Source organism: Tamlana crocina (assembly GCF_012037625.1).
This window is the reverse complement of sequence record NZ_JAAVJS010000012.1, coordinates 1-57,671: the sequence shown is the minus strand read 5'-3', so window position 1 is coordinate 57,671 and position 57,671 is coordinate 1. Positions and strand designations below refer to the sequence as shown.

General features: G+C 37.7%; 48 protein-coding genes and 2 tRNA genes (1 of these 50 running past the window's edge). 24 read left to right on the top strand and 26 right to left on the bottom strand.

Annotated features, from left to right (window positions below; all coding sequences use genetic code 11):
* A protein-coding gene (locus HC176_RS09990) for an RNA methyltransferase (RefSeq protein ID WP_167918060.1) crosses the window boundary here: on the bottom strand, nt 1-428 show its 5' portion. It extends 109 nt beyond the left edge of the window; only the first 428 of its 537 coding nucleotides appear in the window; its start codon is at nt 426-428; the stop codon falls past the left edge of the window.
* Between the two features lie 265 nt (nt 429-693).
* On the opposite strand from HC176_RS09990, the gene mutS reads away from it, so the two are divergent.
* From mutS to HC176_RS09975, 3 genes are all read left to right on the top strand, one after another.
* A complete protein-coding gene (gene mutS, locus HC176_RS09985) occupies nt 694-3,303 on the top strand; it encodes a DNA mismatch repair protein MutS (protein ID WP_167918117.1) in 2,610 nt (869 codons plus the stop codon).
* A 97-nt stretch (nt 3,304-3,400) separates the two neighbouring features.
* Nucleotides 3,401-3,472, top strand: a tRNA-Gly gene (locus HC176_RS09980).
* A gap of 20 nt (nt 3,473-3,492) precedes the next feature.
* A tRNA-Leu gene (locus tag HC176_RS09975) sits at nt 3,493-3,577 on the top strand.
* Between the two features lie 66 nt (nt 3,578-3,643).
* On the opposite strand, the gene HC176_RS09970 is transcribed toward HC176_RS09975, so the two are convergent.
* Genes HC176_RS09970 through HC176_RS09960 form a run of 3 tightly spaced genes read right to left on the bottom strand, consistent with a single transcriptional unit; the run spans nt 3,644 to nt 7,226 of the window.
* Nucleotides 3,644-5,473 carry a GNAT family N-acyltransferase gene (locus HC176_RS09970; protein ID WP_167918059.1) on the bottom strand — a complete coding sequence of 610 codons (1,830 nt, stop codon included), beginning with the start codon at nt 5,471-5,473 and terminating at the stop codon, nt 3,644-3,646.
* A 21-nt stretch (nt 5,474-5,494) separates the two neighbouring features.
* Nucleotides 5,495-6,745, bottom strand: a complete 1,251-nt coding sequence (locus HC176_RS09965) for an aspartate kinase (RefSeq protein WP_167918058.1) — start codon at nt 6,743-6,745, stop codon at nt 5,495-5,497.
* 1 nt (nt 6,746) lies between these two features.
* On the bottom strand, nt 6,747-7,226 hold the full coding sequence (locus HC176_RS09960; protein WP_167918057.1) for a GNAT family N-acetyltransferase: 480 nt from the start codon (nt 7,224-7,226) through the stop codon (nt 6,747-6,749).
* A 115-nt stretch (nt 7,227-7,341) separates the two neighbouring features.
* On the opposite strand from HC176_RS09960, the gene fbp reads away from it, so the two are divergent.
* Nucleotides 7,342-8,352 carry a class 1 fructose-bisphosphatase gene (gene fbp, locus HC176_RS09955; protein ID WP_167918056.1) on the top strand — a complete coding sequence of 337 codons (1,011 nt, stop codon included), beginning with the start codon at nt 7,342-7,344 and terminating at the stop codon, nt 8,350-8,352.
* Nucleotides 8,353-8,619: 267 nt separating this feature from the next.
* Here fbp and HC176_RS09950 read toward each other — a convergent pair whose 3' ends face one another.
* From HC176_RS09950 to HC176_RS09890, 13 genes are all read right to left on the bottom strand, one after another.
* Nucleotides 8,620-9,588 (bottom strand): T9SS type A sorting domain-containing protein, encoded by a 969-nt coding sequence (locus tag HC176_RS09950; protein WP_167918055.1) that lies wholly within the window; start codon nt 9,586-9,588, stop codon nt 8,620-8,622.
* Nucleotides 9,589-9,610: 22 nt separating this feature from the next.
* Entirely contained in the window at nt 9,611-10,696 is a 1,086-nt protein-coding gene (locus HC176_RS09945; protein ID WP_167918054.1) for an energy transducer TonB, read from the bottom strand.
* 93 nt (nt 10,697-10,789) lie between these two features.
* Nucleotides 10,790-11,314 (bottom strand): hypothetical protein, encoded by a 525-nt coding sequence (locus HC176_RS09940; protein WP_167918053.1) that lies wholly within the window; start codon nt 11,312-11,314, stop codon nt 10,790-10,792.
* A 13-nt stretch (nt 11,315-11,327) separates the two neighbouring features.
* The gene (locus HC176_RS09935; RefSeq protein ID WP_167918052.1) at nt 11,328-11,870 is read right to left on the bottom strand and encodes a Riean_0653 family protein; all 543 of its coding nucleotides are present in this window, start codon (nt 11,868-11,870) and stop codon (nt 11,328-11,330) included.
* A 4-nt stretch (nt 11,871-11,874) separates the two neighbouring features.
* Nucleotides 11,875-14,478, bottom strand: a complete 2,604-nt coding sequence (locus HC176_RS09930) for a T9SS type A sorting domain-containing protein (RefSeq protein WP_167918051.1) — start codon at nt 14,476-14,478, stop codon at nt 11,875-11,877.
* 52 nt (nt 14,479-14,530) lie between these two features.
* Nucleotides 14,531-15,466, bottom strand: coding sequence for a hypothetical protein (locus tag HC176_RS09925; RefSeq protein WP_167918050.1), 936 nt, complete (start codon nt 15,464-15,466; stop codon nt 14,531-14,533).
* A 19-nt stretch (nt 15,467-15,485) separates the two neighbouring features.
* On the bottom strand, nt 15,486-16,442 hold the full coding sequence (locus HC176_RS09920) for a DUF6175 family protein (protein ID WP_167918049.1): 957 nt from the start codon (nt 16,440-16,442) through the stop codon (nt 15,486-15,488).
* 17 nt (nt 16,443-16,459) lie between these two features.
* Nucleotides 16,460-16,987 carry a hypothetical protein gene (locus HC176_RS09915; RefSeq protein ID WP_167918048.1) on the bottom strand — a complete coding sequence of 176 codons (528 nt, stop codon included), beginning with the start codon at nt 16,985-16,987 and terminating at the stop codon, nt 16,460-16,462.
* A gap of 19 nt (nt 16,988-17,006) precedes the next feature.
* Nucleotides 17,007-18,221 carry a hypothetical protein gene (locus HC176_RS09910; RefSeq protein ID WP_167918047.1) on the bottom strand — a complete coding sequence of 405 codons (1,215 nt, stop codon included), beginning with the start codon at nt 18,219-18,221 and terminating at the stop codon, nt 17,007-17,009.
* Nucleotides 18,222-18,465: 244 nt separating this feature from the next.
* Complete coding sequence (locus HC176_RS09905; RefSeq protein WP_167918046.1) at nt 18,466-19,014, bottom strand: hypothetical protein; 549 nt, start codon at nt 19,012-19,014, stop codon at nt 18,466-18,468.
* A 39-nt stretch (nt 19,015-19,053) separates the two neighbouring features.
* Nucleotides 19,054-20,742, bottom strand: coding sequence for a hypothetical protein (locus tag HC176_RS09900; RefSeq protein WP_167918045.1), 1,689 nt, complete (start codon nt 20,740-20,742; stop codon nt 19,054-19,056).
* A 104-nt stretch (nt 20,743-20,846) separates the two neighbouring features.
* A complete protein-coding gene (locus tag HC176_RS09895; RefSeq protein ID WP_167918044.1) occupies nt 20,847-21,386 on the bottom strand; it encodes a hypothetical protein in 540 nt (179 codons plus the stop codon).
* Between the two features lie 51 nt (nt 21,387-21,437).
* Entirely contained in the window at nt 21,438-22,412 is a 975-nt protein-coding gene (locus HC176_RS09890; RefSeq protein WP_167918043.1) for a vWA domain-containing protein, read from the bottom strand.
* A 181-nt stretch (nt 22,413-22,593) separates the two neighbouring features.
* On the opposite strand from HC176_RS09890, the gene HC176_RS09885 reads away from it, so the two are divergent.
* Complete coding sequence (locus HC176_RS09885; RefSeq protein ID WP_167918042.1) at nt 22,594-24,648, top strand: tetratricopeptide repeat-containing sensor histidine kinase; 2,055 nt, start codon at nt 22,594-22,596, stop codon at nt 24,646-24,648.
* Nucleotides 24,638-25,387: a LytR/AlgR family response regulator transcription factor gene (locus tag HC176_RS09880; protein ID WP_209309698.1), complete on the top strand. Its 750-nt coding sequence runs from the start codon at nt 24,638-24,640 to the stop codon at nt 25,385-25,387. The genes HC176_RS09885 and HC176_RS09880 overlap by 11 nt, the downstream gene beginning before the upstream one ends.
* A 57-nt stretch (nt 25,388-25,444) precedes the next feature.
* On the opposite strand, the gene HC176_RS09875 is transcribed toward HC176_RS09880, so the two are convergent.
* Both HC176_RS09875 and gltB read right to left on the bottom strand, forming a co-directional pair.
* The gene (locus tag HC176_RS09875) at nt 25,445-26,908 is read right to left on the bottom strand and encodes a glutamate synthase subunit beta (protein WP_167918040.1); all 1,464 of its coding nucleotides are present in this window, start codon (nt 26,906-26,908) and stop codon (nt 25,445-25,447) included.
* A 4-nt stretch (nt 26,909-26,912) separates the two neighbouring features.
* On the bottom strand, nt 26,913-31,427 hold the full coding sequence (gltB, locus tag HC176_RS09870) for a glutamate synthase large subunit (protein WP_245234872.1): 4,515 nt from the start codon (nt 31,425-31,427) through the stop codon (nt 26,913-26,915).
* Nucleotides 31,428-31,895: 468 nt separating this feature from the next.
* Between gltB and HC176_RS09865 the strand changes: the two genes are divergently transcribed.
* From HC176_RS09865 to HC176_RS09845, 5 genes are all read left to right on the top strand, one after another.
* A complete protein-coding gene (locus tag HC176_RS09865; RefSeq protein WP_167918039.1) occupies nt 31,896-32,909 on the top strand; it encodes an outer membrane beta-barrel protein in 1,014 nt (337 codons plus the stop codon).
* A gap of 98 nt (nt 32,910-33,007) precedes the next feature.
* Complete coding sequence (locus HC176_RS09860; protein WP_167918038.1) at nt 33,008-34,294, top strand: ammonium transporter; 1,287 nt, start codon at nt 33,008-33,010, stop codon at nt 34,292-34,294.
* Nucleotides 34,295-34,443: 149 nt separating this feature from the next.
* Nucleotides 34,444-34,782, top strand: a complete 339-nt coding sequence (locus HC176_RS09855) for a P-II family nitrogen regulator (protein ID WP_167918037.1) — start codon at nt 34,444-34,446, stop codon at nt 34,780-34,782.
* Between the two features lie 33 nt (nt 34,783-34,815).
* On the top strand, nt 34,816-36,045 hold the full coding sequence (locus HC176_RS09850) for an ammonium transporter (RefSeq protein ID WP_167918036.1): 1,230 nt from the start codon (nt 34,816-34,818) through the stop codon (nt 36,043-36,045).
* A gap of 131 nt (nt 36,046-36,176) precedes the next feature.
* Nucleotides 36,177-36,515 carry a P-II family nitrogen regulator gene (locus HC176_RS09845; RefSeq protein WP_167918035.1) on the top strand — a complete coding sequence of 113 codons (339 nt, stop codon included), beginning with the start codon at nt 36,177-36,179 and terminating at the stop codon, nt 36,513-36,515.
* Nucleotides 36,516-36,595: 80 nt separating this feature from the next.
* On the opposite strand, the gene HC176_RS09840 is transcribed toward HC176_RS09845, so the two are convergent.
* Nucleotides 36,596-39,178 carry a phosphoenolpyruvate carboxylase gene (locus HC176_RS09840; protein ID WP_167918034.1) on the bottom strand — a complete coding sequence of 861 codons (2,583 nt, stop codon included), beginning with the start codon at nt 39,176-39,178 and terminating at the stop codon, nt 36,596-36,598.
* A gap of 277 nt (nt 39,179-39,455) precedes the next feature.
* On the opposite strand from HC176_RS09840, the gene HC176_RS09835 reads away from it, so the two are divergent.
* From HC176_RS09835 to nadB, 3 genes are all read left to right on the top strand, one after another.
* The gene (locus HC176_RS09835; protein ID WP_167918033.1) at nt 39,456-41,273 is read left to right on the top strand and encodes a hypothetical protein; all 1,818 of its coding nucleotides are present in this window, start codon (nt 39,456-39,458) and stop codon (nt 41,271-41,273) included.
* 210 nt (nt 41,274-41,483) lie between these two features.
* Nucleotides 41,484-42,410, top strand: a complete 927-nt coding sequence (gene nadA / locus HC176_RS09830; protein WP_167918032.1) for a quinolinate synthase NadA — start codon at nt 41,484-41,486, stop codon at nt 42,408-42,410.
* A 5-nt stretch (nt 42,411-42,415) separates the two neighbouring features.
* Nucleotides 42,416-43,984, top strand: coding sequence for an L-aspartate oxidase (nadB, locus tag HC176_RS09825; protein ID WP_167918031.1), 1,569 nt, complete (start codon nt 42,416-42,418; stop codon nt 43,982-43,984).
* Between the two features lie 36 nt (nt 43,985-44,020).
* On the opposite strand, the gene HC176_RS09820 is transcribed toward nadB, so the two are convergent.
* Nucleotides 44,021-44,353: a single-stranded DNA-binding protein gene (locus HC176_RS09820; RefSeq protein WP_167918030.1), complete on the bottom strand. Its 333-nt coding sequence runs from the start codon at nt 44,351-44,353 to the stop codon at nt 44,021-44,023.
* Nucleotides 44,354-44,586: 233 nt separating this feature from the next.
* On the opposite strand from HC176_RS09820, the gene HC176_RS09815 reads away from it, so the two are divergent.
* Nucleotides 44,587-44,937, top strand: a complete 351-nt coding sequence (locus HC176_RS09815; protein WP_167918029.1) for a hypothetical protein — start codon at nt 44,587-44,589, stop codon at nt 44,935-44,937.
* A gap of 67 nt (nt 44,938-45,004) precedes the next feature.
* On the opposite strand, the gene HC176_RS09810 is transcribed toward HC176_RS09815, so the two are convergent.
* The gene (locus HC176_RS09810; RefSeq protein ID WP_167918028.1) at nt 45,005-45,472 is read right to left on the bottom strand and encodes a CBS domain-containing protein; all 468 of its coding nucleotides are present in this window, start codon (nt 45,470-45,472) and stop codon (nt 45,005-45,007) included.
* A 183-nt stretch (nt 45,473-45,655) separates the two neighbouring features.
* Here HC176_RS09810 and HC176_RS09805 point away from each other — a divergent pair, with 183 nt between their 5' ends.
* Nucleotides 45,656-46,372: a tetratricopeptide repeat protein gene (locus tag HC176_RS09805; protein ID WP_342448679.1), complete on the top strand. Its 717-nt coding sequence runs from the start codon at nt 45,656-45,658 to the stop codon at nt 46,370-46,372.
* A gap of 155 nt (nt 46,373-46,527) precedes the next feature.
* Here the strand turns inward: HC176_RS09805 and HC176_RS09800 are convergent, their stop codons facing one another.
* Nucleotides 46,528-47,046: a hypothetical protein gene (locus HC176_RS09800; RefSeq protein ID WP_167918027.1), complete on the bottom strand. Its 519-nt coding sequence runs from the start codon at nt 47,044-47,046 to the stop codon at nt 46,528-46,530.
* A 152-nt stretch (nt 47,047-47,198) separates the two neighbouring features.
* Between HC176_RS09800 and HC176_RS09795 the strand changes: the two genes are divergently transcribed.
* The 5 genes from HC176_RS09795 to HC176_RS09775 all read left to right on the top strand — a co-directional run bounded on the left by HC176_RS09795 (nt 47,199) and on the right by HC176_RS09775 (nt 51,770).
* Complete coding sequence (locus HC176_RS09795) at nt 47,199-48,170, top strand: NAD-dependent epimerase/dehydratase family protein (protein WP_167918026.1); 972 nt, start codon at nt 47,199-47,201, stop codon at nt 48,168-48,170.
* Between the two features lie 55 nt (nt 48,171-48,225).
* On the top strand, nt 48,226-48,816 hold the full coding sequence (locus HC176_RS09790; protein ID WP_167918025.1) for a HupE/UreJ family protein: 591 nt from the start codon (nt 48,226-48,228) through the stop codon (nt 48,814-48,816).
* Nucleotides 48,817-49,110: 294 nt separating this feature from the next.
* Entirely contained in the window at nt 49,111-49,542 is a 432-nt protein-coding gene (locus HC176_RS09785) for a deoxycytidylate deaminase (RefSeq protein ID WP_167918024.1), read from the top strand.
* Nucleotides 49,542-51,134 carry a S41 family peptidase gene (locus HC176_RS09780; protein ID WP_167918023.1) on the top strand — a complete coding sequence of 531 codons (1,593 nt, stop codon included), beginning with the start codon at nt 49,542-49,544 and terminating at the stop codon, nt 51,132-51,134. Before HC176_RS09785 ends, HC176_RS09780 begins: the two co-directional genes overlap by 1 nt.
* Before the next feature lie 27 nt (nt 51,135-51,161).
* Nucleotides 51,162-51,770, top strand: a complete 609-nt coding sequence (locus tag HC176_RS09775) for a hypothetical protein (protein ID WP_167918022.1) — start codon at nt 51,162-51,164, stop codon at nt 51,768-51,770.
* A 93-nt stretch (nt 51,771-51,863) separates the two neighbouring features.
* Here the strand turns inward: HC176_RS09775 and HC176_RS09770 are convergent, their stop codons facing one another.
* The 3 genes from HC176_RS09770 to HC176_RS09760 are packed head-to-tail and all read right to left on the bottom strand — an operon-like array spanning nt 51,864 to nt 53,280.
* Nucleotides 51,864-52,475, bottom strand: coding sequence for an FAD-dependent oxidoreductase (locus tag HC176_RS09770; RefSeq protein WP_167918021.1), 612 nt, complete (start codon nt 52,473-52,475; stop codon nt 51,864-51,866).
* 1 nt (nt 52,476) lies between these two features.
* The gene (locus tag HC176_RS09765; protein WP_167918020.1) at nt 52,477-52,680 is read right to left on the bottom strand and encodes a hypothetical protein; all 204 of its coding nucleotides are present in this window, start codon (nt 52,678-52,680) and stop codon (nt 52,477-52,479) included.
* 12 nt (nt 52,681-52,692) lie between these two features.
* Nucleotides 52,693-53,280, bottom strand: coding sequence for a MarC family protein (locus HC176_RS09760; protein WP_167918019.1), 588 nt, complete (start codon nt 53,278-53,280; stop codon nt 52,693-52,695).
* Nucleotides 53,281-53,385: 105 nt separating this feature from the next.
* On the opposite strand from HC176_RS09760, the gene HC176_RS09755 reads away from it, so the two are divergent.
* The 3 genes from HC176_RS09755 (at nt 53,386) to HC176_RS09745 (ending at nt 57,515) form a co-directional block, all read left to right on the top strand.
* Nucleotides 53,386-53,949, top strand: a complete 564-nt coding sequence (locus HC176_RS09755; RefSeq protein ID WP_167918018.1) for a DUF3109 family protein — start codon at nt 53,386-53,388, stop codon at nt 53,947-53,949.
* Nucleotides 53,950-54,398: 449 nt separating this feature from the next.
* Nucleotides 54,399-55,673 carry a ribonucleotide-diphosphate reductase subunit beta gene (locus tag HC176_RS09750; protein WP_167918017.1) on the top strand — a complete coding sequence of 425 codons (1,275 nt, stop codon included), beginning with the start codon at nt 54,399-54,401 and terminating at the stop codon, nt 55,671-55,673.
* A 51-nt stretch (nt 55,674-55,724) separates the two neighbouring features.
* Nucleotides 55,725-57,515: a ribonucleoside-diphosphate reductase subunit alpha gene (locus HC176_RS09745; protein WP_167918016.1), complete on the top strand. Its 1,791-nt coding sequence runs from the start codon at nt 55,725-55,727 to the stop codon at nt 57,513-57,515.
* The last annotated feature ends 156 nt before the right edge of the window (nt 57,516-57,671 follow it).

Genomic DNA, 57,671 nt, shown 5'->3' with positions numbered 1-57,671 from the left:
TCGCTGGCCGAAACTACGTTTTGAGCCACACCTTTTACTTCGTTTCCGAAAATTAAGGCGTACTTGGTGCTCGGTTCAACCGAGAAATCGTTGAGCATGGTGGCGTTTTCGGCCTGTTCAATAGAGCATATTTTAACACCTTCAGCTTTTAAATTGTCAACAACCTGCATGGTGTCTTTGGCATATTTCCAATCCACGGTTTCGGTGCTGCCCAAAGCCGTTTTATGAATGTCTTTGTGAGGCGGCTGGGCGGTAATGCCACAGAGATAAATTTTTTCAATTAAAAAGGCATCGCTAGTCCTGAAAACGGAACCAATATTATTTAAACTTCTAATGTTGTCGAGCACGATAATAAGGGGCGTTTTTTTCGCTTCCTTAAAATCATCAATACTCAGTCGGTCTAGTTCACTATTTTTAAGTTTTCGCATATTAGTTTTGTTTTGTCATTGCGTGGAGGCATAGCCTGCACTGAGCGCAGTCGAAGTGTGGCAATCTGTTGGCAGATGCTTCGACTGCGCTCAGCATGACAGTTGTATTGTTGACATCTTAATTTAATTGTAGATAACTTGATGGTGCCCGGTTTCAAAAAACATGAAATTAGTAGTACATTGCATGCTACAATTTTTTTCAAAAGTAACATTAAAAAACCATTTTACCATTGAGATTCCCGTCTTCATGGGATTGAGAAAGGATATGACGAAAAAAGCAAAAAAGGAAACACCGTTAATGAAGCAGTACAACGCTATAAAGGCCAAGTATCCCGATGCCTTGTTGCTGTTTCGCGTGGGCGATTTTTACGAAACTTTTGGGGAAGATGCCGTACGAGCGGCCGGTATTTTGGGTATTGTGTTAACCAACAGAAACAATGGGGGCGAGAAGACCGAATTGGCAGGGTTTCCGCACCACTCTCTAAATACGTATTTACCTAAATTGGTGAAGGCCGGCGAGCGAGTGGCCATTTGCGACCAATTGGAAGACCCCAAACAAACTAAAACCATTGTGAAGCGTGGCGTTACCGAATTGGTAACCCCAGGGGTAGCTTTGAACGATGAGGTTTTGGTGTCCAAATCGAACAACTTTCTATGTTCGGTGTATTTCGATAAAAAAAACATAGGCATTTCCTTTTTGGATATTTCAACCGGCGAGTTTTTAACCTCTCAGGGTAATGCCGAGTATATCGATAAATTGCTGCAAAACTTTAGCCCCAGCGAAGTGTTGGTGCCTAAACAAAAGCGTAGCTTATTTAAGGAAACTTTTGGCGAAGATTTTCACACGTTTTTTTTGGAAGATTGGGTGTATCAAACCGATTATGCCTACGAAACACTTACAAAACATTTCAATACCAAAACACTTAAGGGATTCGGCATTGAAGATTTGTACGAAGGTATTATTGCATCGGGTTCCATTTTACATTATTTGGGTGAAACACAGCACCACAAATTGGAGCACATTACTTCGGTGGCTCGAATTGCAGAAGACGATTACGTATGGATGGACAAGTTTACCATCCGTAATTTAGAGCTTTACAATTCCACCAACAATAATGCGGTAACCTTGCTAAATGTTATTGATAAAACCATTTCGCCTATGGGCGGAAGACTGCTGAAACGTTGGCTCGCGCTGCCTTTAAAAAGTTTAGATAAAATAAAGCAGCGGCATCAGGTGGTTGGGTTTTTGTCTTCAGAAAATTCGGTGCTTCAAAAAATACAAAGCCACATTAAGCACATCGGCGATTTGGAACGTTTGATTTCCAAAACAGCCACCGGAAAGGTGAATCCACGCGAGGTCATTCAACTTAAAAATTCCTTGGAAGCTATTGTTCCGATAAAATCATTGGCATCGAATTGCGATAACGAATCGCTGAAAATTATTGGCGACACCCTGCAAAGTTGCGATGTGCTTCGCGAAAAAATCAAGCAAACGCTAAACGAGGAAGCACCCGTAAATGTAATGAAGGGCAATACGATAGCAGAAGGTTTTTCATCAGAACTGGATGAACTCAGAAACCTTTCAAAATCCGGAAAGGATTATTTGGACAATATGTTGGAGCGCGAAAGTGAACGCACTGGGATCACTTCGCTTAAAATTGCTTCCAACAATGTTTTTGGTTACTATATTGAAGTGCGGAACACACACAAAGATAAAGTACCTGCCGAGTGGATTAGAAAACAGACTTTGGTAAGTGCCGAGCGCTACATTACCGAAGAACTGAAAGAATACGAAGCCAAAATTTTAGGTGCCGAAGAACGTATTTTGGCTATCGAACAGCAATTGTTTGCCGAGTTGGTGGCTTGGATGAACCAATACATTAAAGCAGTGCAGCAAAATGCCTACCTTATTGGGCAACTGGATTGTTTATGCGGGTTTGCGCAATTGGCAAAAGACAATCAATACGTGTGTCCGAATATTGACGATTCACACGATTTGGAAATAAAAGAAGGGCGACACCCTGTAATTGAAAAACAATTGCCTTTGGGGGAAGCTTACATTGCCAACGATGTATTTTTAGATCGTGAAACACAACAAATTATTATGATTACCGGACCTAATATGTCGGGTAAATCAGCCATTTTACGTCAAACGGCATTGATTGTTCTGTTGGCGCAAATAGGAAGTTTTGTGCCAGCAAAAGAGGCCAAAATCGGTTTAATTGATAAAATTTTCACAAGAGTAGGAGCGAGCGATAATATTTCTATGGGCGAATCGACCTTTATGGTAGAAATGAATGAAACGGCTTCTATTTTGAATAATATTTCAGAACGCAGTTTAGTGCTGCTTGATGAAATAGGGCGAGGTACGAGTACCTATGATGGTATTTCCATTGCTTGGGCTATTAGTGAATATTTACACGAACATCCTGCCAAACCTAAAACACTGTTCGCAACGCATTACCACGAGCTTAATGAAATGACCGAAACATTCCAACGCATTAAAAATTTCAATGTTTCAGTAAAGGAATTAAAAGACAATGTACTGTTTTTAAGAAAGCTGGTAGAGGGTGGTAGCCACCATAGTTTTGGAATCCACGTCGCAAAAATGGCTGGAATGCCTCAACAGGTTTTGCACCGAGCCAACAAAATTTTGAAGAAATTGGAGCAGTCGCATTCCAGTGAAGAGCTTACCGATAAGGTGAAATCTTTAGAAAATGATATGCAATTGAGTTTTTTCAATTTAGATGATCCATTACTTGAAAATATTAAAGACGAAATTTTACATACTGATATTGATACCCTTACGCCAGTTGAAGCCCTGATGAAATTGAATGAAATCAAGCGTATGTTGGTGAAGAAAAAACAAGCTTAAAAATAATTTCATTTATTTTAAGAAAAGGCTTTGGATTTAAAGGAAATATTTTAAATTTGCATCCGCAATACGGCATTGCAACGTTCAACAACATAATGCGAAAGTAGCTCAGGGGTAGAGCATCACCTTGCCAAGGTGAGGGTCGCGGGTTCAAATCCCGTCTTTCGCTCTGATTTTATAAAATACCAAGCTGAAGTGGTGGAATTGGTAGACACGTTGGACTTAAAATCCAATGGCCATTATGGCCGTGCGGGTTCAAGTCCCGCCTTCAGTACAAAGCCTTTACAATGTTTATTGTAGAGGCTTTTTTTATGGTCTAAATTTTAAGAATTAAAATGATTTACTCGCCATTATTTCCATTAAACTTACGTTCCAATTCGGCTTGAAATTCTTCCATAACGGGGCGTACGGTACTTTCAGGAAGATCGGCTATTTTAATGTACATCAATCCGTCTACAGAGTTGTTAAATAGCGGATCCACATTAAAGGCTACCAGTTTGGCGTTTTGTTTTATGTATTTTTTGAGGAGTACGGGCAGACGTAATGCTCCAGGCTCTATTTCGTCAATAATGCGGTCGAATTTATTTAAATCGGCTTCGGTTTCATCGAAGACAAAATCTTTATCGGCATCCTTCAGTTTTACCTTAAATTCTTTTTTTGGCCGTACATACTGCGCAATATAAGGGTCGTAGTAATGCGATTTCATAAATTCGATCATCAACGATTTGGAGAAGTTCGAAAACTGGTTGCTAATACTTACCCCGCCTATTAAGTAATTGTGTTCCGGATAACGTAGGGTAGTGTGTACAATGCCTTTCCAGAGCAAAAATAGGGGCATGGGTTTTTGTTGGTATTCTTTAATAATGAAGGCACGGCCCATTTCAATGGATTCGCTCATCATTTTGTACAATTCTGGCTCGAACCTAAAGAGGTCTTGCAGATAAAACCCGTTGATGCCAAAGCGTTCAAAAATTTGAGAGCCTAATCCCATGCGATAGGCGCCTACCATAACATTTTTATCGTTGTCCCATAAAAACATGTGGTGGTAATACTCGTCAAAATGGTCTAGGTCTATGGCTTCGTTGGTGCCTTCGCCCACTTCCCTAAAGGTGATTTCGCGTAGCCTGCCAATTTCACGTAATATGTTGGGCACTTTGTTAGCCTCTGCTAAGAACACTTCGTAGTTTTTGCTTTCTAATAACCTAGAGCCGTCCTGTCTTAGCATTTCAACCTCTTGAGCCATCAACGACGAATCGACCGGAGTAACAATGTTTTTTGGCGATTTTGAAGCTTTTAGGGTAGATGATAGACCGTTTAAAATTTTAGATTTATGCTCGAAGGCATTGGCCAACATATAGGTCTTGCGACGTAAGAATTCTGAAAAATCTTTAAGGTTGGTGTGTTCTTTTTGGTCTTCTACAGAAATGGGCCTGCCTATACGAACTTTAATGGTGCGTCGTTTCTGTGTAAGCAGTTCCGAAGGGAGTTTGGCTGTTCTAAACGTATCGTTAATTTTTGAAAGCTTGTAGAACAACTTGCTGTTTTTTGCGTGGAAATAAATGGGCACTACGGGTACTTCAGCTTTTTTTACCAATTTCATGGCGGCTTCTTCCCATGGGCGATCTACCACCAATTTACCGTCACGATACGTGGAAACTTCCCCGGCAGGGAAAATACCCAACGGATGTCCTTCCCTTAAATGTAAAATAGAATTTTTAAAACCGGCAACACTCGATTTTACATCCTTTCGGTCTTCAAAAGGATTTACCGGCATAATGAAAGGTTTTAAAGGTTCAATGCGATGCAGCAAAAAGTTGGCTATAATTTTAAAATCCTGGCGCTGTTCCAACATTAATTTTAACAGCAAAATGCCATCTATTCCACCCAGTGGGTGATTAGAAATGGTAATGTAGGCGCCATCTTTTGGCAAGCGTTTTAAATCCTCTTCGGGAATTTCAAACTTGATTTGAAAGTCGTCCAAAATGGCATTTAAAAAATCCAAGTCTTTGTGGTGCTTATTGCGGTTGTATATTTTGTTTAGGGTAGATATTTTAAGGAGTTTCATTAGTAGCCATCCTATAAAGGTGCCTATAAATCCATATTTATCCAATTGGATGGCTTTAGCGACTTCTTTGGCAGATACTAAACCGGTATGGTGTGGTTTGCTCATGCTGTAAATGTACTAAATAGTTTATTTAGTTACTATTTGAATTGTTTCTGGTGTTAACTGTTTCAATAGTACGGTTTTGCCTGTTTCAATTTGGGCTATGGCCTGTGGGTTGTAATGCCTAATGGTATATAATGATACGTTTTCATGACAAGTTACTTTAAATTTTGATTTTAACTGCCGTAATAATGGTTCTAATTTATTGTAAATATTGTCGATGCATACCGAAAAGCTGATGGCCGAATTTTGAATAACTTCAACCTTCATTTTAAACTGGTGGAGCAGGGCAAAAATATCGCTGATGTTATCTTCCACAATGAACGAAAAATCTAATGAGGACAGCGAAATGAGAATTTGGTTCTTTTTAAGAATGAAACAAGGCACTAAAGGCTGAATAGAGGTGTTTTTTGCAATGGCTGTGCCTTTTTGCATAGGGTTTAAAAATGATTTTACATAAAGTGGAATTTCTTTGCGCTGTAAGGGCTGCAAGGTTTTTGGGTGGATTACTGAGGCGCCATAAAATGTGAGTTCGATAGCCTCACGATACGATAAGTTACTTAACAATTGTGCGTGATTGAAATAGCGTGGGTCGGCATTGAGTACCCCAGGAACATCTTTCCAAATGGTAACGCTTTCGGCATTTAAACAGTATGCAATAATGGCGGCGGTATAATCGCTGCCTTCGCGCCCAAGGGTTGTATTGAAATTATTATCGTCACTGCCCAAAAAACCTTGGGTAACGTTTAATACGGCTTTGTTGAGGTTTGTGGAAATAAGGGCTTGAGTGCTATCCCAATTTACTCGTGCTTGCCTGTAATAGTTGTTGGTTTTAATTAGGTTTCGAGCGTCTGTCCATTGGTTTTTTAATCCAGATTCATTTAAAAACTCACTAACAATGGTAGTAGAAATCAGTTCGCCGTAGCTCACAATTTGGTCGTAAACAAAATTATAATCGGGCGATTTGTTCACTTTTAATAAAGCGTCGAGTTCCTCGAAAAGTGATGCCGTTTTTTTGAATGCCGGATGATTTTCGTCATCAAATAAATCCAATAAAATTTGGTTATGGTATTTTTTTACTTCCTGTAGTGTACTTTGAAGTTCGGCTTTGTTTTCAAAATAATTTTGAACCACAAGTTCGAGGGCATTGGTAGTTTTTCCCATGGCCGAAACCACCACCAAAGTATTTTTATAGCCCACTAATTTTAAAACCTTTACCAGGTTTTTTACGCCGTTGGCATCTTTTACCGAGGCTCCCCCAAATTTAAATACTTGCATCTTATAGTTTTGAAACGTAATTTTTTATGCCTTCTTCAGTTAAATGGACTACATTCCAGTCGCGCAATACGTTGGCGCCTATTTTTTCATATAGTTCTATGGCAGGTGTGTTCCAGTCCAATACTTCCCAGTTAATACGCTTTACGCCCAAGCTGTGGCCGTATTTTATCACTTCGTCTAAAAGCGCCGTGCCTATTCCTGATCCGCGAGCGGTTTTGCTCACCACTAAATCTTCTAAGTGCAGGATTCGGCCTTTCCATGTGGAGTAGCGGTTATAAACCAATGCGATGCCTATTATTTTTTTATCGGCTTCGGCAACAAAGCAAGTAAAAGCCGGATTTGTCCCAAAACCATCGTTTTCCAAATCTTCAATGGTCACTTCAACAGCATCGGGTTCTTTTTCAAAAACAGCAAGTTCGTGTATTAAATCGAGCACTTGCGGCATATCTTTTTTTGTAGATTTTCTTATTGTAAAATTCATATTCTTTAAAAATTACACCAAATATAGTTTAAAGTTAAATAATTAATTATTAGCTAACGAAAACGTTGTAGTTTGCTGAAAAAAACTGTTAATTTGTGTTAACAAACAATCCATTATGGCACATAAAAAACAAACTTTAGGTGAATTTATTATTGAAAACCAAGCTGCTTTTAAATACTCTTCTGGTGAGTTGTCCAGTTTACTAAACTCCATTAGGCTGGCTGCAAAAGTAGTAAACCATGAAGTAAATAAAGCAGGACTAGTAGATATTATTGGGGCTGCGGGCGATACTAACATTCAGGGGGAAGACCAGCAAAAACTGGATGTTTATGCCAACGAAAAGTTTATCCAAACCCTTACCAAACGGAATATAGTTTGTGGTATTGCCAGCGAGGAGGAAGATGATTTTATTACCATTAATAGTCAAGATGAAAACCATGGCAATAAATATGTGGTTTTAATCGATCCTTTGGATGGGTCGTCAAACATTGATGTAAATGTTTCTGTAGGAACTATTTTTTCCATTTACAGACGTGTCACTCCTGTAGGAACCCCAGTGCAGCTTGAAGATTTTCTTCAAAAAGGAAGTGAGCAGGTGGCAGCGGGTTATGTGGTTTATGGTACATCTACCATGCTCGTTTATACCACTGGTGCTGGCGTTAATGGTTTTACCTTAAACCCTGCGATTGGATCGTTTTATTTGTCGCACCCCGATATGCAGTTTCCTGAAGATGGATATATTTATTCCGTAAACGAAGGGAATTATCTCGATTTTCCGCAAGGCATTAAAAATTATATTAAATACTGCCAAATGGAAGAAGGAGACAGACCATATACGTCGAGGTATATTGGTTCTTTGGTGTCCGATTTTCACCGAAACATGATAAAGGGAGGTATTTATTTGTATCCGCAAGGTTCAAGAAACCCAAATGGAAAATTGCGTTTATTGTACGAATGTAATCCTATGGCTTTTTTAGCGGAACAAGCCAATGGTAAGGCTAGTGATGGTTTTACAAGAATTATGGATATAGACCCAACCGAATTACATCAGCGTGTGCCTTTTGTTTGCGGAAGCAAAAACATGGTAGATAAGTGTGAGGAATTTATGCGGAATACGCATAGATAAAGCAGTATAATTATAATAAGAGATAAAAAAAATAAAAATGCGAGCCCATGAGCTCGCATTTTTATTTCCCTTAACCCAGTAGATTATTGAGAATAGCAATTTTACTTTTAATGCTCTCAATAGAGCTGTACTAGCAAATAAAGTTCATGATTTTAACTTTTTGCTAATAGTATAATAGTATGACTGTTAAAATCGGTTTTGGTTTAATCAATCAATTCAAAATTGATAGAGGTGTCATGACACAATTAAAATATAGCAGTGTATCTTTTATTTTTTAACAATCTTAAAAGAGGCTGTGCCCATATCTGTTTTTAGATTTAAGATATACAAACCACTTTTTAGGTGCTCAACTTTTAAGGTGGTTTTGTTTTCTGTGCTTGAGTAAACGGTTTGTCCTAAATTATTGTAAATGTTAGTATTAAAAATCTTGACGTTATTGGGTAACTCTAATGAGATGTTGTCTTGGAATGGGTTAGGATACATTTTAACAAAATTTTTATTTTTAATTATTTCTGAACTGGACAGAGTGATTGATGACAAAGCACAAACGGCGTCAATGTCTGCACCAGGCCAGTTTCCAGACCTTGAACAGCTAAGGTTTGCTATATCGGTAATTTGGATTGCATCAAATTTTAATGTATTGCTCTCATGTCCAGTTAATATTTCATCTATATCATAACCTCTAGTTGATCCAGAAATTGAACCAAATTCGTAGAACCCATCAGAATCAGAATCCGGAATGCTAGCATCTATAAGAATATTTTCAGTATAATTGTTTGCTGGTCTGAAGGCCAAATTGCTAGCTTCAACAGCTGGGCCAACCTCAAAAATGTAAAGGTCATTTTCATTGTTTCCTGAATTAGATAAAAGGTTGTTTGTAAAGCCTAATTTTATATAACCGCCTTCCCCTAAAAATACAGCATCCGAGGCATTTTCCCAGTCGCTTACTCCAAGTGCTTTTTCTAAACTAGAATCGGATGAATTACAACCAGAACTATAGTCAATTACAATATCTGCGAAACTAATTCCATCTTTACAAATCGAACACCCATTATTTGGAAGGCTTTGGCAATCAGGGTCATTACAATCGATAAGCCCGTCACCATCATTGTCAATAGCATCGGAGCACACTAAGGAATTGTTTTCTTGAGAATAAATTTGAATAGAAAAGAGAGTTATAAAAATTAAGAGAGTTTTTGCTTTTAAAACTGTTTTCCTTGAATATATATGGTTCATAAATAATTATGTGTATTTTTTTTTATATATCAAATATTATTGGAAAGCTATAAGGAACCTTCACTTTTTTTCCATTTTGTTTGCCTGGTGTAATTTGAGGTATTAGGCCAATTACCCTTATAGCTTCATTTTCTAAATCGGGATGCGGTCCTCTAGCTCTAATATCAATAACATCTCCGTTAGTGTCGATTATAAAAAGCACATGAATACGTTGTCGTCCAGATAATCCCAAGTCATTTGCTATTTCATGGTTAAAATTTTCATCAACAAAAGCATGTAGTTTTTCGTTAAAACAACTCCTTCGATCATTTTCACTTATCTCATTTTCGCAACCCGGAAAAATGGGAACTTCATCTATAATTGAAAAAGGCACTTCAATTTCTTCATTTATGTCATCAGTGATTGTCAAAAAACTAAAAACAGAACTTTCGGTAAGGTTTCCCTTGTCGTCTTTAGCAATAACTTTCCAATAGTATGTAGTATTCAAAGTAAGTTCAGATGTGATTTCGAAAGCGGTCTCTATCAAGTCTGATCCTAACTTTGATGTAGGGTTTGTGTTGGTGTCCAGGTAAAAGTCATAGGTAACGGGGTCACCATCAGGGTCTGTGGCCTCTTCCCAGGAAAACGAAGGTGTTAATGGCGCGTCTGTCAGACCATTTGTTAATGTCAACAAATTGAAGCTGTTAGGGGCATCATTAGGTAGTTCGGTGATTGTCAAAAAACTAAAAACAGAACTTTCGGTAAGGTTTCCCTTGTCGTCTTTAGCAATAACTTTCCAATAGTATGTAGTATTCAAAGTAAGTTCAGATGTGATTTCGAAAGCGGTCTCTGTCAAGTCTGATCCTAACTTTGATGTAGGGCTCGCGTTTGTATCAAGGTAAAAGTCATAAGTAACGGGGTCACCATCAGGGTCTGTGGTTTCTTGCCATGAAAAGGAAGGTAACAAATCTATGTTTTCTTTTTGATCATTTATGCTAACTAAATTAAAGGCTAACGGTTTTTTGTTTTCTTCTACTTGTTCTTCATTATTGTTTGAACAAGTAAAAAGTAATAGTAGTAATACCAAAACACTCCCATTTTTTAAATAACCAATATGCGCAGAATTCATTTTTTAGAAATTTAAAGGATTAATTAATAGCTGATTTTTTATGTTTTTTGGAACGTAATTGAAATCGTAAAAAAGTGATTTTTTTAGATGGAACTACAACTCAATTATTGAAGTAGCTGAAAACTTTCCATTAGTTATTGAAATTTTCTTGTCAGGGTCATCCTCATGTACTGCCTCTACGCTAAAAGTGCCGGCAGCAGATTCTCCGTCAAAGTAAGTGAGGGTTATTGTTCCAGAACCAATATTCCGACGGGCAGTATAATTTTCGTCTAACTCGGTTGCAGTAGTAACGTTAGTTTCGACGTATTCATCAACAATTTTGTTTAAGGTGTAGGTTTTTCCTTCTACAGGGTTAAATATAGTAACATTTACAAATTTTTCTCCATTAAGGGTTATGCCTGTAATAGCAAAGATATCTAAGCCATAGGATGCTGCGACATACTCGGAAGAAAATGATTTGTCATCAATGTTACATATAACATAATCACCATCTGGATTAGTTAAACCTGGGTTTTCTTCATTGTTATTGTTCTTTGAGCAAGAGAGCAAAACCATTCCGAATACGCATAGTATTAAGAAGTTTGTTGAAGTAGCAGATTGACAGATTCTTTTTTTCATAATTCTATATTGGTTATTTATATTTTTTTAAGTTTTTATAAGATACATTCGTAAAAACACCATCGGTAATTTTATATGAGTTCACGCCGTCTGAGGCGGTAAACCGAAACTCTCCGGAAACGCGTTTGTTTACTTTATCAATAGCTGTGATTTTTAGATAAGAATCTTCCGTAGATTCAGTGGTGGCTTCTTTTTCATTGTCGTTATGTACTTCAAAATAATGGCCAGTAGGGAAGTCTTCCCCTGTATTGTTTTTTGAATCCCATACGGTATTTGGCCCCACGGTGTTAAACGATTTTTCGTCCATTATAGAAACAAGAATACTTTTGGCAGCATTATCTATAACAGTACTGCCGTTAATGCTTAGTTGAAAGAACATGGGCGTTTTTACCAATACCGCAAAAATCTGGCTAAAGCCATCTTCTGGTGTTGGTACAAAATCACTGCCGTTTATCTTGGCTGAGAATTGTGCTGCACCATTTTGGGCATAAATGCTTGAATAGTTAAAAGCGAATGAAAAACATATAATGAAGGCTATTTTTGAAAAAGTTTTCATGGTTCTAGTTTTTAATGATTTTCTTGATGACATTTCCCAAATTTGAATTAATATTCAAAAAGTACATTCCGTCTTGAAAATGGGAAATGTCAATGGTATTATTGCCTCCATGCAAAACCCCTTTTACTAAAATTTGACCGTTAATGTTTGTTAATTTGTATAAAGCTTTTTGAAGCGTATTGATGTGAATTCTATCTTTTGTTGGATTAGGGTATAGAGTAGTTGCTGTTTGGTCGTTTTCTTCTGCAATAGTTAAGGTTGAGGCCTCATAGCTCACCTTAAAATCATCCACATACAATTTATCTTGCCCAACGGTGTTAAAGTGCCTTACAATGATGCCAATGTTTTTTCCAGCAAATGTTATGGGTATAGCTGCTGTAATATCTTTAGCAGTTCCAGATCCACCTACCGTTAAAGTTTCTTCATGTATTTTGGTGTCAAACGATTGTCCTGCGGCTTCATCAAAAACATAAATGGCCAAGTGTTCTGCAGGGCGATCGCTACTGGAAGCCTCTACATTTAGTTTAAATGAAATGGATGATGCGTTACTAGGAACGGTTATGGCTCCAGTTGGTGTAATAAGTAAATTGTCTGGGGTTAAATTCCCAGCTTCTGGATTCCAAGATTGTGAAAAAAAGCGTGTGCCACTGCTTGCTAAACCTTTGCTTGCAGAGCTTTTAGATGTCGTGCCACCTTCTACTGTCCAATTAAAGGTGTCTGCATCGGAATCAACGGTTGTAAAGTTTGCATAGTCACTAGAATCGGAAGACCATACAATGCCACAATCTTCGCTAAAACTTGTATGGGCATCTATGTTTGTCCAGTTTGTAGAAGAATAGGATGGGTCATCTACTTGGATGCAAGTTAGATTTGGATTGTCTGTTGTGTTAAAATAAAAACCTCCTGTGATTAAAGTATTATTACCATTTTTAATGTTTAAATATGTTAGCTGGTTCTCATTGCATTCTATTGCTTCCAATTTTGAATGACTTGATAGGTCTAAGTAGCCTAATTGGTTATTGCCACAGCTTAACCATGTTAATTGCAAATTATTACTAACATCTAAGCTAGTTAATTGGTTATCAAAGCACCAAAGTATATCCATCAAAGTATTTTGACTTATGTCTAAATTAGTCAATAGATTTGCTCCACAATTAAAATCGTTTAGAAGTGTATTATTACTAACATCTAAAGTGCTTAATTGATTAAACTGACATTGTAACCTTTCCAAAAGAGTGTTGTTGCTAATGTTTATTGTAGAAATTTGATTGACGGCAAATAAAAGTTCTCTTAAATTAGTGTGAGCATTAACGTTTAATGAGGTTAGTTGGTTGTCTTGGCAGCTTAAGACCTCTAGGAGGGTATTGTTGCTAATATCTAAAGATGTTAGTTCATTGCTGTCAACCCATAATATTTTTAATAATGTATTATTGTTTATGTTTATATTTTGAATAGAGTTTTGACCACATTTTAATTCTTCTAATAGAGTATTATTACTAACGTCTAAACTGGTTAAGTTATTCAAGTTGCAAGAAAGCTTTTTTAACTGAAATTTATCACTAATATCTAAGCTTGAAATTTGATTGAAATAGCAATCTAAATTTGTAAGATTAGGGTTGTTGCTTATGTCTAATGTGGATATTTGGTTAGCACCAACACCCAAGGTTTCTAATAAATTGTTATTGCTAACATCTATGGATGTTAATTCACTGCCACCAATCTGAAAATCTTTTAACAAGGTGTTATTTGTTAAATTAATATTTTGTATTGAATTGTTGTTAGCATTTACTTCTTCTAAAACGGTGTTATTACTAATATTTAATGAGGATAAATTATTAGAATAACATAGTAATTTCTTTAATTGTAAGTTATTGCTAAAATTTAAACTTGTAAGATTATTTCCTTGACACCTTAATTCAGTTAAAGCAGTAAAAGCTTCTATTCCTGTAAGGTCACTAATATTTCTGTATGATATATTTAAATATGTAACACCAGAAATATCAGATGTAAAAACTGAACCATTAATAACCCCATCGCTATCAATGCCCCAATCGATAAGTGCCTGTTCAAAATTAGAATCAGGAATATTAGTAGTTCCTGAAGAATACTCGCAGTTTGTTGAGAAATTTACACCAAAATCAATATTGGTCCAATTACTGTTTGAGTATTCAGCACTATCTACTTGAATACAATCTAAATTAGGGTTGCTAGACGCATTAAAAGCATTTGAGGACAAGTTGGTATTATTACCATTTTTTATATTTAAACTAGACAAATTGTTATTAGAGCAATCTAAATAAAAAAGACTTGTAAGGTTGCTTAAATCTAAATTTGAAATGTTATTATTTTGGCACTCTAAATCAAAAACGTTTATGAATGCTTCAATACCTGTTAAGTCACTAATGTTTTTATTTGCTAAGTACAAACCAGGTTCAGCAGTTACAGATTCAGCATCACTAGTTAGAATTTGCCCATTAACAATTCCATCGCTATCAATGCCCAAATCGATTAACGCTTGTTCAAAATTGGCATCGGGTATGGCGGTGGTTTGGGAAAATCCTAAATAAGAAATTGTGAACAATATAAATGAGAGTAGTTTTATTTTCATGCTGTTTAATTTTATGTTAATAATAGCTGTTTTATAAAAAAGGGGTTGGCAATTAATACCACCCCCTAATATTATATGTGTTAGGCTGTTGATTATTGCCATAAGCAACACCGACATCTCTAGCCGCTTGAATTCTGGATTTTTCCACATCTAAAATTTTTAGTGCGTAGTTCCAATTTCTGTCGCTTAATTCTTTTACTCTATTTGATATTTTAGAGAATAAAGATTTAACTTGATTGAAACAAGGTGCTGTTGGTTCTACGGTTGCTAAAAGTGCAGCCGCCTCGTTAGCGGCATTAATGTCTTGATTGGCTGCCCAAATACCACTGGCTTCTGATAGTTTAACTTTGCAGTCAAACTCAATAGCTTTGTCATAATAAGTAGCAAGCTTGGTTTTTATTTTATTAAAACATGTGCTAACTTCAGGAACGCTTGATAATAAGGCTAGAGCTCCTTCATAGTTGTTTTGTGAAGCTAATGCATCAGCTTGCTTAATAACTAAGTTGCAATTGTTGTTAAAGTATTCAATAATACGTTCTTTACTTCTTGTTACTAAATCTTGTAATGCTTGGTTTTTAGGTTTTATTTGATTTATTGCTGCCATATAGGCTTTGTTTTCATTGGTGCCAACGCCTTTAACCATTATGGATTCACTTGTAAATAATGAGCCCTCAATGCCATCACCAACATAAAGTGTAACCTCTAGGTTTAAGGCGATTTTTGGAGGGGCAGTAGGCAAAACATCTTTGCTAATCACAGTAATATTCGGTGTAATGATAAACCGTGTGTCAAAACCGCCCTGTGCAATACCGTTTTTTGTAATGATTTGGTTTAATTTATTGGAAAGCATACGTTTTGCGTAAGTAGGAATACTTTCTATTTGATTTGGAATGTAGGTTCCTAAAAAAATACCATCGTAATTAACATTATTTTGTGCTGCCAATGTTAGCGAGGCAATAAGTATAAAACTGGATATTATTTTTTTCATTTCTTTCATTTTTTAAAATTTATTTACCACCTAAAATTATGGTGGCTCTTCCCAGTCCTTTCATGACTAATTTGTTTGGGATGTTATATGGAGCGCTTTTTAAATATTTACTAAGCTCATATACAAAACGTCGTGCATCTAAGGCTCTACCTTGTTCATTTTCTAATGGAATTCTAACTTGTTCAAACAATGCCATGTTTTCGGTCATGTCTGTCGTGCTAAAACGCCCTTTTACAGCGTTGTCTGCTAGCCAATCTTCAATAGCAAAACCAAGGACTTCACCACCATATTCCGTATCTAAATCGCCATCCCAATCATTCCATTTTTGAATGCGGACAATAATTTCCCTACCATTTTCAAACATATCATCAAAATGTGCTTGTAAACGTTCGGTAAATTTATCCATGTGGGCCAAAACTGCTTCAGACAGCAATACTGGTAATTCGGCTGAAAAAGAAGGTGCCCCCGTGCCAGCAGCAGTAGCAATTTGTTTATCGGTATAGGCATCTAAACCCTGAAGGTTAAACGTAATGGATTTTTTAGGGCCAGTTTGGTTTACTGTCCAAGTAAGTTGCATGATAATATCTGCTTTAGCCGCTTTTTTCAATGCATCTATAGGGCTTTCGGCTACACCACTGCCCGAATCGCTAGAGGAACGTAAATTGTCTTCAGCCGAATTGGATTTTAGTGTTTTAATGGCCGATTCCATATTTTTTAGTGGAAAGCCCCTGTCTGCCATCATACCATTTATTTGGCTAATAACTAAAAGTACGTCGGTATCTTGTTGGAATGCTTTTTGATAATCAGGTATTTGAACCAAAGTGCCTTGGTCATCAAAATTCATGACGTAACCATTTTTTATACACCAAGCATCACTTGGAACCACCATAATTGTTGGTTTTTTGGCTTGGCTAAATGTTATTGCACTTATTAAAAATAGGCAATAGGTAATGTGTAAGTGTATCTGTTTTTTCATAAGTTGTGTATTAATAATTAAAATCCGGATGCTAAACCTCTTATAATGCCTTCTTCTTCCAATCGTTTTCTTAACATATCGGTTTGGACATTAACTACGGCGCCAATTTTGTATTCACGTTTGCTTACTTTCAATCGATCGCCAGCAGCTATTCTACCGTCTGTAGCTGCAGACACGTATTTAAGGTAATCGCCGCCATCGGCAAAAAAAGCATCAAAGAATTCAGCATGTTCAGCTGCGGTTTTAGCAGATTTTAGTAAAGGGCTAAAGGAAGTGCATCCTTGTCCGCCACCTGCAAATCCCTTAAAAATGATACCATGTACGGCATTTTTCATGGCATGCGAAATGGCATGTTTTGGATTTTTGGAATAAGACCATACTTTTACAAGTTTGGACCCTAGTTTTGCAATGCCTTCGCACTCGATATCATAACGAAAAATTTCGGTGTCTTTGTTGGCTTTTTCATTTTTCCATTGGGCGTTTGCACTTACCCCAATTACCAAGAAGGCAATTATAATAAATAGTGGTTTTGTTTTTTGTATCATGTTGTTTTAGTATTTAAGGTTAATTAATTTGTCTGATTAGCATACCCGGAAAATATTTGTTTTTTCCTCCACTGAAGGTGGTGTATTCCAATTCTGATGGATTTTCTTCGTCGGCATTAAAGCGGTTGTCCCATATGAGTTCCTTTTCAACTTTTATAACGCCTAAGCGTTCGTATTCAATAACTCCATTTTCATTGAGTACTTGTTCCAAAACTTCATATTTATCGCCTTTTTCTAAGCCTTCTTTGAGGCCAATTTTTGCTGCTAAAGGATCTGTACTGATTAATGGCGTTTTTGTTCTAAAGACTTCAAATTCCCTTTGCAGTTTGGCAATAACGTTGTCAACCGCTCTAACCGTTGCAATACTTATTAAATCTTCGTTGCTTTTTTTGGTATAAACTGTGCTTTGTACATCGGCCCAAGAGGTGGCCTTGCCAACATATTCAAACTTGAATAGGTCGGTTTCGTCAAAAGCATTTTTCTTTTCGGAATCAATGGCACTATCTTCCGTCCAGTAGCTATTGTAAAATATCCCAGCGATGTCATCGTTCCAAACCAGCTTGTACAAATAGGCTTGGGTTTTGATGATGTAACCTTTTCCGGCAACTTCAACGCCTGCCGAGGTTGCGTCAGACACCGTTGCCACATCATTTTTTCCGAGAATTGAAGCTACATTTGAAACGCTACCCAAAATGCCTTTGGCTTGGTTGGCAATTTCTTCTTTGTTGGTGTACTTAAAATCGTTGACCACCACAAAGGTGTTTTTTATGAGCGCTTCGCCTGCATCGGCTAACATCGCCGAACCGCGTTCACTATTGTTGGCAATTTTCACATCCAAATCGGTGGCGTTATAAAAGCCTCTTTCGGCAATTAGATTCATATTAAAGCCACCGTTTTCACTTCTGTTAAACCATTTGGCAACCATGTCTTTAGCAATATTTTTACTGTTTAAATAATTTAATATGGCCAAATGTTGGGTGTTATCAGAACTATTAGTGTTAGATTTTAAGGAAACTTTAGATAGTAGTCCTTTCTTTTTGGGTTGTTCGTTCGCTTTTGGGTTTGTATAAACGAAGGTCGTATCGTTTTTAGGAATTAGCCTGGTAAATACCATGTGGTTGTTGAACTTATCGGGCAAGGGTGCATTAACAAAAATGTCTTGTATGGTATTGGCATATTCCTGTTGTAGATCACTAATCATGAGGGTATGCAATGAACTGCGTTTATATTTCACATCAGTGTTTTGTTGTTGGGCACTTGTAGATAGTGAAAACAAAAAAAGCAGCGAAAAAAAAACATTCTTAAAAAAAAGTTTCATGTTGAGAGTGTGTATGAATTAATAATAATACCGCAAGGCTTATGGGAAGGCTACGGCTTGATTTGTTTAAATACTGTTAAGATTGAGAGTAAATGTATTTTATTTTCATTGTTTTAAAATTTTAAAGGATTAATTAATAATTGTGTTTTTAAATTATCGATTAGTCTTCGGTGTATGATATGTTGTTGAACACACCATCGGTAACGGTATATGTTTTTTCGCTACCGAAAGCATCTTCCACAACGGCAATAAAATTGAAGTTTCCAGAAACTTGTTTGTTGGTTTTATTGACTTTGGTTATTTCCAAACGGATGGACGTATTTTCAATAAACTCTTCATCAGTATCACTTGATTCTGTATAACTGCCAAGGAGAAGGAAAACATTGGGGGAGTTCTGTGTTAGGACCAACCCATCTTTTAATTCAAAATTATCATCAATAACCGAAAATGTAATTCCTATCGCTTTGCCAAAATTGACGTTTTCTACATCAGCGGCTATTATGGATAGAACATTAATTCCATCACCGTCGTCAGCTCTGTAACTGGCACCAATATAAGGGTCTCCCGAAACAAAATTAGTGCCATTAACCTTTGCGAAAAACTTATTGTTTGTTTGAAGGTCGTCAATATCATTATCGCTTTTTGAACATCCTAAAAAAGCCAATAATAATGCTAGAGCTAATAGTTTAAAAATAGGATTTGCTTTCATTTTTTTAATTTTAAAGGGTTGTTTAATAGCGATGATTTGTTATTCTAACTTTTCGGTAATCTGTTGTAAAAGACTGGCGATGCTACGTGCATTTTCAATATCGGTGGCCTGTATTTCAATGTTGTAATTATAGCTTTTTATTTCGCCGTCCTCATAGGTTTTTACGATTTTTTCGAGGTGTTTGGTGTTCAGTTCAACCATTACTTCTTTGCCCGAGGTTTCTATGCTGATGTTTTTGGAGTTGATATCGCCCATGCCAAACTCATAAATGGTCTCCTTACTGTTTTTAAGGTTTGAGAATACCGAGGTTAGCTTAACAATGTAGGGGTCGGTGCTTACGGTCTCGAAGGTTTGGTCGTAAGAGTCGTCGCCAATTTTAACCATGCCAATACTGTTTTTTAAGGCTTCCAGCCCACTGGATACAGTGTTTGCGTTGGTTTCGGCCTTATAGCTTTCGCAGTTTTTGGCTATGTTTTTTAAGGCTTCTTTGGCCGTTAATACATCTTCAATATTTTCAAAGTATATTTTAAAGGCATCGGTGTAGTTTTGCAGCTCGTTGTTTTCGGTATTACGGATAAATTTCGCTTTTTTACGGGTGTATATTTCTACGTAGAGTTGGGTTTTGTTGGAGTTGTAATCAATATTGTCCACATTTATATCGCTGAAATTGAAGCTGTATTGATAGTCTGTGGTTTCTTTTGGGTTGGCTTCCTTTATACTTACTTTGGCTACGCAATCGCCTTCAATGCTTTGGGTGTAAGTGCTTTCGCCGTTGGCCACATTGCCCACGGCCTTGTTTAAGAAAGCCATGGCGTTTGGCGTAGATGCTATATTTGGCCTAGACCCTTCAAAGGCTTTTTCGGCTAGGGGAATGGCCTGTGCCAGTACTTTTAGGAGGTCTTTGCCGTTTTCTATGGAGCCGCAATAAAACCTAATGTCGTCTTTATAGTTTTGCTGGGCGCCGTCTTCAAATACTTTAATGGCCTTTATGTTGCGGCGGTTTGTGGCTTCAATGTAAAATTCGTCGCCGCTTATCTTGAAATGTAGGCTGTTGGGGTTAAGGGTTGAGAGGTTGAACTCGTAATCAAAAGCTTGGGTTTTGCTTTTGGAATTTTCTGTAGTGCTGAGTTTTAGTTGACCATTGTTGGCGCTGCCGGCTTCAATTTTTTGTACAAATTGGGTTTTTGTGTAATCTACATCCTGAATGTTTTCTTCCAGCCATTTTACGTGGTCTTGGTAAGTGGTTAGTGCCAGTTTGTTTTTTTCCAGGGTTTCGTTTACGGGAATGGTGCTTTTTATGGCTTCTACCAGGTTTCGCGCATTATCAATGTTTTTGGCGTAGAACGATACATTGTCTACATAATTTACTTTTTCGCCGTTGCCAGATGTTTCCTTTATCAGTTTTTGTTTTCCGTTTATTAAAAGCTGAACGATGATGACGTCCTTTTTGGTCAATGACCTTACGGTGTTAACATCTACATCTGCAAAACTGAAATTGTAAGCATATTCATCAGAATTTCCTTTTGTATCGACCGATGTTAGTGTGTAGCTGGCATAATTACTGGATAGTAGTTTTAGGCTTTGGCTGTACTCGTATTTTGAATCTTCAACGGTTTGAAGCGATGCAGCAATGGTTTCTATTTTATCGTTCAGTTGTTGTGCATATCCAGCGGTACAAATAAATAGAAAGCACACGATGTTTTTGTAAATGGATATGTTTTTAAGCATTTTTCCTGGTTTTGAAATGATATAAGGCAATAAATGCAAGGCTCTAAGTAGAAGCCTTGCATCTTTGCATTTTTTGTTGTTATTAAGGTGTTGTTACTGGGCGGTTAAAGGTTAAAGTAATAATGTATTCCTGCCCCACCATTAAAGCCGCCAATAGATCCAACGCCATCAAATGAAACGCTGGTAAAGCCCAGTTCGAACGAGAAGGAGAGCCCATCTACAAAATCGTTGAAGCTCCACTCAACGCCACCCCCAGCACCAAAGGCTATTGCGTTTAGGTTGTATTCTTCACCTCCAAAATATGGACCTAAATCATATTTGTATGTCCAGTATCCTGCTTGGCCGTAAACGTAAGGTTTGTAGCTGGCAAAACTCACATCGCCAACATCAAAATTATAACTGTACCTTCCTGTAAACGAAAAACTACTTTGTCCAGAATAGCTAAAACCGTAATTGGCCGAACCTATAATGACCTGACCGGTATGGTTTTCGGTAAAGTTGTATTTTGCCGAGACTCCGTAATTTAGAGAAGTCCAAGCCAAACCAGCACCTAAAACGCCGGCTTCGGCCATACGTTGTGCGTGGCTTGTGTTACATAATAGCATAGTTGCCAAAAAGGCTGAAAATAGAATAATTTTTTTCATGTTTTTAAAAAAGTAAAGGTTAGTATATGGCTCAAAAAAGTGCGGCCATTTTTATTGGATAATTATAGATTTTGTTGACGTACTTGTAAAGGAGCCGTTTGCAGAGGTGTACTCGGTAGTTATTTCAATGGTTAGCTCTGTGCCCGTTGAGTAGCTAGCACTCCAATCTAATACATACAGCTTTCGCAATTGTTGGCTTATGAGTTGGTATAGGTTACTAATGTCTTCGTTGGTAGGTGCGTAAAAATAGCGGCCACCGGTTTCATCGGCTAAATATTGCAGCCCATCTTCGTCTGTGCCACCAAAGCCAACGGTATAAATAGGGATGACCAAGTTTTTTGATTTATCGATCAAATCATCCAGGTTTATATTTGAACTATTATCGTAGCCATCGGTAAACCCAATAACAACAGGGAGTACGTTGGAGAGTTTGTTTACTTGGTCAAGGCCAAGGTCGCAAGCGCTGTAAAATGCTGTTGAAAACCCAATGCCTGGTTTTAAGTCAATGGCGGCGTCCAATAGCGTAGCATCTGTTGTAAACGGTTGTACTTCTTCTATAGTGGAAGCAAACTTGATGATTGACATAAGGTCATTACTGTTCTTAAGGCCTATAAAATTCCTAAGGGCTTCTTCCATTTCTAATTTGTCATAATACCCCATGCTCCCCGAATAGTCCATGGTAGTAGCTGCAGCTAAAGGTTTGTTGTTCAACTGCTCAAATTCAGATAGTACGATTTTGTTTTGCGCAATGGTTTCGGCGTCGTCACCATTTACATAAACTTTAATAGTGTAGTTGCCCAGTGTAAATTGTTCGAGAGGCGTGCCGTCTTGGTCGGTCACCGATAGCAATATGGTAATGTTATTTCCGGATTGCGAGATTTCCATCCGGGGTATGGTGGTTTCGATGGCTACGGTAGTTTGATCGTTCAAGTTTTCAAAAGCAGCTTCATCTTGGTTATTGTCGCTGTCTTTAGAGCAGGCAGCAAAAATGAATGCAATCAAGAAAAGCAAGTGGAATTTTTTCATGATAGATAATTTTATGGTTGTTAATAGCGCAATGAAAATAATACTACAGCTATTAATAGAACACCTAAATTTATTATTTGACAACTTCTAGTTATTATTTGTGAGTTTTTTATTGTGTGCGAATAGTATATTTTTCGTATTGTTTATATATTTGGTTCAGCAACAATGTTTTAATCTTTTTATGTTTAAAAAAATATGTTTCTTGTTTTTTTTGCTAAATGCTATTCTGGTAGCTCAACAAAGAGATATTGATTCTTTAGAAAACCAATTGCTAAGCACGAAGTTGGCAGATTCTACTAGATTAAATTTGTTAACAGATTTAGGGTATTATTACTATTCCATTAATGCTAAAAAAGGGTTGAAAGTTTTAGATGAAGCTCTTTTGCTTGCCAAAAGTTTAAAGGACATAGATAAAGAGGCAAGAGCATACCAATACAAGGGGCATAATTATTCAACAATTGGTAATGATTCCATGGCATTAGCCATGTATGATAAGGCAGGTAAAATTTATAAAACTACCAACAATTATAATAAGCAAGCAAGACTTATTTATAATAAAGGGCTCATTTATTTCAATAAAAGCAATTATGCAAAAGCTAATAAATGTAATATTGAAGCTTTTGAAGCATTTAAACAAGCAAATGATAGTGTGTTGATGGCAAAAATGCTTAATAGTATGGGGGTTAATTACATGTATTTGTCTGACTATCCATCTTCTTTGTCGAAGTATTTAGAAGCTCTCACCATTTATAAAGATTTAAAAGACACCATTAGTTTAGATTTTGCTAATACCACCCAAAACCTTGGGATTTTATATACTAAACTAAAAACATATAAGAAGGCATTAGTATATCATGAAAAAGCTTCAGAAATTTATAAAACTTTAGATTATAAATACGGTTTAGCAAATAGTTACAACAATATTGGTAACATTTATGATTATTTAAACCAGCAACAAAAAGCCATTGATAATTACCAAAAGTCATATGGCATAATGCAAAAAAGCGACAATAAATTAGGTATGGCCAACGCCCTAACCAATATAGGTATTGTAAACGTTGGCCTAAAAAAATATAACAAAGCGCTAAATAATTTCAACAAAGCTAAAGCGCTTTATGAAACCCTTGGCAACACCAATAATTTAGCCATAGTTCATGAATACATTGGCGAAAGTTACTTGAATACAAGCAGTTTACATAAAGCTAAGAATCATTATCAAAAGGCTTATAGTTTGGCTAAAAAATCAAAAAGCATATCATTGCAAGTATCAGCTTTAGAAGGTTTAACAGAAGTAAACAAGCAGTTAAAAGACTATAAAAACGCATATAATTATATTAATGAAGCTATAATATTAAAAGACAGTTTTAATTCTATTGAAAATAAAGAAGAATTAGTAAGGCTTGAAGAAAAATACAAGTACCAAAATGAAAAAAGCATACTAGAGAATAATTACAAGCAAGAACAGTTGCTTTTTGCAAATGAGTTAGAAAGGCAAAAATTTATAAAAACCACGTATTTAGCTGGTAGCGGTATTGTTTTATGTTTTGTTGTTGGATTAATGGTTTTTTACAAGAAAAAACGAGAAGCCGATTTTAATGCCAAAGTTGCTACAACCGAATTAAAGGCCTTACGAGCACAAATGAATCCGCATTTCATTTTCAATACACTAAACTCTATAAATAATTATATTGTTTGCAATAAGATTAATGATGCTTCAAATTACCTTATTAAATTTTCTAAACTAATGAGACAGACATTGGAGGTGTCTATGTATGAAAATATTACTGTTGAAGAAGATATAAAGCTGTTAGAAAATTATTTAGATATTGAAAAAAAACGCATTCCCAACGGATTTAATTATGAAATTAAAATTGATGATGGTATTGATAAAAGTAACGTTTTAGTACCATCGATGATTATGCAACCGTTTGTTGAAAATAGTATTTGGCACGGCGTATCAAAACTTGACGGTTCTGGTGTAATTACTATTCAAATTAAAAAATTAAATAAACAAGAGTTGTGTTATAGTGTAGATGATAACGGTGTGGGCATAACAAATACTAATAAAAAGAATACAGATCACACATCATTGGGTGTGAAAATTACAAACGATAGAATTGCGGTTTTAAACAAAACCAAAAACATAAACGCAAAAGTTAACATTATTAATAAAAGTCTAGGTACAAGAGTTGAAGTGATATTACCTTATCAGTTAGCATATTTAAATGATGATTAATACTATAATTATAGATGATGAGCAGCATTGCATAGATGCTTTGTTGAAACTAACCAATAAATACAGTCATGTTTTTAATGTTGTTAAAACATGCACAAACCTTACAGATGCTATTGAAGCAACAAAGGCATTAAACCCCGATTTGGTTTTTTTAGATGTTGAAATTAATAATCAAACAGGGTTTGAATATTTGCAACAAGTAAAGCACTTAAATTTTATGGTAGTTTTCACTACAGCTTACAGTAAATACGCTGTAAAAGCATTTAAGTTTGCTGCGCTACATTATTTATTAAAACCTATTGATTTTGATGATTTTGATGAGGTTGTAAATAGGCTGAAATCTCAAAAATCTACTGACGATGTAAATAAAAAAATAGATACATTACTCTATAATTTAAAAGAAGATCCTACCAAAAAACGTATTAGTGTAAATACAGCTAACGAATGCGTTGTTTTAGATGTTTCCAGTATTATTTATTGTGAAGCTAAAGTAAATTATACTGACATTTACATTGAAAACGGAAAGAAAGTAACAAGTTCAAAAACTTTAAAGCGTTTCGAAGAAATGCTAAATCAAAGTGGTTTTTACAGGGTAAGTCAATCGTGTTTGGTAAACCTAGTTCACGTTAAAAAATATACAAAAACAAAACCACCATACGCTGTAATGAGTAATGCTGAAAAAGTTAAAGTGTCGTTAAGCAGTAAAGAAGGTTTTTTAAAACAGTTGATTAATTTATAAGTATAAAAAATGCGAGCTATATAGCTCGCATTTTTTATGAATGATATGTTTCGGTTTTTATAAAGCAACCAAATCGCCTGTCATATCTTTAGAAGGTAAATCTGATTTGCCCATCAAGAAAAGATCAACTTGGCGAGCGGCCTCACGGCCTTCAGAAATAGCCCATACAATTAACGACTGCCCGCGGCGCATATCACCGGCAGTAAAGATGTTAGGGATGTTGGTTTGGTATTTTCCGTATTCTGCTTTGTAATTTGAACGGGCATCTTTTTCAATGCCAAGCTTGTCAGCTAAAGTGCTTTCTGGTCCCGTAAAACCTAATGCCAATAACGCTAAATCGCATGGCCAAGTTTTTTCAGTACCCGGTACTTCAATTAATTGAGGACGCTCACCCGGAACCATTTTCCACTCTACGTTAACTGTTTTTAGTGCAGTTAGTTTGTTGTTTTCGTCCGTAATGAACTCTTTGGTGTTAATCAACCAGTTACGCTCAACACCTTCTTCGTGAGAAGACGATGTTTTAAGCTGCAATGGCCAAAATGGCCAAGGCGTAGTTGGCGAACGGTGCCCTGGAGGTTTAGGCATAATTTCGAAATTCACTACCGATTTTGCACCGTGACGGTTAGAGGTTCCAACACAGTCAGATCCCGTATCGCCACCACCAATAACAATAACGTTTTTGTCAGTTGCCATGACTTGGTTTTCTACTTTTTTACCAAAAAGAACTTTGGTTTGTTGGGTTAGGAAATCCATTGCTTGTACTACACCATCAGCATCAATGCCAGGAGTAGGTAAGCTACGTCTTTCGGTAGCGCCACCACAAAGTACAACAGCGTCAAAAGCTTTGAGCTCTTCGGTATCGTAATTAACCCCAACATTAACGTTGGTTTTAAAGGTGATGCCTTCGGCCTCTAAAATGGCCAAACGGCGGTCTATAACTTCTTTTTCCATTTTGAAGTTAGGAATACCATAACGTAAAAGGCCACCAATTTCGTCGTCTCTTTCAAAAACGGTTACGGTGTGTCCAGCACGGTTTAATTGTTGTGCAGCGGCCAATCCAGCAGGGCCTGAACCAACAACGGCGATGGTTTTTCCTGTTCTGGTTTTTGGTGGCTGAGGTTTTATCCAACCTTCTGCAAATGCACGCTCAACAATTTGTTTTTCGATATTTTCAATAGACACGGGGTCTTCGATAATACCCAATACACAGGATTTTTCGCAAGGCGCAGGGCACAATCTTCCAGTAAATTCTGGGAAGTTGTTGGTGGCGTGTAATAGCCAAGAGGCTTTTTGCCATTCACCTTGGTGCACCATATGGTTAAAATCTGGTATTAAATTACCTAGTGGGCAACCACTATGGCAAAAAGGAATACCGCAATCCATGCAACGAGAACCTTGTTTGGTGATCTCTTCTTCGCTTAATGGAACTGTAAATTCTTTATAATGTTTTACCCTGTCGTTTACTGGGGTATATTGTTCATCTTGTCTGTCAAATTCTTTAAATCCGGTTACTTTTCCCATGACATTATGCTGTTGTTAATTCTTCTACCATTGGTTCTTCTGTCTCTAAACGCTTAAGGGCACGTTTGTATTCTATAGGCATAACTTTTACAAAGTTGTTTAAGCTATTGTCCCAATCTTCTAAGAGCGCTTTCCCTTTGTTACTGTCTGTGTACAGCGTGTGTTTTTCAACAAGCGCTTTTAATTCTGTAGCATCTTCAGTGGAAATGTCTTCAAATTCAATGGTTTCTGTATTACATAAACCGTTAACAAATTTGTTTTCAGGATCGTAAACGTAAGCGATACCACCACTCATACCAGCAGCAAAGTTTCTTCCGGTTTTACCAAGAACAACAACTCTACCTCCAGTCATGTACTCGCAACAGTGGTCTCCAACACCTTCAACAACGGCGTGTGCTCCAGAGTTTCTTACCGCAAAACGCTCTCCTGCGATACCGTTGATGTATGCTTGGCCTTGAACGGCTCCAAATAAACAAACGTTACCAACAATAATGTTGTTTTCGGCAATGAAGTCGGCTGTAGCAGGCTTCTTTACAATTAATTTAGCACCTGAAAGTCCTTTACCTAAGTAATCGTTGGTGTTACCATCAACCGTAAAGGTTAAACCATGTGCGCCAAACGCACCAAAACTTTGTCCGGCAGACCCAGTGAAGTTAATATTCAAGGTGTCTTCTGGTAGGCCTAGGTGGCCATATATTTTTGAAACCTCGTTACTTACAATAGCACCAACGGTACGGTTGATGTTTTTAATGTTGTAACTCAAATTCGTTTTTTCCTTTCTATATAAAGCTCTGTGCGAATCTTTTAATATTTTGAAATCTAGAACGTTTTCAAGGTTGTGGTCTTGAGGTTCTGTGTTTCTCACTGGCATTTGGCTGTAAGCCTGTGGCCTGTGCAGGATGCTCGATAAATCCAGCCCTTTAGCTTTGTAATGTTTAATGGCTTTATTGGCATTGATTTTATGCGTTTGTCCAACCATTTCGGCTAATGTTCTGAATCCTAATTGAGCCATAATCGCTCTTAATTCTTCTGCCACATAGTAGAAGAAGTTAATAACGTGCTCTGGGGTGCCTTTAAAGTTTTTACGCAATTCTTTATCTTGAGTAGCGATACCTACAGGACAAGTATTTAAATGACATTTACGCATCATGATACAACCAGAAGCTACTAACGGAGCAGTGGCAAAACCAAATTCCTCAGCACCTAATAAAGCAGCAATGGCAACGTCGCGACCTGTTTTTAGCTGGCCGTCGCACTCTACAACAATTCGGCTACGCAGGTTGTTTAATACTAAGGTTTGTTGAGCTTCTGAAAGTCCAAGTTCCCAAGGTAAACCAGCATGCTTTAATGAAGTTAAAGGAGAAGCTCCCGTGCCACCATCGTAACCAGAAATTAAAACCACGTCGGCTTTCGCTTTGGCCACACCGGCAGCAATGGTTCCTACACCAACTTCCGATACTAATTTTACGTTTACTCGCGCTTCGCGATTGGCATTTTTCAAATCGAAAATTAATTGTGCCAAATCTTCGATAGAATAAATATCGTGATGCGGTGGTGGTGAAATCAATCCAACAAAAGGGGTGGAATTACGTGCGGCAGCAATCCATGGCAATACTTTTTCGCCTGGAAGCTGTCCGCCTTCACCTGGTTTTGCACCTTGTGCCATTTTAATTTGAATCTCTTTGGCATTGGTCAAGTAGTGAGACGTTACACCAAAACGACCTGAAGCTACCTGTTTAATGGCAGAGTTTCGGCTGTCGCCGTTCATATCTTTTTGGAAACGTTTTCTGTCTTCGCCACCTTCACCTGAATTGGATTTTCCTCCAATACGGTTCATGGCAATGGCCAAGTTTTCGTGTGCCTCACGAGAAATCGACCCGTAAGACATCGCACCTGTTTTGAAGCGCTTTACGATTTCCGTCCAAGGCTCTACTTCCTCGATTGGAATAGGGTCTAGGTTGTCGAACTCAAATAAACCACGAATAGTCATTAAGTTTTCAGACTGTTCGTTGATGGCTTTGGCATAAACATCGTAACTGTTTTGGTCGCTTAAACGAACCGCCTGCTGTAATTTGGCAACCGTTGTTGGGTTGAATAAATGGCGCTCGCCGTTACGCCTCCATCGGTAATCACCACCAATGTTTAAACCTAGCTTTTTATCAATTAAATTATCTGGATACGCTTGCTTGTAGCGTTCGTTAATTTCCTTTTCAATTTCGTAAAGACCAATACCTTCAATTCTTGAAGCTGTGTACGGGAAGTATTTTTCAACAAAAGAAGAGTTGAAACCAACGATTTCGAAAATTTGCGAACCTCGGTACGAATGTAGTGTTGAGATTCCAATTTTGTTCATGATTTTCAACAGACCTTTACCAATGGCTTTGTTGAAGTTTTCAACCGCTTGCTCTTCATTTAAGTTTTCAATGAAGCCTTCCTTCACCTGCATTCTGATAATTTCGTTTACCATGTAAGGGTTGATGGCACTGGCGCCATAACCAAACAGGGTAGCGAAGTGATGCGGTTCGCGAGGCTCGGCAGACTCGACAATAATATCGAAATACGAACGCTTGCGTAAACGGTTCATTTGGTGGTTTACATACGAACATGCCAATAATGCAGGTATTGGAGCAAAATCCTTATTTACTCCTCTATCTGAAAGTATAATGATGTTTGTACCTCTTTCAAGTGCTTTTGTTACTTGAACGATAATGTTTTCCAGAGCGTCTTCCAGTCCGTTTAATCCTTGTGCTTTTGGATAAAGAATATGAATAGTTTCAGCCTTAAAGCTGTCGATGGAAATGGTTCTGATCTTTTCTAAATCGGCATTTGAAATAACCGGATTTTGAATTCTTAATTTTCTACATTGTCTTTCGGTAATGCTGAAAATGTTACGGTCTTTACCTAAATTCAAACTAATATCGGTTACAATTTCCTCACGGATACCATCCAATGGTGGGTTGGTTACCTGGGCGAACAATTGTTTAAAGTAGTTTGAGATAAGTTGAGGTCTGTCTGATAACACCGCTAATGGCGTATCGATACCCATTGAGCCTAAAGCCTCTTTTCCGGCAACGGCCATAGGGGTGATAACTTCCTGAATATCCTCAAACGTATAGTTGAATAAACGCTGACGTGTTTTAATATCTATAGTTTCAATCGGGCAAGTTTCGTTGGTGTATGGTACATCCTTTAAATGTAAACGGGTTTTGTCCAACCACTCCTTATATGGTCTTTCAGAAACTATTTTTGTTTTTATTTCTTCGTCTTCAATAATGCGGCCTTCGTTCATGTCTACCAAGAACATTTTTCCAGGTTCCAATCTCCCGTGGCTTTGAACATCGGCAGGGTCTACATTTACCACACCAATTTCAGAAGACATAATTAATTTACCACTTTTTGTTACGGTATATCTTGATGGTCTTAAACCATTTCTATCTAATAAAGCACCAATGTAGTCACCATCAGTAAAAGGTACAGAGGCTGGGCCATCCCATGGCTCCATAATGCAGGCATTGTACTCGTAGAATGCCTTTTTATCATCGCTCATGGTTTTGTGTTTTTCCCATGCTTCAGGAATCATCATCATCATGATTTCTGGTAGCGAGCGCCCGGTGTGGGTTAACAATTCTACTACCATATCCATAGAAGCTGAATCTGATTTGCCTGGTAAAATGATAGGGAATAGTTTTTCGATTTGCGGACCGAAAACATCACTTTTCATGATTTCCTCACGAACACGCATACGGCTTACGTTACCTCTTAAGGTGTTGATCTCACCGTTTTGACACATAAAGCGGAAAGGCTGTGCCAGCTCCCAAGTAGGCATGGTATTGGTAGAGAAACGTTGGTGTACCAATGCCAAACGGGTTACTAAATCTATTTGCTGTAAATCGGTATAATATGGGCCAATATCTTCTGGCATGATTATGCCTTTATAAATCAAGGTTGTTGTTGATAAACTTGGTAGGTAGAAATATGAACTTTCTGAAATTTTTGAGTTCATAATTTCATGCTCCGTTATTTTTCTGGCAGCGTATAATTTTGCCTTAAACGTAGCTTCGTCTATAGCGTCGGTTTTACCGATAAATATTTGTTCGATATTAGGTTCTGAAGCCTTGGCGATTTCACCCAATTGGCTAGAATCTACAGGTACTTTTCTCCATCCTAAAATGGAAAGCCCTTGGGTTTTAATTTCTTTTTCGAAAGTGTTTTTGCAAAAGGTGTATTGGTTGGCGTTTTTGGGTAAAAATACCATACCAACGGCATACTCTCTTTGCTCGGGCAGTTCGAAATCGCAAACCCGTTTAAAATAATCATGAGGGATATCAATTAGCAAACCAGCACCATCACCAGTTTTTCCATCGGCACTTACACCCCCTCGGTGCTCTAATTTTACCAGAATCTCCAAGGCATCATGGATGATTTGATTTGTTCTCTCTCCTTTAAGATTACAAATAAAACCAGCACCACAATTGGCATGTTCGTATTCTGGTAAATAAAGTCCTTGTTTCGTCAGCATAATCAACAATTATTGGTTTTAAAACTTGAGTTGAAACGTAAAGATACTCACTAGTTTTCGAACCGCAATAAGGTGCGTTTCATTATTTCGATTTTAGGAGCGAACCTCAATTAAAAATAATTATATATCAATATTACATCGCTTTTTTAATAAATATTCAAACAGTGTTTTTTTAGTAATAAATATAGATATGCTAATTAAAGTCAATAAAATGTTGGTTAAACAAAAAAAACTGCATCAAAATTTTGAAAATACTGACAATAATTCAAACCAAAGCATTGTTGAAATATTAAAAAAATAAGATTTAAGATTAATACCCCTAAAAAAATAGGGGGTAAATTAGAATATTGATAAAAATGATTTAATAACCCCTATTTTTTTCGGGGGGTAATTTTTTTTATGATAGTTTTACATCGTTCTTAAGGAAAAATTAACAAAAAAGAATTAATAACTTAAATGAAAACAATTATGAAAAAATTTATCACACTTTCAATGTTCTTTCTAACATGTAGTCTATTTGCTCAAGAGGAGGCGAGTAAGCTTTCCATCACAGGTAGTGTAGATGCTTACTATCAAACCTATTTAACAGCTCCAGATAATGATGGTGCTACATTTGGAACTGCTTTTGCTGGTAAATCTGGTTTCGCATTGGGTATGGGTAATATTATTGCTACCTATGAAGGAGAGAAAGTAGGAGGGGTTTTAGATTTAGTAACAGGGCCAAGAGGTGCTGGTGCTACTTTCAATACTGATATTGTTGATGGAATAGTAAACCAAGCGTACGTTTACTGGATGGTATCAGAGAACACAACCTTAACATTTGGTAGATGGAATACCTTTTTAGGTTACGAGGTTATAGCACCTGCCGCAAACTTCAACTACAGCTGTTCTTATTTATTTTCAAGCGGACCTTTCTCGCACATGGGTTTAAAAGCCGATTTTGCTTTGTCTGATGATGTAAGTTTAATGTTAGCAGTAACCAACCCTTGGGATACTAACGATATTTCAATGACGGGAGAGTATGCTTTTGGTGCTCAGCTTGGAGCTTACGGTCAGTACCTTAACTTATATTATGACAGTGGGAACAACGGCGGTTTAGGTTTTGAAATCGACTATACCGGTGGTTTCGATTTATCTGATTCATTCTATTTGGGTGTAAACGCTGCTTATAACGATAATGATGGAGCTGGTTTCTACGGTGCCGCATTATATCCTCAAGTTGCAACTTCTGATAGCTTCTCAATTGGTTTAAGAGGTGAGTACTTTGCTCTGCACGGTGATGGCGACGATTTACCATCTGTATTCGCTACCACTTTAACAGGAAGCTATACTGTTGAAAACTTAATCATTAAGCCAGAGGTTCGATTGGATGCTTTAACAAACCAAGATGATGGAATGTTTTATGGAAACTTTGTTGATAGCGACGGAGCTCCTACCGATAGCTTAGCTGCCTTTACTTTAGCTGCTATTATAACGTTCTAAAAGGTAACGCAATCACATAAAACAGACAAAGCAAGTTCTGTTTTAAATAAAGAGCTTGCTTTGTTATCAAATTAACTAACCCCTAAAAATTATTTATTATGTCAATATTAAATATCCCCCTTATAATGCAAGACACCGCCGCTATTGAAGGCGACATGGGAATGCTTTGGATGCTAATCTCTGGTATTTTAGTATTCTTTATGCAAGCAGGATTCTTTCTAGTGGAGTCTGGAATGACAGATTCTAAAAACGCTGTAAATATTGCCATGAAGAATTTCCTGGATATTGCAGTAGGTTCGTTGGCGTTCTGGTTCATCGGATATTCTTTAATGTACGGTGCCGATGCTGGGGGAGGATTCTTCCATTGGGGTGGTTTTATATTCTCTCAAGGCGCAGCCGATTTGTTCTTCCAAACGGTATTTGCCGCTACGGCCGCCACGATTGTTTCAGGTGCTATTGCCGGAAGAACAAAATATACAACGTACGCTATTTTCAGTTTAATATTAACGGCCTTTATCTACCCAATTGCTGGTGGATGGGAATGGAACGGTGGATGGTTAAATAATACCGATGGTATTATGCCGGCCGAGTTTATCGATTTTGCTGGGTCTTCTATCGTGCACTCCGTTGGAGGTTGGGCGGCTTTAGTAGCTGCCTGGATGGTAGGGCCAAGAATTGGTAAGTTCCTTAATGGTCAACCAATCGAAATGCATGGTCACAACCAAATGTACGCTACTTTAGGTGTATTTATCCTTTGGTTAGGATGGTTCGGTTTCAACGGTGGTTCTCAATTGGCTTGGGGTGGCGATGATGCCACCGGTGCTTCGCAAGTAGTGCTTGTAACCAATTTAGCTGCTGCCGCTGGTGCATTAAGTGGTTTGTTCTTAACTTGGTTTAAAAACGGAAAGCCTAATTTAAGTATGACTTTAAACGGTGCGCTTGCCGGATTGGTAAGTATAACCGCTGGTTGTGGTAACATGACTGAAGGTGGTGCTGTTTTAGCGGGTCTGATTGGAGGTATTCTTGTAGTGTACTCTATAGGCTTTGTTGAGAAAACATTAAAAATTGATGACGCTGTTGGTGCCATTTCGGTACATGGTGTTGCTGGAGCCTGGGGAACCTTGGTTATTGGTCTTTGGGGTGTAGATGGCGACACTGGTATTGGTTTATTTAACGGTGGTGGCGCTGCTCAACTAGGTGCTCAAGCCATTGGTGTGGTTGCCTATGCTGTTTGGGCTATTGCGTTATCCTTCATATTCCTGTATATAATGAAGAAAACCTTAGGCTTAAGAGTTTCTGAAAAAGAAGAAATAGCTGGTCTTGACTGGTCAGAGCACGGTTCAATTGCTTACCCAGGTAAGAGACAAAGAGAAATTGAGGAGTAATAAGTTTTAAAATTATAACATCATGTTTAAAGAGTGCCTTTGTTTTAAGGGCACTTTTTAAACATTTACAAAATGCGAATAAGGGTTTTAATGAGAATGAAATTATTTTCTATTTTTAAGAAAACTAAAACCAAATAAGATAATGAATTATGAAAAAAATTGAAGCAATTATTAGAAAATCAAAATACAGTGTGGTGAAGGAAGCCTTGCACGAAGTAGGTGTGAACTTCTTTTCTTATTGGGACGTAACCGGTCTTGGTAACGAAAAAGAAGGTCATGTTTACAGAGGTGTATCTTACAGCACAAGCGATATTCAGCGTAGATACCTGTCTATCGTGGTGAATGATGATTTTGCAGAAAAAACCATTCAAACTATAATAAGCTCGGCCGGAACCGGTGAAGTAGGCGATGGTAAAATTTTCGTCTCAGATGTAGATGAATGTTACAGAATACGAACAGGTGAAAAAGGCGGAGAAACTTTAAAATAACAAAAACAAAAAATATTACATAAAACAATTATAATGGAAGGATTATTTACAGCAAACAACGTATGGATGATGATTTGTACGGCACTAGTTTTCTTTATGCATACAGGATTTGCATTTTTAGAAATTGGATTGACTAGACAAAAAAATACAATTAACATTTTATTTAAAAACATATTTATTATAACCGTAGGCTTGTTGCTTTACTACATCGCTGGTTTCAATTTAATGTACCCAGGTTTTGAAGAAGGCGCAGCAGGTATATTCGATTTTGCAGGATTTGGTATTGCAGCTCCTGAAAACGGAATGACCCCAGAGTACGCCGATGGTGGTTATACGTGGTGGACCGATTTCCTTTTCCAAGGAATGTTTGCCGCAACCGCTGCTACTATTGTATCGGGTGCCGTTGCCGAACGTATTAAAATTGGACCATTCATGGTGTTTACCGTATTGTACGTTGGAATTATTTACCCAATTGCCGGATCTTGGAAATGGGGTGGTGGATTTTTAGATCAATTAGGTTTCTACGATTTCGCTGGTTCTACTTTGGTACACTCTGTTGGTGGATGGGCAGCTTTAGTAGCCGTTTGGTTGCTTGGTGCCAGAATTGGTAAATTTAAAAACGGAAAAGCTCAGGCTATTCCAGGTCATAGTATTCCAATGGCAACTGCTGGTGTATTGATTTTATGGTTAGGATGGTTTGGTTTTAATGGAGGATCCGTGCTTTCTGCCGATCCAGAATTAACTTCATTAACTTTGGTGACTACGTGTTTAGCTGCCGCTGCCGGTGGTGTGGTTGCTGCTTTCGTATCGTTTATTAAGTATAAAAATTTAGATTTAACCATGTTCCTAAATGGTATTTTAGGAGGATTGGTTGGTATTACGGCTGGTGCAGACGTAATGACTCCAGAAAGTGCCATTATTATTGGTGGTATTGCTGGTGCGCTTATTGTTTTTGCAGTTAGCTTTGTCGATGCTATTAAATTAGACGATCCTGTTGGTGCGATTGCGGTACACTTAGTGTGCGGAATTTGGGGTACGCTAGCTGTTGGTATTTTCTCAACAAACCCAGATCATACATTCTTGGCGCAATTAACTGGCGTAGCTTGCTATGCTGCGATTTGTTTGGTGTCGTCTTTCCTTATTTTCTTTGTAATGAAGAAAACTGTTGGAATTAGAGTTTCTGAAAAAGAAGAATTGGAAGGTTTGGATGCCCACGAGCACGGTATGGATGCTTATCCAGATTTCCGATTGAACGAACATTAATATTCAATTAAGTTTAATTAGAATTAAGGATGTCTTTTTTAAAAAAGGCATCCTTTTTTTTGTTATATTTATTTTACGTTTACGAAAGTGAACGTAACTAAAAGTACCAAATTAAATCAAAGTGATATAGCATGAAAAAAATAGAAGCGATTATAAGAAAATCGAAGTTTAATGTCGTAAAGGAAGCGTTGCACGACGTTGGGGTTAATTTCTTTTCTTATTGGGATGTTACAGGTTTGGGCAACGAAAAAATAGGCCATGTTTATCGTGGTATTTCCTATAGTACCAGCGATATTCAAAGAAGGTATCTGTCTATTGTAGTAAATGATGATTTTGCACAACCGGCCATCGATGCGATTTTAAAGTCGGCCTCAACGGGCGAAGTGGGCGATGGTAAAATTTTTGTGTCGAAAGTTGAAGAAGCCTATAGAATAAGAACAGGAAGAAAGGGAGGAGAAACGCTCAATTAAATCTGAAAATTAAACGGAAAACAAAAAAAAGCGCTTATTCAAAGAATAAGCGCTTTTTGTATTTATAGGCTTTTTTTTTATTAAGCCGAATTTCTACTGGCATTAATATTACCAAATAGCGAACGCGTAACAATTTTTTCAAAAATCTTTTTCTCGTCGTTATCAATTCCTGCTTTTTCAAGCTCCTGTACCTTTTTAAGGGCGTACTGTTGTATCGTTAACAATGGCAATACAATTGATTCCCTAACTTGAATAGAAGCTTTTCCAGAGGGTTCATTTTCCATCAATTCGCTATATCCAGTCAATTTAAGTAGTAACCTTTTTGTGGTTTGGTACTCTTCGTAAATAATGTTCCAGAATGCACCGAACTCTTCGTCTTTAGACATGTATTTAGTCAAGTCGAAGAATGATTTGGTTAAAGACATCATGCTGTTTTCCAACAGGGTTTTAAAGAACTTAGAGTTATTGTAAAGGTGTTCCACTTTATCGAATTCACCACGGTCTTCATACTGTTTCAAGGCAGTTCCTACTCCAAAGAATCCAGGGACGTTTTGCTTCAGCTGGCTCCAAGATCCTACGAACGGTATTGCTCGCAAATCTGAAAATACCAATTTGTCTGAAGTACCTCGTTTTGAAGGTCTGCTTCCAATATTGGTTTTGGCATAATATTTTAAAGTACTCATGCGTTCCAAGTATGGAATGAACATGGGGTGGCTTTTGAAGTTTTTGTAGGTTTGGTAACTGGTTTCAGCCAAATCACTCATAACTACACGGTCTTCATCGCTCATGCGGTTCTTTTCCTTTAACTTGTTCATGATGCCCGAACTGATCAATTGCTCGAGGTTGTATTGTGACGAATCTAAAGTTCCGAAGTTAGAGCTAATGGTTTGTCCTTGTATGGTCAATTGAACTTCTTTGTCTTCAATGGTTGGGCCCAACGAAGCGTAGAATTGGTGCGTCTTTCCACCTCCACGAGCTGGTGGTCCGCCGCGACCATCAAAGAATATGGCGGTAACATCGTATTTTCTCGACATTTCGGTAAGTAATTCCTTGGCTTTGTATATGCCCCAGTTCGCCATTAAATAACCGCCATCTTTTGTTCCGTCAGAGAAACCTAGCATGATGGTTTGTTTCATGCCGCGAGCTTTAAGGTGAGCCATGTATTGCGGGTTACTGTATAATTGTTCCATAACGCTTGGTGCATTTTCCAAATCGGTAATGGTTTCAAACAATGGTACCACATCAACAGTCAATTCCTCTTTAAAGGCTACTATTTTAAGCATGGCAAATAGTTGCATTACGTTAAGCGCCGTTTGGTTGTTACTTATAATGTAACGGTTAGCACCACGTTCGCCGTTGCTCGCTTGGATGTCTTTTATTACTGAGATGGTTTTAAGGGTGTTGTAAACCATTTCATCTTCAAAAACATCTAAGTGCTTAATGTTATCATCTGCTTTTGAAAGGATTTCAATTTGCTCAGCTTCCGATAAATCGTGATAATTTTTTGGGAACGACGAACTGCCCGTTTCAATCAAGTGGTCTATAACCGTTGTGAAAACAGAGTGGTGGATGCGGCTATCCTGCCTAATATCCAATGTTGCAAAATTATAGCCAAACATGTGTACTCTGTTAATAAGGTCATTTATTTCGTTAACATAAAGCGATTGGTGTTCTTCAACAACCAAATCGCGAATGCTAAGCAATTCGTCAATCAGTTCTTGGGCGCTTATCGCTTTTTTGTAGTTAAGGTCTATACTGTAATTGTACAGTATGGTTTCTAATTTTATAATACGCTTCTCAACCCCTCTAAAGGTTAGCTTTCTTCTTAATTTTTTAAGGTCTTCGTAGTATTTTTTAAGAATAGCCTGCTTCAGTTTGTTGGCTACTTTTAAAGTAGTGTCTGGTTTTACAAAAGGGTTTCCGTCGCGGTCGCCACCTGGCCAGAATCCTATATTGATAATTTCGTTGTGCTTTTTGGCATCGGTGAAAATATTCTGTTGGATGTAATTATAAATATCGCCAAACGATTGGTAAAACACGTTTTCCAAATACCAAATTAAGCTTTTGGCTTCATCGTAAGGCGTAGGTTTTTTGTGCTTAAAGAAAGGCGTCTTTCCTAGTTGCCCGAATAAGTTGTTGATTTCAGATAGGTTGTTTTCCTTAATCGCTTTTGTTAAATCCGTGATGATACCCAATACCGATCCTGGATAAAACTGGGTAGGGTGTGCTGTAAGTACAATGCGAACCTTGAATTCTTCAAGATATTCCTTGAGTTCTTCAAGTTTGTCTTCAGAAATGGCCGAGCCTTTAAGGTTTCTTAATGTACCCACGCCTTCCATATTGTTCACCGTAGGAAAAGCGGCATCTTCAATAGCATCAAATAGTACAACTTGGCGCTCAATGTATTGGATGAACCTAAAAAGTAAATTTATTTGACTCTCTTTTGATCGGCGCGCTTGGTATTTTTCAAAAAAGGTGTCGACAATGGTTGTTGGGTCGTCGCCTTTTTTAAATCCTTTTTCGCAAGTTTCATGGAATAAAGGCAAAAGGACCCCGGTTTTTGTAACAGAATCAAAGGGTAAAGTCATAAATATACTGTTGTATATTTGGTATTTTGACAAAACACTTTGGTTGAATCTTTTTAATTTTGGTTCTACTGACATATAATTTTTTTATGTTCAAAATGAACCATAAAAATACTAAAGCTATAGCTAACCAACATAGTCTGTTCAAAGATTTATCAAATTTATTCCTTAATAGAAAACTTATTAAGGATAATGAAACAAAATGGTGAGTATGGTTTCATGTTTTTAATCGGTTTTTTGGATAAAACAAAGAGTTTTCTCGCGGTTTGCAAGTAAAACTGAAGCTTTTGGATATGATATTTGTCATATTCTGTCGTTTTGTGCCACCGTATCTTTGCTGGTTTAAAATAAAAACATGGCAACAGCACACACGTTTCACATCCCTGTAATGGGTATTGGTTTTACTGCAGATACACCTTTTAAGGTGGCGCATTTGGGAATAGATTCGGTAATTTCTTTGGTTGACGATATTTTGCTTGAGAAATTAAGGAAAATGTACAGCGAAAAATTTGAATTGCCCTATCATGAAATTAGCGATAAGGTTGAAGATTTTAGGGCAAAACGGATAACTTCCTATTTGAATTTAATTAGCGATTTGGCCGAAAAGAACTTCCAAGCCTTAAAAAATATGGCATCAAAAGCCAATAATGATGTTGCTGCTTACGTCAATATGCTTCCCGATGGATTGCGATTAAAAGAAGAATTTAAAAAGTTGACTTCAAAAGGATTCGATTTATCTGAAATTAAAAAGTGGGCTTCGAAAAACTTGTTGATGGGAGCCATCGATGTGAATATTATGACGAAGGTAGATAAGGATAATTACCAAAAAGGCGAAAAACTACCGGTTGAATATAACGATGCCCATGCGGCTTTACGCGGGTTTGCACAGAGTAAATTGGAATCTTCTGTGGTACTATCGGCAGGAATGAACCCAAGGCTGTACAGTTACATGGCGCAGTTTGAAGACTTTTTCCCAAATGAAAACGCACAATTTAAAAAGCGCATCATTTTAAAAGTGAGCGATTATCGGTCGGCTTTGATTCAAGGTCGGTTTTTGGCAAAAAAAGGGTTGTGGGTTTCAGAATATCGCATTGAGTCTGGGCTCAACTGCGGAGGGCATGCCTTTGCTACCGATGGTTTTCTTTTGGGGCCGGTGTTAAATGAGTTCAAAGAGAAAAGAAATGAGTTGCACAGCACGGTTTTTGAAGTTTTAAAACAGGAACTTTTAAATCAAAATAAACGGGTTCCCGAAGAATTGTCGTTTAAGGTTACCGCACAAGGGGGTGTGGGTACAAACGAAGAACACGAATTTTTACTGAAACACTATAATTTAGATTCGGTGGGTTGGGGCAGTCCGTTTTTGCTCGTGCCAGAGGCCACCACTGTTGATGCCGAAACATTGGGCAAATTGGCAAAGGCCAAAGAGGACGATTTGTATTTAAGCGATATTTCGCCATTGGGCGTGCCGTTCAATAATTTAAAAGGTAACACCAAAGACCTCGAAAAACAAAAATTGATTGATAAGAACAGGCCTGGCAGTTCGTGCCCCAAAAAGTTCGTGGCGCTTAACAAAGAATTTAAAGAAACAGGAATTTGCACCGCCTCGCGGGAATATCAGCATCTTAAAATTAAGGAATTGGAAAGCATGCAATTGCCTTTAAATGAATACAAAACCAAGTACGACAAAATAATAGAAAAATCTTGTACTTGTGTGGGCTTGGGTACTTCGGCGCTATTAGCTTATAATTTGGATACAAAAACCGAAGGCAAAGGGGTTTCTATTTGCCCTGGGCCAAACATGGCTTATTATTCAAAGGTGATGAGTTTGGCGAGCATAACCAACCATATTTATGGTCGTGAAAATGTGATTTCAATACCTGGTCGCCCAAATATGTTTATTAAAGAATTGAACATTTACGTAGATTATCTAAAGAAAAAAGTTGAAGAATTTCGTGTGAATGTCAATTCAAAAGAGGAAAAATATTTAACAACTTTCTCTCATAATTTAAAACAGGGGATTGCGTATTATCAAAGTTTATTTGGCCATTTAAAAAGCGCGTTTTCAGAAGGTCAAGCGTCCATTTTTAGCGAATTAAAAAGTAATGAACGAGAATTAATCCAACTTTTAGCATCGCTTCAAAGCCAGTCTGTCGAGGTTCTTGAACGAAGGTGAAAAAGAAGTCTTTTTGTTTTCTGAAATTTTAAACCGTTTGGTTGATAATTATTTAAATATTCGATTGAATTGTTGTCTGTATTTAAGTTGTCCGTATTTTTTCAGTTAATTACAATCCTTATAAGCAGATAAATTAAGATATTTGCAAAAAAAAAATAGTCGGTCAATAGTTTGCCGACTTGTTTTGTAATCACACGATTGTAGTTTAAAATGGATTTAGTAAAAGAGATAAAAAGGCTGAAAGAGGAGAAAAATGCAGTAATTCTTGCGCATTACTATCAGGTTGGTGAAATACAGGATATTGCAGATTATGTGGGAGACAGTTTGGGCTTGTCACAAAAGGCGGCCGAAACCGATGCCGATATCATAGTTTTTGCGGGCGTTCATTTTATGGCCGAAACCGCTAAAATTCTAAATCCTAGTAAAACGGTGGTGCTGCCCGATTTGAATGCGGGTTGCTCACTGGCCGATTCTTGTCCGCCAGAAGCTTTCGAGAAATTCACAAAAGCGCACCCCGACCACGTGGTGATTACTTATGTAAACTGTTCCGCCGAAATTAAAGCGTTGAGCGATATTGTTTGCACCTCGTCAAACGCATTGAAAATAGTAAACTCCATTCCAAAAGAGACACCTATTATTTTTGCCCCCGATAGAAACCTCGGTCGTTACATTATCAATGAAACGGGCAGAGACATGTTGCTTTGGGACGGTAGCTGTGTGGTGCACGAAGCCTTTTCGATGGATAAGCTAATCGAGCTTCATAAAAAATATCCCGATTACAAAATTATTGCACACCCAGAGTCTGAAACCCATATTTTGAATACGGCCACGTACATTGGTTCTACCTCCGGAATGATCAATTATGTGAAGGAGCACCAAGACCAAAAGTTTATTGTGGCTACCGAAGCGGGTATTTTGCACAAAATGCAACAGGAAATGCCCAACACCGAAATGGTGCCGGCACCTGCAAAAGAAGACAATACCTGTGCGTGCAGCGAGTGCCACTTCATGAAAATGAATACCCTCCAAAAGCTATACGATTGTTTACTTAACGAATCGCCACAAATTGAAGTAGACCCTAAAATTATAGACCGCGCATTGTTGCCTATTGAACGCATGTTGGAGTTGTCAAAATAATCAAAATGACTTCAGATTATCTCGTTATTGGTTCTGGTATCGCGGGTTTGACCTTTTCAGTTAAAATTGCTGAAAAATTCCCCGAAAGGAAAGTGGTTATTGTTACCAAAGCCAGTGAAGACGAATCGAACACCAAATACGCCCAAGGTGGTGTGGCTATTGTTTTGAATAAAGAAGAAGATTCTTTTAAAAAACACATAAAGGACACGCTTATTGCGGGAGATGGGTTATGCAAGGAAGATGTGGTGAAGATGGTGGTGAAGGAAGGTCCCGACCGATTGGAAGAACTTTTGCTTTGGGGCGCTAATTTTGATGTTAACGATGCCGGAAAGTTCGATTTGGGAAAAGAAGGTGGGCATTCTGAATACCGCATTGTACACCATAAAGATATTACGGGCTACGAAATTGAAAGAGCACTCCTAAAACGGGCGCATCAGTTGCCCAATATTTCCATCATGCCGCATCATTTTGCTATTGATTTGGTAACCAATCACCATGTAAAAGATGCAAACGCTGAAGAGTTGACTTGTTACGGGGCTTATATTCTAAACCAGAAAACGGGTGATATTTTCACTATAAAATCAGGGGTAACTTTGTTGGCCTCTGGGGGCATTGGCCGAGTTTATGGGCATACTACCAATCCAGCGATTGCCACGGGCGATGGTATTGCTATGGCTTATCGCGCCAAAGCACGTATTAAAGACATGGAATTTGTGCAGTTTCACCCAACGGCACTTTACGACGCTAAGGGTGAATCATCTTTTTTAATTTCTGAAGCGGTTAGAGGATTTGGGGCCTATCTTCGAAACCAAAACGGACATCGGTTTATGCCCGATTACGACGACCGTGCCGAGTTGGCATCTAGAGATATCGTATCTCAGTGTATCGATAACGAACTCAAAAAATCTGGAGACCAACATGTGTATTTGGATTGTACGCACTTGGATGTTGAAGCGTTTAAAAAGCACTTCCCGAATATTTTTAATAAATGTAAAAGTCGCCATATTAATATTGAAACGGACTGGATTCCGGTGGTGCCGGCATCGCATTATTTATGTGGAGGCGTTAAAGTGAACAAAAAAGGAAAAACCTCCATAAAAAACCTGTTTGCCTGTGGTGAGTGTTCTAGGACTGGGTTGCATGGCGCCAACAGGTTGGCATCAAACTCATTGCTTGAAGCTTTGGTGTATGCCCATAACATTTTTAAATACCACGCCAAGCGTGATGTGGTAATGCTAAATGTGGATATTCCAAAGTGGAATGACGAAGGCACTACGATTAGTAAGGAGCATGTGTTAATTCAGCACAACCAAAAAGAGTTGCAGGCCTTGATGCGTGATTATGTGGGGATTGTTAGGAGCAACCAACGGTTAAAACGCGCAATAAAACGTATTGAGCTCATTTATAGTGAGGTTGAGGATTTATACAAACAACATAAAATTACAACCTCGCTTTGCGAACTGCGTAACATGATAAATGTGGCTCATTTAATTATCGAGCAGTCTTTAGAACGAACCGAAAACAAAGGCGGTTATTTCAATATCGACAACGCTAAAAAAATAAAGTCGGTATAAAAACCGACTTTACTTATCCTAAGGGCAAAAAAAGGATTATTTGCTCAGCATTAGCAATTCGTTGCAAACAATTTCGGTGATGTAGCGTTTATTGCCTTCTTTGTCGTCGTAGCTTCGTGAAGTCAATTTGCCTTCAATGGCAACTTCTTTTCCTTTCGAAACATATTTTTCAATAATCTGTGCCGTTTTTCCCCAAGCTACAATATTGTGCCATTGGGTGTCGGTTACTTTTTCGCCTTTGTTGTTGGTGTAGCTTTCGTTGGTAGCCAAATTGAATTTGGCCAATGTTCTTCCAGATTCCAAATTGATGATTTCTGGGTCGTTTCCTAAATTTCCAATCAACTGTACTTTGTTTCTTAGCGTGCTCATAATTTAAATTTTTTAAATCCTGAATTTATTTCAGGAACGTTAAACAGTTAATGCTTTGTTCTGAATTTGATTCAAGAACTTTTATTTTTCGTGAATTATTACCGAACGGAATCCAATACTAATTCAATACTGCAAATATGTGACACCTTTCAAAATGTACTCGGTTGTTACTTATTTAATATCGTTTGTAAACGTTTGTTGTCGGTTATTGGATTTTTTTGTACTTTTCATTCATGCAAAAACAATGCTTGGAATGTGGAGACAAAATTGTGGGCAGGATTGATAAAAAATTCTGTAATGACGCATGCAGAAATGCCTATAATAACCGGGTCAATAAAGACAGTAAAAATTTAATTCGGAATATTAACAATAGGCTTCGGAAAAACTACCGCATTTTGGAGTCGCTAAATCCCGGCCAAAAAACAACGGCCTCACGCGGAAGATTAATTGAGGCAGGTTTCGATTTTAATTATTTTACTAGTATTTACACCACAAAAGCTGGGAAGGTGTATTATTTTGTGTACGACCAAGGCTATTTGCCGATTGAGGGCGACTACTATGCTTTGGTAAAACGCGAAAGTTAAATGGAAATAAAAAAAGCTTTGGCTGATGATTTTCAGCCAAAGCTTTTTAAGTTAATGATAGATATTTTTATTTCCAGGTTTGCCCTTTTAGCTCCATTGCAGCCTTTAAAATATCTTTTTGGCTTATTTGTCCCACCAATTTTCCGTTTTCAACAATAGGGAAACGGCGACGTTTGGCATTTAAAAATTTATTGGCCGCATCAAAAATATTCATGTTGCCATCAATGGTTTCCACATTTTTGGCCATGTGCTTTTCAATAGTCTGGTCTTGCATGGGCATATTGTAATAACGACTTTCGCTAATCTGCTTGATGCAATCGCCTTCAGAAATTACTCCAACCAGTTCGTGTTTGTTGTTAACTACGGGGCCACCAGAAATTCTATGCTTAATAATCGCTTCCATAACACTTTCAATCGATTGGTCTGGTGTAAACGTAATTAAGTCTTTGGTCATGTAATCGCTAACGGTTAATGACGGCGTTTCAGCAGCGTTGGTCTGCTGTCTTCTGGCTCCTTGAAAACTTTTTATTCCCATAAATAGTAAATTTAATAAACTTAAATATAGTCATTTATTTTTATAAAACCTAAAACATCATTTTGTTTGTTGATTAAAATGAGATGATTTGCGCTGTAATTTCAAATAATTAGCATTCTTTTAAGGAAATAAATGCTAAATTTTTATAGTTTTAGCGCACTTAAAATAAATTAGATTAAAACGATGATGAAAAAATTATTTGGATTGGTTTTATTTCTGGGCAGTGCGGTAATGGTGGCGCAAACCAACCAGGAATTAATGAAACATTACGAAGCGTATTACAAGCAAATGAAAACCCAAGGCGATGTGCAGGGTATAATTAATGCCATGACGCACCTCAATGTGTTGTCTCCTTCGCAAGCCAGAAAAGATACTTTGGGTTATATATACATGAGCGAGGGCAAATACATGGAGGCTTTAAATACTTTAGGAGCTGAAAAAAAGTTGACCGATTCTGATATTGCCTTAGAGGTTAAGGCGGTATCTTTAAAGGCTATAAAGCGTCCAGAGTTGGCGGTTGGGCATTTTGAAGAGTTGTTTAAGCGCGACCCAAATCCTGTGGTGGCTTATGAATTAGCAGAACTCAATTTGCAAATACAAAACATGGCCGAAGCCGATAAGCATATTGAATACGGTATTGCAAATGCAAAATCCGAAATGAAAAAGGCCTTTTACGAAAGCCAAAACCCATATGAAGTGCCTTTAAAATCGGCCTTCATGTATTTAAAGGCACTTTCCATTTATAATAAAGACCGAAAAGCCAATATAGATCCGGCTGTTGATGTGCTGGATGCTGTGCAAAAAGACGCCCCCAATTTTCAATTGGTACAGATTACCAAGAATGAGCTTTTAAGACAAAAGCAAGCATTAAAGAGTCAAGCGGCGCAACCACAGAATTAAAAGTGGTTTTGTGAAAAAATTAAAAGCCGAATCCATTTATGTGGGTTCGGCTTTTTTGTCGAATAAAATATAGAGGCCTAAAAGTATGGCCAGTTTTATTGTCAGTTATACTGTTCGTCTTTCAGCTTTCGTGACAAACTTTACCGTAGCAGAGCTTAAGGTTTTTCAATAGTGCGGTTATCAAACTCCATTTTTTTGTTCATTTGGAGGTTTAAGTTCGAGAAGGCCACCAAAAATTCCTTGGTATTTTTTAATAGTTCGTCTTTTGTTGTGGTCGATAAGTTGTAAAGACTTTCCAATTGGTGGAATTTGGTTTCCAAAACCAATATCCTCGCTAAAACCGATTCGGTGTTTAGGGCGTCGGGCAATGTTTGTCTCAAGTTTTTAAAAAGGTCTTTTTGGGTTTCTTCACTGGTTTCAAAAAAACTGAGGTCGCCTTGTTTAATGTTTTTAACCAAGTCTTCCAGTTGCACGTACTCCCCAGAGTTTTTTATTAATTTTTCGGCTTCTTCATCTAGAATGTAATCGGTGTATTTAAGTTTAGCCAAATCCTGCTCAGTTAAACTTTGGCTTTCGCTGGCTTCAACGTTGTCTGTGTTGGCCTGCTCAGGTGCGTCTTTGCACGACGAAAGTAAAATGAAGCAACCCACAAGGGTTAAAAGGATAGTGCGCATACTGTATTTATAAAGGTTGATTGCAAATATATCAATACTTACATTTTTATAGACACAACTACGATTCAAATTAATAATATTCAATTTTAAAAATAGAATATTATCAATAAAAACTTATTATTTTTGAACTATCTTTAATAAAACTATTTTTAATGGGCTCTAAAATATTGATAATTGGTGCTTGCGGACAAATTGGTTCTGAATTGACTTTTGCTCTAAGGGATATTTATGGTGACAATAATGTGGTGGCCAGCGATATAAGCTATAGCAATTTGGATGTGGTTAATTCCGGAATTTTCGAAATTGTTGATGCCCAAGATTATGCTAGTGTAAAAACCTGTGTTGAAAAATTTAATATCGATACGGTTTATCTCATGGCTGCACTATTAAGTGCCACTGGAGAAAAATACCCCATGAAAGCCTGGGATTTGAACATGACCTCGCTGTTTAATGTGTTGAACTTAGCCCGCGATAAGTTTATTAAGAAAGTGTTCTGGCCATCAAGTATTGCGGTTTTTGGTCCGACTACTCCTGTAAATTATACACCGCAATATACGGTTATGGAGCCTACTACTGTTTACGGAATAACTAAACAGGTGGGCGAACGGTGGTGCGAATACTATTATAGCAAATACGGGGTAGACGTGCGTAGTTTGCGGTATCCTGGCATAATTAGTTGGAAAACATTGCCTGGTGGAGGAACTACCGATTATGCTGTCGAGATTTATCATGAAGCCATAAAACAAGGGAAGTACGAATGCTTTTTAAAGGCAGATACCGAATTGCCTATGATGTTTATGGACGATGCTATTAAGGCCACAATTGATATCATGCATGCCAAGTTTGAAGATGTGAAAATCCGATCGTCGTACAACTTGGCGGCCATAAGTTTTACGCCCGAAACGATTGCGGAATCGATAAAAAAACACATTCCAGAGTTTAAAATCAGTTATAAGCCCGACTACCGGCAAGATATCGCCGAAAGTTGGCCGAAACATATCAATGATTCGTATGCGCGAGAGGACTGGAAGTGGAAACATCAATTCGGTTTAGAGCGTATTACCGAAGACATGTTGATGCATTTAAAGAAAAAATATGAAGACGTTTTAAACAAAACAGATTGATTGAGCAATCATTAATCAATATTTGTATATTTGACAACCCTAAATCTAAAAGGCTATGCTCGAAAATTTTTGGTTTAACGTAGAATATGGCATTAATCACGTACTAGATATTAATGCATACGATCATGTTTTGTTCCTTATCGTATTAACCGTTCCTTATCTTTTTAGAGATTGGAAAAGAGTACTTTTGTTGGTAACCATGTTTACCTTAGGGCATACCTTGTCTTTAGTGTTGTCTTCTTATGGTGTAGTGAGCGTAAATGCTTCGATGGTTGAATTTTTAATTCCTATTACCATTATGGTGGTGGCACTGTTTAATGTGTTTACCTCGGGCAAAGGCGCGCAACGCGAAAAAGTGGGCGTACTATTTTTATCAACTTTGTTTTTTGGGCTCATTCATGGTTTAGGTTTTGCCAGGGAGTTTAAAATGTTGCTTGGCGATAGCGACAACAAACTGGTCTTGTTGCTGGAGTTTGCTTTAGGCATTGAGTTGGCTCAGGTTATAATCGTGTTTATTGTTCTGTTTTTAGGCTATATTGTGCAAACCATTTTTAGGTTTAGCAAGCGCGATTGGATTATGGTGATTTCTTCGATTGTGGTCGGGTTGGTTATCCCCATGATTTTAAATAGTGATTTCTTGTCGTAAACCACTAATTCTCTTAAATTTTCTTATAACTTTAACGCCTATACGTTGCAATTAAAATGTTTTGCAACTATATTCGTTATGCTATTGCGTTAAGGTCCCGATAGCTATCGGGAGTGCGGCATCCTTTTTTGTGCTAAACCTATAAGTTTGTGATCAATGTGCACTAAATTTATGGATAAAGCAAGTTGGAATGCTGAAACAAGATTAGCACAAGAAAGATATAGCGAATAGCCTGGCCCCAGTAGCCTTGGGTTTTTGCTAGGCCGGGGTAACACCATAATTTAAAACAGATTAATGCCAGATAGAAAACAGTTAAAGTACGATAAAGCGTATTTGAGAATGGCCCAAGAGTGGGGCAAACTATCTTACTGCAAGCGCAAGCAGGTTGGTGCGATTATTGTAAAGGATAGAATGATTATATCGGACGGGTACAACGGAACACCGTCAGGATTTGAAAACTTTTGTGAGGACGAAGAAGGTTATACTAAATGGTATGTGTTGCATGCCGAGGCCAATGCCATAACAAAAGTAGCGGCGTCAACACAATCGTGCAAAGGCGCTACGCTTTACATTACCTTGTCGCCTTGCAAAGAGTGCAGTAAGCTAATACATCAAGCTGGAATTGTAAAAGTGGTGTACCACCAAGCTTACAAAGATGATTCTGGATTAAGATTTCTTGAAAAAGCCGGTGTAGAACTTAAATTGATAGAAGATTTAGAAGATTAATGTCGTTTTCAAAAAAATATTTGCCATTAGTGTTGGGTGTTGCTATTGCAACGGGCATTTTTATTGGGGGAAAACTAGATTTTGGAGATTCTCGCGATAAGCTATTTTCAACCAATAGTAAAAAGGATAAACTCAACCGATTAATCGATTATATTGAATACGATTATGTTGACGACATCAATACCGATAGTATTGTTGATGTTACCGTAAATGGTATTTTAGAAAACCTCGATCCGCATTCGGTGTATATTCCAAAGGAAGATATGCAGCGTGTTGCCGAAGAGATGAAAGGCGATTTTGTGGGTATTGGCGTGAGTTTTTATACCTATAAAGATACCATTGCGGTTATTCGGGCTATAGAAAACGGACCTAGTGCCAAGGCTGGTATTCAGGGCGGTGATCGGATTTTAATGGCCGATGGCGATACCTTATACGGAAATAAGCTGAACGATGGCGATATTATAAATAAACTAAAGGGTGAAATAAACTCTAAAGTGAAGTTAACGGTGTTCCGGCGCGGTGAGCCAGAACTTTTGGAGTTTAACGTAAAACGCGGAAAAATACCCATTAAAAGTGTTGATGCGGCCTATATGCTTACCGGCGATTTGGGCTATATAAAAATTAACCGTTTTGCTGAATCGACTTATAAGGAGTTTAAGTCTGGGCTCGATAAACTGGAATCGTTGGGTGCGACGCAAATGGCGTTGGATTTACGGGGGAACCCTGGTGGCTTTTTAAGTATAGCAGAAAAAATAGTCGATGAGTTTTTAGAGGATGATAAATTAATCCTGTTTACAAAAAACAAACGTGGTGATGTCGATAAAAGTTTTGCGACGAGTAAAGGCGATTTTGAAAACGGCAAAGTGTATGTGCTGATTGATGAAAACTCGGCTTCGGCCAGTGAAATTGTTGCAGGTGCATTACAGGATAACGATAAAGGTACTATTGTTGGCAGGCGCTCGTACGGAAAGGGTTTGGTGCAGCGTGAAATGGATTTGGGCGATGGCAGTGCCGTACGTTTAACCGTGTCAAGGTATTACACGCCAACAGGACGCTCCATTCAACGGCCGTACGACCATGGTAACAAAGATTATTATGATGAGTATTTCGAACGTTTGGATAGCGGAGAATTGTTAGATCCCGAAAAAATACAAGTGGACGATTCGTTAAAATTTACTACTCCTGCGGGAAAAGTGGTTTATGGTGGCGGTGGTATTATTCCCGATGTATTTGTGCCGCTAGATAAAAGCATGCAAAACGAAACACTTTCTTTTTTACTGCGACGCGGGTTCTTCGGAAATTTTGTTTTTGAAGAGTTGGAGCAAGATAGGCATAAGTACGACGGTATTTCGAGACAGGATTTTGTTGATGACTATGAAGTGGGCGACGATTTGGTGTTTGCCTTTCAGGATTATTTAAATCTGCGTTCCGATTCGAAAGTCACTTTTGTAGCCTATCACGATGAGGTAAAACAATACATAAAAGCGACTTTGGCCGACCAACTTTTTGGAAACGGGGCGTTCGAAGAAGTTTATAACCAGCGTGATCTTATGGTCGAAGAAGTGATTAAACTTAGTGAGGAGAATCAATAAAGTTGGGCCTAATTTGGGTAACCGAAAATGATAGCATTTCTACATACATCAAAAAATCTTGTTGAACGATTTGAAAAATTGGTAAGAAAGTTTGATAAAGATATTGAAATCAAACACTTTGTAAACGAAGCCCTGTTGAAAGAAGCCTTGGAAAGTGGCGAAACAGATAGCAATTCGTTTAAAAAAGAGGTTGATGAAATAAGAAAACACAACCCTAATCTAATAGTTTGTACCTGCTCTACTTACGGAGAATTATCAGAAGAAAACGGGGTTTTAAGAATCGATGAGCCAATAGTGAGGTACATAGTTGAGAATTATGGCAAAGTCGGGTTGGTTTATACGGCAAATTCAACAAAGACAGTAAGTGCAAATCTAATTATAAAATTAGCTGATGAACTCAATAAAAATGTAGAAATTATTTATTGCGACTGTTCTTCGTACTGGTCTCGTTTCAAAAGTAAAGATTTCGTGGGGTATGAAAAGGGGATTGCTGAAAAAATAAAATCTATCGTACCAAAAGTAGATGTTGTGTTTTTGGCACAGGCTTCCATGGAAGGGGCCAAAAGGTACTTGGATGATATTGGTATAGAGGTGTTCTCAAGCCCTGAATTCGGAATTCAAGAGTTTTTAAGGTAGGCAAATTTAGGGCATAAATAGCCTTATTTTTTTTCGAATGCAAATCATGGGAAAATACTAGAGGTTATAGGAAAGAAATGATAAGGAGGGAATTTAAACCTCAATTTTATCATGCACTTTAGTGTGCTTTCCATTGTTCCAAAGTGTTAAAATATCAGTGGCAACATGCGAGCCACTGCCCGAACAAATAGCAAACTGGCTACGCCAACCAGCCAAAGACCCTGCTACATAAAGATTTTCTTCAATTAAATGGTCGGTGTTTTTAAGCCAAATACGGTCTTTTTCAATAGCGGCACGGGGGTGTGGGGCAACAAACTCTTCCAATCCTGTGATGTTCATTAAATTGGTGTAGCCTACGGCAACCACAACTGTTTTGGACTGGTACGTATTTTTGTTGGTAGCCACCGTGAAGTCGCCCGATGCTGTTTTGGAAATTTCCAATACTTTTTCTTTGTCAATTTGCTCAACATGTGGGTAGAGTTCACTGAGCTGAGTTATTCCATCATTTAAAACAGAAGCGCCGGTAGTGCCGGGTTTCAATCCTAAAACATTGTTGAACAGTGCTGTTTGCAAATGCGATGTTTTTTGGTGAATAACAATACCAATGCGCTTGTTTTTTGCAAATGCTTTATGCTGTGCAGAACCTAAAACCAAAGCGCAGGACATGCCGGCAGCACCCCCGCCTATAATTAGAACGTCGAACATATTATTTACGTTTTTTTACTTGCTCTTCAATGCGTTTTGAGGTTCTCAAAATAGCCATAATTAAAATAACACAAAGCCCAGCAACAATGGTTATGAGGGCTACGGTGCTTTCGCCTTCAAAAGGAGCGCTAAAATTTACTTTAGTAAAATTGAAAATAATCAGGCCTAAGGCAATAACGCTAAGAATTATAGATAAGATTTTCATAAGATGGATTGTTTAAACAACGTCAAAAAGCGCTTTAATGTTATGGGTAAATAATTTTACGGCAATAGCCAAAAGCACCACTCCGAAGATTTTCCGTATAATGTTGATGCCGTTTTGGCCAATAAGGCGCTCAATTCTTGATGATGTTTTTAAAACGATAAAAATAATAATAACATTTATTATTACGGCAACAATTATGTTTTCGGTTCTAAATTCGGCCCTTAGCGAAAGTAATGTTGTTAGGCTTCCGGGGCCAGCTATAAGAGGGAATGCCAACGGGAAAACAGCTGTGGTTTTCGAGTCGTGTTCTTCCTGTTTGTAAAGGGTGATGCCTAAAATCATTTCTAAAGCAATAAAGAATAGAATGAAGGCGCCGGCAACGGCAAACGAATTGACGTCAATGCCAATAAGGTTCAGGATGCTTTTTCCTAAAAACAGAAATACAATTAAAATAACTCCCGCAACAATAGAGGCTTTTTCGCTTTGAATGTGTCCTGCTTTTTTTCTTAGGTCAATAACAATGGGGATGTTGCCCACAATGTCAATAACCGCAAACAGCACCATAAATGCCGTGAATATTTCCTTAAAATCCAGTTGCATAACTTCGCTTTTAATTTAATGCAAAAGTATGGGGATTATGGCAAATATAAATGCTGATAAACGCTAAAGTTTAATTATTTTTGCACGCTCGAATAATTATAAGTTATGTTTCAATTAGGCAAAACCATTGTTTCAGAAGATGTTATAAAAAAAGACTTTTTGTGCAACCTGTCGGCGTGTAAAGGGGCTTGCTGTGTAGATGGTGACGCCGGAGCGCCGCTTGATAAAGATGAGGTTAAAATTTTAAAGGAGATCTACCCGAAAGTGAAACCTTTTCTGCGAGCAGAGGGGGTAGCGGCTATTGAGGCCCAAGGGACTTCAATTGAAACTGAAGATGGCGATTTGGAAACACCGCTCATCAACGGTGCCGATTGTGCTTATGTGATTTACGACGATAAAAATACTGCGCTTTGTGGTATTGAAGAAGCGTATAACCAAGGAGAAGTCAATTGGAAAAAACCAGTTTCCTGCCATTTGTATCCGGTAAGGGTTCAAGATTACAGTGAATTTTCGGCCGTGAATTATCACAAATGGCAAATTTGCGACGATGCCTGTGCCCTTGGAAAAGAACTTCAAGTGCCTATCTACAAATTCGTAAAAGAAGCCCTCATAAGGAAATTTGGGGAAGACTGGTACGCCGAGTTGGAAAAGGTTGCCGAAACTTTTTAACAACCCGAAAAATAACTGTGCAAAACATGGTTTAAACCAGTGTTTTAGCGGTAAAATCATTAATTTTTTTTGTAAACTTTTAGAAAACCAAAAAAACATAAACTACTGATTTTTAGTTTTTTGGTGATTTTTTCTTGTTAACTTTCTTGTTTTTTGTGTTTTGCGCGTTGTTAAAAACTTGTTGAAAAGGTTTTTGGTTTCGTTCAAAAATGTATTGATCATTTTGCAATCTTTGTTGTACTCAATTCAGGAGCAAAATTCAATTTTTTTTAGCTTGTTAATAAACTTGTTAAAAATGTGTTTTACAGTTGCCTAAAACATATTTTACAATTTGCAAACTTTGTTGAAAGCCGAGTGTTAAAATATTTCAACAAGGGTGGCGTGTTCAGTGAGCATTTTAGGTAGTAAAAAAACAGCTTTTGTTAAAGATTTAACCAAAACCAAACATAATGGAGATAACGCACATCATTAAAAGAGACTACGAAACCACACCTTTCGTATTGGAAAAAATTACGAACGCTATTGAAAAAGCGATGCTTTCGGTAGGGCATGGTACTAAAGAGGATGCCGAATCTATTTCGAGCAAAGTATTCGAATCGCTTTTGGCCAGAAAAGCTGTTGATGCCAGATACGTGCCAACGGTGGAGCAGGTGCAGGATATTGTGGAGGATAAATTGATGGGAAGTGCGTTCCATGATGCAGCTAAGGCTTATATCCTTTATCGTGATGAGCAGGCCAGAAAGCGCCAAACCAATATTTTCGAAAAGCGTATCAACTTAAAACCTTACGAGTATCCAGATTTATACGAATATGTAAACGCCATTAGGCACTCGTACTGGATTCACAGTGAGTTTAACTTTACCAGCGATGTCCAGGATTTTAAAACTGGATTGACGCCAACCGAAAAATCAGTTATAAAAAATACTATGTTGGCCATTTCGCAAATCGAGGTGGCGGTAAAAACGTTTTGGGGCGATATCTATCAAAAAATGCCAAAGCCAGAAATTGGTTCGGTAGGGGCAACTTTTGCCGAAAGTGAGGTGCGCCATCATGATGCTTATTCGCATTTGTTGGAAATTTTGGGATTGAATGCAGAATTCAAAAGCTTGAAAAAGAAACCGGTAATTATGCGCCGTGTGCATTACTTGGAAACCGCGCTTAAAAATTCCAAAAGCGAAAATATACAGGATTATGCCGAATCGATATTGTTGTTCTCCCTATTTATTGAGCACGTGTCGTTGTTTTCGCAGTTTTTAATCATCATGGCTTTCAACAAGCACAAAAATATGTTGAAAGGTATTTCTAATGTGGTGGAAGCAACATCGAAAGAAGAACAGATTCACGGTGATTTCGGGATAGATGTAATCAAAATCATCAAAAAGGAAAACCCAAAATGGTTTGGTGAAGAATACGATGAGAAAATTCAAAAAATATGTAAAGAGGCCTTTAATGCCGAAAGCGATATTGTGGATTGGATTTTTGAGGATGGCGAATTGGATTTCCTTCCGAAGGACGTGGTTAATGAATTCATCAAAAACCGTTTCAACAATTCATTGGAAAGCATCGGCATAGGAAAAGTATTTGAAGTAGATGAAAAACTATTGGCTGAAACCGAATGGTTTGATGATGAAATAATTGGCACCAAACACGGCGATTTCTTTGTGAAGCGCTCTATCAACTATAGTAAAAGAACAAAAAGTATAACCAGCGACGACTTATTCTAAACAAGACCGAATAATTAGCCTAACACTAACCCGATACAAGAATCTTAAAACATGAAAGTAAACACGCACCTCCAGGACGAAACTACCGAGCAACAATCAAACTACGACCAACTTTTAAATGCTAGAAAAGAGCAGATTAAAAGCGCAACCCGACAAGAATCGGAGCCAGAATTTAAATGGTTAACAGAAAACAGTCGCAAATTTTTGGAATCAGGTTATTTAACCGAAGGCACTACACCAGAAGGACGAATTAGGGAAATTGCTGAACGTGCGGAATCTATTTTGAAAATTGATGGTTATGCCGATAAATTTTACAAATATATGGCCGAAGGGTTTTTCTCGTTGGCTTCGCCAGTGTGGTCAAACTTTGGAAAAAAGCGCGGTCTTCCAATTAGCTGTTTCGGTTCGAATATTGCCGACGATATGGGGAATATCCTTTATACCCAATCTGAAGTGGGTATGATGTCTAAATTAGGAGGTGGTACTTCGGGGTATTTTGGAAACTTGAGACACAGAGGAGCGCCAGTAAAAAACAACGGAGTGTCATCTGGTGCGGTGCATATTATGCAGCTTTTTGAAAAAATGGTAGATGTGGTTAGCCAAGGTTCGGTACGTAGAGGGCGTTTTTCACCATATTTACCTGTTGAGCATCCAGATATTAAGGAGTTTTTGGAAATTGGTACCGAAGGGAATTCTATCCAGGAATTGACCCACGGTGTAACGGTAACCGATAAATGGATGCAGGAAATGATTGATGGCGATGTGGAAAAGCGTTCCATTTGGGCTAAAGTAATCCAAAGAAGAGGTGAGATAGGTTATCCTTATATTTTCTTTAAAGACCATGCCAACAACCAAGCGGCTGATGTTTATCAAGACAAAAAACACCAAATTGTAGCGAGCAACCTATGTACGGAAATCATGTTGCCATCCAACGAAAACTGGTCGTTTGTATGCGTGTTGTCGTCTATCAACTTATTGCACTACGATAAGTGGAAAGATACCGATGCCGTTGAAACCATGGTTTATTTCTTGGATGCGGTAATCACTGAGTTTGTTGAAAAGCTGGAAGAATTCAGAGATTCTGAGGATTTGGACGACAGACAAACATTTATGTTCATGGAGCGTGCCTATAATTTTGCAAAAGAAAATAGAGCATTAGGTTTGGGCGCTTTAGGTTGGCACTCATTATTACAGTCTAAAATGTTGGCATTTGATAGTGCGGAGGCATTTAACCTGAACAGTGAAATCTTTAAGCTAATTGAAGAGAAATCATATAAAGCTTCAGAAGAGTTGGCCAAATTGTACGGCGAGCCAGAAGTGTTGAAAGGTTACGGGCGCCGTAACGCTACCTTGAATGCCATTGCGCCAACAACGTCATCAGCCTTTATTTTGGGGCAAGTGTCGCAAGGTATCGAGCCTATTTGGTCTAATATTTACGTGAAGGATATTGCCAAAATTAAAACCACAATAAAGAACCCGTATTTAGAGGCGCTTTTAGAGGAAAAAGGGCAAAATACAGCTGAGGTTTGGCGCAGCATCCGCGATTACGATGGGTCGGTTCAGCATTTGGAATTCTTGACGGAAGAGGAACGCGATGTGTTTAAAACCTATTCTGAAATTGACCAATTGACTATTGTATATCAAGCGGCAAACAGACAAAACCATATTGACCAAGGGCAGTCGGTTAACATTATTGTGCACCCAGATATGCCTGTAAAAGACATCAACAAGATATATGTTACTGCTTGGAAATTGGGGCTTAAATCGTTGTACTACCAACACAGTATGAATGCGGCACAAAAGTTTAAGCAGAAAAAGGAATGTGCTAGTTGCGAAGGCTAAACTTCCAATAGTACCAAAATAGCTATAACAAAAGAGGCTGTCTGAAAAGGCAGTCTCTTTTTTATACTCTAATTTCTAGTAAATTCTTAAATTTAAGAATGAGCAGAAAAGTAGTTTTTAAGACTTACAATCAAGACCAGCTAAGTCTTTTACCTC

What these genes read in the sequence shown, in the direction of transcription:
- HC176_RS09885 (WP_167918042.1), top strand. Translation starts at nt 22,594, where the DNA reads ATGTTTAAAAAAATATGTTTCTTGTTTTTTTTGCTAAATGCTATTCTG.
- HC176_RS09855 (WP_167918037.1), top strand. Translation starts at nt 34,444, where the DNA reads ATGAAAAAAATTGAAGCAATTATTAGAAAATCAAAATACAGTGTGGTG.
- HC176_RS09905 (WP_167918046.1), bottom strand. Translation starts at nt 19,014, where the DNA reads ATGAAAGCAAATCCTATTTTTAAACTATTAGCTCTAGCATTATTATTG.
- HC176_RS09780 (WP_167918023.1), top strand. Translation starts at nt 49,542, where the DNA reads ATGTCGTTTTCAAAAAAATATTTGCCATTAGTGTTGGGTGTTGCTATT.
- HC176_RS09800 (WP_167918027.1), bottom strand. Translation starts at nt 47,046, where the DNA reads ATGCGCACTATCCTTTTAACCCTTGTGGGTTGCTTCATTTTACTTTCG.
- HC176_RS09850 (WP_167918036.1), top strand. Translation starts at nt 34,816, where the DNA reads ATGGAAGGATTATTTACAGCAAACAACGTATGGATGATGATTTGTACG.
- HC176_RS09820 (WP_167918030.1), bottom strand. Translation starts at nt 44,353, where the DNA reads ATGAGCACGCTAAGAAACAAAGTACAGTTGATTGGAAATTTAGGAAAC.
- HC176_RS09795 (WP_167918026.1), top strand. Translation starts at nt 47,199, where the DNA reads ATGGGCTCTAAAATATTGATAATTGGTGCTTGCGGACAAATTGGTTCT.
- HC176_RS09965 (WP_167918058.1), bottom strand. Translation starts at nt 6,745, where the DNA reads ATGCAAGTATTTAAATTTGGGGGAGCCTCGGTAAAAGATGCCAACGGC.
- HC176_RS09930 (WP_167918051.1), bottom strand. Translation starts at nt 14,478, where the DNA reads ATGAAAATAAAACTACTCTCATTTATATTGTTCACAATTTCTTATTTA.
- HC176_RS09920 (WP_167918049.1), bottom strand. Translation starts at nt 16,442, where the DNA reads ATGAAAAAACAGATACACTTACACATTACCTATTGCCTATTTTTAATA.
- mutS (WP_167918117.1), top strand. Translation starts at nt 694, where the DNA reads ATGACGAAAAAAGCAAAAAAGGAAACACCGTTAATGAAGCAGTACAAC.
- HC176_RS09960 (WP_167918057.1), bottom strand. Translation starts at nt 7,226, where the DNA reads ATGAATTTTACAATAAGAAAATCTACAAAAAAAGATATGCCGCAAGTG.
- HC176_RS09900 (WP_167918045.1), bottom strand. Translation starts at nt 20,742, where the DNA reads ATGCTTAAAAACATATCCATTTACAAAAACATCGTGTGCTTTCTATTT.
- HC176_RS09760 (WP_167918019.1), bottom strand. Translation starts at nt 53,280, where the DNA reads ATGCAACTGGATTTTAAGGAAATATTCACGGCATTTATGGTGCTGTTT.
- HC176_RS09945 (WP_167918054.1), bottom strand. Translation starts at nt 10,696, where the DNA reads ATGAATTCTGCGCATATTGGTTATTTAAAAAATGGGAGTGTTTTGGTA.
- nadA (WP_167918032.1), top strand. Translation starts at nt 41,484, where the DNA reads ATGGATTTAGTAAAAGAGATAAAAAGGCTGAAAGAGGAGAAAAATGCA.
- HC176_RS09890 (WP_167918043.1), bottom strand. Translation starts at nt 22,412, where the DNA reads ATGAAAAAATTCCACTTGCTTTTCTTGATTGCATTCATTTTTGCTGCC.
- HC176_RS09810 (WP_167918028.1), bottom strand. Translation starts at nt 45,472, where the DNA reads ATGGGAATAAAAAGTTTTCAAGGAGCCAGAAGACAGCAGACCAACGCT.
- HC176_RS09785 (WP_167918024.1), top strand. Translation starts at nt 49,111, where the DNA reads ATGCCAGATAGAAAACAGTTAAAGTACGATAAAGCGTATTTGAGAATG.
- HC176_RS09925 (WP_167918050.1), bottom strand. Translation starts at nt 15,466, where the DNA reads ATGAAAAAAATAATATCCAGTTTTATACTTATTGCCTCGCTAACATTG.
- HC176_RS09950 (WP_167918055.1), bottom strand. Translation starts at nt 9,588, where the DNA reads ATGAACCATATATATTCAAGGAAAACAGTTTTAAAAGCAAAAACTCTC.
- nadB (WP_167918031.1), top strand. Translation starts at nt 42,416, where the DNA reads ATGACTTCAGATTATCTCGTTATTGGTTCTGGTATCGCGGGTTTGACC.
- HC176_RS09840 (WP_167918034.1), bottom strand. Translation starts at nt 39,178, where the DNA reads ATGTCAGTAGAACCAAAATTAAAAAGATTCAACCAAAGTGTTTTGTCA.
- HC176_RS09895 (WP_167918044.1), bottom strand. Translation starts at nt 21,386, where the DNA reads ATGAAAAAAATTATTCTATTTTCAGCCTTTTTGGCAACTATGCTATTA.
- HC176_RS09745 (WP_167918016.1), top strand. Translation starts at nt 55,725, where the DNA reads ATGAAAGTAAACACGCACCTCCAGGACGAAACTACCGAGCAACAATCA.
- HC176_RS09750 (WP_167918017.1), top strand. Translation starts at nt 54,399, where the DNA reads ATGGAGATAACGCACATCATTAAAAGAGACTACGAAACCACACCTTTC.
- HC176_RS09765 (WP_167918020.1), bottom strand. Translation starts at nt 52,680, where the DNA reads ATGAAAATCTTATCTATAATTCTTAGCGTTATTGCCTTAGGCCTGATT.
- HC176_RS09875 (WP_167918040.1), bottom strand. Translation starts at nt 26,908, where the DNA reads ATGGGAAAAGTAACCGGATTTAAAGAATTTGACAGACAAGATGAACAA.
- HC176_RS09880 (WP_209309698.1), top strand. Translation starts at nt 24,638, where the DNA reads ATGATGATTAATACTATAATTATAGATGATGAGCAGCATTGCATAGAT.
- HC176_RS09915 (WP_167918048.1), bottom strand. Translation starts at nt 16,987, where the DNA reads ATGATACAAAAAACAAAACCACTATTTATTATAATTGCCTTCTTGGTA.
- HC176_RS09970 (WP_167918059.1), bottom strand. Translation starts at nt 5,473, where the DNA reads ATGAGCAAACCACACCATACCGGTTTAGTATCTGCCAAAGAAGTCGCT.
- HC176_RS09935 (WP_167918052.1), bottom strand. Translation starts at nt 11,870, where the DNA reads ATGAAAACTTTTTCAAAAATAGCCTTCATTATATGTTTTTCATTCGCT.
- HC176_RS09805 (WP_342448679.1), top strand. Translation starts at nt 45,656, where the DNA reads ATGATGAAAAAATTATTTGGATTGGTTTTATTTCTGGGCAGTGCGGTA.
- gltB (WP_245234872.1), bottom strand. Translation starts at nt 31,427, where the DNA reads ATGCTGACGAAACAAGGACTTTATTTACCAGAATACGAACATGCCAAT.
- HC176_RS09770 (WP_167918021.1), bottom strand. Translation starts at nt 52,475, where the DNA reads ATGTTCGACGTTCTAATTATAGGCGGGGGTGCTGCCGGCATGTCCTGC.
- fbp (WP_167918056.1), top strand. Translation starts at nt 7,342, where the DNA reads ATGGCACATAAAAAACAAACTTTAGGTGAATTTATTATTGAAAACCAA.
- HC176_RS09940 (WP_167918053.1), bottom strand. Translation starts at nt 11,314, where the DNA reads ATGAAAAAAAGAATCTGTCAATCTGCTACTTCAACAAACTTCTTAATA.
- HC176_RS09775 (WP_167918022.1), top strand. Translation starts at nt 51,162, where the DNA reads ATGATAGCATTTCTACATACATCAAAAAATCTTGTTGAACGATTTGAA.
- HC176_RS09860 (WP_167918038.1), top strand. Translation starts at nt 33,008, where the DNA reads ATGTCAATATTAAATATCCCCCTTATAATGCAAGACACCGCCGCTATT.
- HC176_RS09845 (WP_167918035.1), top strand. Translation starts at nt 36,177, where the DNA reads ATGAAAAAAATAGAAGCGATTATAAGAAAATCGAAGTTTAATGTCGTA.
- HC176_RS09815 (WP_167918029.1), top strand. Translation starts at nt 44,587, where the DNA reads ATGCAAAAACAATGCTTGGAATGTGGAGACAAAATTGTGGGCAGGATT.
- HC176_RS09835 (WP_167918033.1), top strand. Translation starts at nt 39,456, where the DNA reads ATGGCAACAGCACACACGTTTCACATCCCTGTAATGGGTATTGGTTTT.
- HC176_RS09865 (WP_167918039.1), top strand. Translation starts at nt 31,896, where the DNA reads ATGAAAAAATTTATCACACTTTCAATGTTCTTTCTAACATGTAGTCTA.
- HC176_RS09790 (WP_167918025.1), top strand. Translation starts at nt 48,226, where the DNA reads ATGCTCGAAAATTTTTGGTTTAACGTAGAATATGGCATTAATCACGTA.
- HC176_RS09755 (WP_167918018.1), top strand. Translation starts at nt 53,386, where the DNA reads ATGTTTCAATTAGGCAAAACCATTGTTTCAGAAGATGTTATAAAAAAA.